The sequence below is a fragment of the Hydrogenophaga sedimenti genome, from assembly GCF_051857515.1.
GTDB lineage: Bacteria > Pseudomonadota > Gammaproteobacteria > Burkholderiales > Burkholderiaceae_C > Hydrogenophaga.
In genome coordinates this window covers 224,265-278,787 of sequence record NZ_JBPZHA010000006.1, presented here as the reverse complement: position 1 = coordinate 278,787, position 54,523 = coordinate 224,265, and the positions used below count along the sequence as shown (strand labels likewise).

General features: G+C 67.9%; 53 protein-coding genes (1 of these 53 running past the window's edge). 24 read left to right on the top strand and 29 right to left on the bottom strand.

Annotated features, from left to right (window positions below; genetic code table 11):
* Positions 1 to 400, top strand: the end of a protein-coding gene (locus tag ACS5NL_RS12510) for an outer membrane beta-barrel protein (protein WP_439354152.1). 581 nt of this gene lie to the left of the window's left edge; 400 of the gene's 981 nt are visible here — the last part of the coding sequence; the start codon falls outside the window, past its left edge; it ends in the stop codon at positions 398 to 400.
* Between the two features lie 87 nt (positions 401 to 487).
* Here ACS5NL_RS12510 and ACS5NL_RS12505 read toward each other — a convergent pair whose 3' ends face one another.
* Together ACS5NL_RS12505 and ACS5NL_RS12500 are read right to left on the bottom strand one after the other, a co-directional pair.
* Entirely contained in the window at positions 488 to 865 is a 378-nt protein-coding gene (locus ACS5NL_RS12505) for a dihydroneopterin aldolase (protein WP_439354151.1), read from the bottom strand.
* Between the two features lie 12 nt (positions 866 to 877).
* Positions 878 to 1,669 carry an SDR family oxidoreductase gene (locus ACS5NL_RS12500; protein ID WP_439354150.1) on the bottom strand — a complete coding sequence of 264 codons (792 nt, stop codon included), beginning with the start codon at positions 1,667 to 1,669 and terminating at the stop codon, positions 878 to 880.
* A 44-nt stretch (positions 1,670 to 1,713) separates the two neighbouring features.
* Here ACS5NL_RS12500 and ACS5NL_RS12495 point away from each other — a divergent pair, with 44 nt between their 5' ends.
* From ACS5NL_RS12495 to trxC, 3 genes are all read left to right on the top strand, one after another.
* Positions 1,714 to 2,850, top strand: coding sequence for a class I SAM-dependent methyltransferase (locus ACS5NL_RS12495; RefSeq protein WP_439354149.1), 1,137 nt, complete (start codon positions 1,714 to 1,716; stop codon positions 2,848 to 2,850).
* A gap of 9 nt (positions 2,851 to 2,859) precedes the next feature.
* Positions 2,860 to 3,054 (top strand): DUF2905 domain-containing protein, encoded by a 195-nt coding sequence (locus ACS5NL_RS12490; protein ID WP_439354148.1) that lies wholly within the window; start codon positions 2,860 to 2,862, stop codon positions 3,052 to 3,054.
* Between the two features lie 69 nt (positions 3,055 to 3,123).
* Positions 3,124 to 3,573, top strand: a complete 450-nt coding sequence (trxC, locus tag ACS5NL_RS12485) for a thioredoxin TrxC (protein ID WP_439354147.1) — start codon at positions 3,124 to 3,126, stop codon at positions 3,571 to 3,573.
* Positions 3,574 to 3,583: 10 nt separating this feature from the next.
* Here trxC and ACS5NL_RS12480 read toward each other — a convergent pair whose 3' ends face one another.
* Positions 3,584 to 4,999 carry a hypothetical protein gene (locus tag ACS5NL_RS12480; RefSeq protein WP_439354146.1) on the bottom strand — a complete coding sequence of 472 codons (1,416 nt, stop codon included), beginning with the start codon at positions 4,997 to 4,999 and terminating at the stop codon, positions 3,584 to 3,586.
* 306 nt (positions 5,000 to 5,305) lie between these two features.
* Here ACS5NL_RS12480 and glk point away from each other — a divergent pair, with 306 nt between their 5' ends.
* The 5 genes from glk (at position 5,306) to ACS5NL_RS12455 (ending at position 10,589) form a co-directional block, all read left to right on the top strand.
* On the top strand, positions 5,306 to 6,286 hold the full coding sequence (gene glk / locus ACS5NL_RS12475) for a glucokinase (RefSeq protein WP_439354145.1): 981 nt from the start codon (positions 5,306 to 5,308) through the stop codon (positions 6,284 to 6,286).
* Positions 6,287 to 6,442: 156 nt separating this feature from the next.
* The gene (locus tag ACS5NL_RS12470; protein ID WP_439354144.1) at positions 6,443 to 7,693 is read left to right on the top strand and encodes an ABC transporter substrate-binding protein; all 1,251 of its coding nucleotides are present in this window, start codon (positions 6,443 to 6,445) and stop codon (positions 7,691 to 7,693) included.
* Positions 7,694 to 7,754: 61 nt separating this feature from the next.
* Entirely contained in the window at positions 7,755 to 8,633 is an 879-nt protein-coding gene (locus tag ACS5NL_RS12465; protein ID WP_439354143.1) for a carbohydrate ABC transporter permease, read from the top strand.
* Entirely contained in the window at positions 8,623 to 9,483 is an 861-nt protein-coding gene (locus ACS5NL_RS12460) for a carbohydrate ABC transporter permease (RefSeq protein ID WP_439354142.1), read from the top strand. The genes ACS5NL_RS12465 and ACS5NL_RS12460 overlap by 11 nt, the downstream gene beginning before the upstream one ends.
* A 5-nt stretch (positions 9,484 to 9,488) precedes the next feature.
* Positions 9,489 to 10,589: an ABC transporter ATP-binding protein gene (locus ACS5NL_RS12455; RefSeq protein WP_439354141.1), complete on the top strand. Its 1,101-nt coding sequence runs from the start codon at positions 9,489 to 9,491 to the stop codon at positions 10,587 to 10,589.
* A 7-nt stretch (positions 10,590 to 10,596) separates the two neighbouring features.
* On the opposite strand, the gene ACS5NL_RS12450 is transcribed toward ACS5NL_RS12455, so the two are convergent.
* The 6 genes from ACS5NL_RS12450 to ACS5NL_RS12425 form a co-directional block, all read right to left on the bottom strand.
* Positions 10,597 to 11,967, bottom strand: coding sequence for a sensor histidine kinase (locus tag ACS5NL_RS12450; RefSeq protein WP_439354140.1), 1,371 nt, complete (start codon positions 11,965 to 11,967; stop codon positions 10,597 to 10,599).
* Entirely contained in the window at positions 11,964 to 12,671 is a 708-nt protein-coding gene (locus tag ACS5NL_RS12445; RefSeq protein WP_439354139.1) for a response regulator transcription factor, read from the bottom strand. The genes ACS5NL_RS12450 and ACS5NL_RS12445 overlap by 4 nt, the downstream gene beginning before the upstream one ends.
* An 8-nt stretch (positions 12,672 to 12,679) precedes the next feature.
* Positions 12,680 to 13,978: a multifunctional CCA addition/repair protein gene (locus ACS5NL_RS12440; RefSeq protein WP_439354138.1), complete on the bottom strand. Its 1,299-nt coding sequence runs from the start codon at positions 13,976 to 13,978 to the stop codon at positions 12,680 to 12,682.
* 131 nt (positions 13,979 to 14,109) lie between these two features.
* Positions 14,110 to 14,793 carry a glutathione S-transferase family protein gene (locus ACS5NL_RS12435; protein ID WP_439354137.1) on the bottom strand — a complete coding sequence of 228 codons (684 nt, stop codon included), beginning with the start codon at positions 14,791 to 14,793 and terminating at the stop codon, positions 14,110 to 14,112.
* A 103-nt stretch (positions 14,794 to 14,896) separates the two neighbouring features.
* A complete protein-coding gene (locus ACS5NL_RS12430; protein ID WP_439354136.1) occupies positions 14,897 to 15,217 on the bottom strand; it encodes a metal-sensitive transcriptional regulator in 321 nt (106 codons plus the stop codon).
* Positions 15,218 to 15,260: 43 nt separating this feature from the next.
* A complete protein-coding gene (locus ACS5NL_RS12425; RefSeq protein WP_439354211.1) occupies positions 15,261 to 17,246 on the bottom strand; it encodes a lytic transglycosylase domain-containing protein in 1,986 nt (661 codons plus the stop codon).
* A gap of 18 nt (positions 17,247 to 17,264) precedes the next feature.
* On the opposite strand from ACS5NL_RS12425, the gene ACS5NL_RS12420 reads away from it, so the two are divergent.
* Positions 17,265 to 17,897, top strand: coding sequence for a 5-formyltetrahydrofolate cyclo-ligase (locus tag ACS5NL_RS12420; RefSeq protein ID WP_439354135.1), 633 nt, complete (start codon positions 17,265 to 17,267; stop codon positions 17,895 to 17,897).
* On the opposite strand, the gene ACS5NL_RS12415 is transcribed toward ACS5NL_RS12420, so the two are convergent.
* Positions 17,894 to 18,811 carry a DMT family transporter gene (locus tag ACS5NL_RS12415; RefSeq protein ID WP_439354134.1) on the bottom strand — a complete coding sequence of 306 codons (918 nt, stop codon included), beginning with the start codon at positions 18,809 to 18,811 and terminating at the stop codon, positions 17,894 to 17,896. The genes ACS5NL_RS12420 and ACS5NL_RS12415 overlap by 4 nt on opposite strands.
* A 61-nt stretch (positions 18,812 to 18,872) precedes the next feature.
* On the bottom strand, positions 18,873 to 19,889 hold the full coding sequence (locus ACS5NL_RS12410; protein WP_439354133.1) for a LysR substrate-binding domain-containing protein: 1,017 nt from the start codon (positions 19,887 to 19,889) through the stop codon (positions 18,873 to 18,875).
* Between the two features lie 127 nt (positions 19,890 to 20,016).
* Between ACS5NL_RS12410 and ACS5NL_RS12405 the strand changes: the two genes are divergently transcribed.
* The gene (locus ACS5NL_RS12405) at positions 20,017 to 20,517 is read left to right on the top strand and encodes a DUF2917 domain-containing protein (RefSeq protein WP_439354132.1); all 501 of its coding nucleotides are present in this window, start codon (positions 20,017 to 20,019) and stop codon (positions 20,515 to 20,517) included.
* Here the strand turns inward: ACS5NL_RS12405 and ACS5NL_RS12400 are convergent.
* The gene (locus ACS5NL_RS12400; protein ID WP_439354131.1) at positions 20,503 to 20,880 is read right to left on the bottom strand and encodes a TfoX/Sxy family protein; all 378 of its coding nucleotides are present in this window, start codon (positions 20,878 to 20,880) and stop codon (positions 20,503 to 20,505) included. The two genes, ACS5NL_RS12405 and ACS5NL_RS12400, sit on opposite strands and share 15 nt — an antisense overlap.
* A gap of 41 nt (positions 20,881 to 20,921) precedes the next feature.
* On the opposite strand from ACS5NL_RS12400, the gene ACS5NL_RS12395 reads away from it, so the two are divergent.
* Entirely contained in the window at positions 20,922 to 21,518 is a 597-nt protein-coding gene (locus tag ACS5NL_RS12395; protein WP_439354130.1) for a TetR/AcrR family transcriptional regulator, read from the top strand.
* A gap of 110 nt (positions 21,519 to 21,628) precedes the next feature.
* On the top strand, positions 21,629 to 22,618 hold the full coding sequence (locus ACS5NL_RS12390; protein WP_439354129.1) for an MBL fold metallo-hydrolase: 990 nt from the start codon (positions 21,629 to 21,631) through the stop codon (positions 22,616 to 22,618).
* Positions 22,619 to 22,683: 65 nt separating this feature from the next.
* Here the strand turns inward: ACS5NL_RS12390 and ACS5NL_RS12385 are convergent, their stop codons facing one another.
* Positions 22,684 to 24,645, bottom strand: a complete 1,962-nt coding sequence (locus ACS5NL_RS12385) for a PKD domain-containing protein (protein ID WP_439354128.1) — start codon at positions 24,643 to 24,645, stop codon at positions 22,684 to 22,686.
* Positions 24,646 to 24,817: 172 nt separating this feature from the next.
* Positions 24,818 to 25,252 (bottom strand): PKD domain-containing protein, encoded by a 435-nt coding sequence (locus ACS5NL_RS12380; RefSeq protein WP_439354127.1) that lies wholly within the window; start codon positions 25,250 to 25,252, stop codon positions 24,818 to 24,820.
* Between the two features lie 99 nt (positions 25,253 to 25,351).
* On the opposite strand from ACS5NL_RS12380, the gene ACS5NL_RS12375 reads away from it, so the two are divergent.
* A complete protein-coding gene (locus ACS5NL_RS12375; protein ID WP_439354126.1) occupies positions 25,352 to 26,614 on the top strand; it encodes an anion transporter in 1,263 nt (420 codons plus the stop codon).
* Between the two features lie 30 nt (positions 26,615 to 26,644).
* On the opposite strand, the gene ACS5NL_RS12370 is transcribed toward ACS5NL_RS12375, so the two are convergent.
* Positions 26,645 to 27,553: a DUF6279 family lipoprotein gene (locus ACS5NL_RS12370; protein WP_439354125.1), complete on the bottom strand. Its 909-nt coding sequence runs from the start codon at positions 27,551 to 27,553 to the stop codon at positions 26,645 to 26,647.
* Here ACS5NL_RS12370 and glmU point away from each other — a divergent pair.
* Complete coding sequence (gene glmU, locus ACS5NL_RS12365) at positions 27,552 to 28,961, top strand: bifunctional UDP-N-acetylglucosamine diphosphorylase/glucosamine-1-phosphate N-acetyltransferase GlmU (RefSeq protein WP_439354124.1); 1,410 nt, start codon at positions 27,552 to 27,554, stop codon at positions 28,959 to 28,961. The two genes, ACS5NL_RS12370 and glmU, sit on opposite strands and share 2 nt — an antisense overlap.
* A 49-nt stretch (positions 28,962 to 29,010) precedes the next feature.
* Here glmU and ACS5NL_RS12360 read toward each other — a convergent pair whose 3' ends face one another.
* The gene (locus ACS5NL_RS12360; protein ID WP_439354123.1) at positions 29,011 to 29,715 is read right to left on the bottom strand and encodes a DUF2726 domain-containing protein; all 705 of its coding nucleotides are present in this window, start codon (positions 29,713 to 29,715) and stop codon (positions 29,011 to 29,013) included.
* 81 nt (positions 29,716 to 29,796) lie between these two features.
* The gene (locus ACS5NL_RS12355; protein ID WP_439354122.1) at positions 29,797 to 30,309 is read right to left on the bottom strand and encodes an Lrp/AsnC family transcriptional regulator; all 513 of its coding nucleotides are present in this window, start codon (positions 30,307 to 30,309) and stop codon (positions 29,797 to 29,799) included.
* Positions 30,310 to 30,455: 146 nt separating this feature from the next.
* Between ACS5NL_RS12355 and glmS the strand changes: the two genes are divergently transcribed.
* The 4 genes from glmS (at position 30,456) to ACS5NL_RS12335 (ending at position 37,751) form a co-directional block, all read left to right on the top strand.
* Positions 30,456 to 32,318, top strand: a complete 1,863-nt coding sequence (glmS, locus tag ACS5NL_RS12350) for a glutamine--fructose-6-phosphate transaminase (isomerizing) (RefSeq protein ID WP_439354121.1) — start codon at positions 30,456 to 30,458, stop codon at positions 32,316 to 32,318.
* Between the two features lie 278 nt (positions 32,319 to 32,596).
* Positions 32,597 to 33,532: an ABC transporter substrate-binding protein gene (locus ACS5NL_RS12345; protein WP_439354120.1), complete on the top strand. Its 936-nt coding sequence runs from the start codon at positions 32,597 to 32,599 to the stop codon at positions 33,530 to 33,532.
* The gene (locus ACS5NL_RS12340) at positions 33,529 to 37,317 is read left to right on the top strand and encodes a PAS domain-containing protein (RefSeq protein ID WP_439354119.1); all 3,789 of its coding nucleotides are present in this window, start codon (positions 33,529 to 33,531) and stop codon (positions 37,315 to 37,317) included. The genes ACS5NL_RS12345 and ACS5NL_RS12340 overlap by 4 nt, the downstream gene beginning before the upstream one ends.
* Complete coding sequence (locus ACS5NL_RS12335) at positions 37,314 to 37,751, top strand: response regulator (protein WP_439354118.1); 438 nt, start codon at positions 37,314 to 37,316, stop codon at positions 37,749 to 37,751. Before ACS5NL_RS12340 ends, ACS5NL_RS12335 begins: the two co-directional genes overlap by 4 nt.
* Here ACS5NL_RS12335 and ACS5NL_RS12330 read toward each other — a convergent pair whose 3' ends face one another.
* From ACS5NL_RS12330 to ACS5NL_RS12310, 5 genes are all read right to left on the bottom strand, one after another.
* Positions 37,752 to 38,714 (bottom strand): PDR/VanB family oxidoreductase, encoded by a 963-nt coding sequence (locus tag ACS5NL_RS12330; RefSeq protein WP_439354117.1) that lies wholly within the window; start codon positions 38,712 to 38,714, stop codon positions 37,752 to 37,754.
* Positions 38,711 to 39,748 (bottom strand): Rieske 2Fe-2S domain-containing protein, encoded by a 1,038-nt coding sequence (locus ACS5NL_RS12325; RefSeq protein WP_439354116.1) that lies wholly within the window; start codon positions 39,746 to 39,748, stop codon positions 38,711 to 38,713. Before ACS5NL_RS12325 ends, ACS5NL_RS12330 begins: the two co-directional genes overlap by 4 nt.
* 93 nt (positions 39,749 to 39,841) lie before the next feature.
* Complete coding sequence (locus ACS5NL_RS12320; protein WP_439354115.1) at positions 39,842 to 40,318, bottom strand: MarR family winged helix-turn-helix transcriptional regulator; 477 nt, start codon at positions 40,316 to 40,318, stop codon at positions 39,842 to 39,844.
* Between the two features lie 47 nt (positions 40,319 to 40,365).
* Positions 40,366 to 40,743, bottom strand: a complete 378-nt coding sequence (locus ACS5NL_RS12315) for a hypothetical protein (protein ID WP_439354114.1) — start codon at positions 40,741 to 40,743, stop codon at positions 40,366 to 40,368.
* 116 nt (positions 40,744 to 40,859) lie between these two features.
* Positions 40,860 to 42,008 (bottom strand): NAD(P)/FAD-dependent oxidoreductase, encoded by a 1,149-nt coding sequence (locus ACS5NL_RS12310; protein ID WP_439354113.1) that lies wholly within the window; start codon positions 42,006 to 42,008, stop codon positions 40,860 to 40,862.
* Positions 42,009 to 42,090: 82 nt separating this feature from the next.
* Between ACS5NL_RS12310 and ACS5NL_RS12305 the strand changes: the two genes are divergently transcribed.
* The 5 genes from ACS5NL_RS12305 to ACS5NL_RS12285 all read left to right on the top strand — a co-directional run bounded on the left by ACS5NL_RS12305 (position 42,091) and on the right by ACS5NL_RS12285 (position 46,336).
* On the top strand, positions 42,091 to 42,543 hold the full coding sequence (locus ACS5NL_RS12305) for a universal stress protein (protein ID WP_439354112.1): 453 nt from the start codon (positions 42,091 to 42,093) through the stop codon (positions 42,541 to 42,543).
* A 478-nt stretch (positions 42,544 to 43,021) separates the two neighbouring features.
* Positions 43,022 to 44,722 (top strand): FAD-dependent oxidoreductase, encoded by a 1,701-nt coding sequence (locus ACS5NL_RS12300; protein ID WP_439354111.1) that lies wholly within the window; start codon positions 43,022 to 43,024, stop codon positions 44,720 to 44,722.
* A 20-nt stretch (positions 44,723 to 44,742) separates the two neighbouring features.
* Complete coding sequence (locus tag ACS5NL_RS12295; RefSeq protein ID WP_439354110.1) at positions 44,743 to 44,967, top strand: DUF2783 domain-containing protein; 225 nt, start codon at positions 44,743 to 44,745, stop codon at positions 44,965 to 44,967.
* 39 nt (positions 44,968 to 45,006) lie between these two features.
* Complete coding sequence (locus ACS5NL_RS12290; protein ID WP_439354109.1) at positions 45,007 to 45,546, top strand: VOC family protein; 540 nt, start codon at positions 45,007 to 45,009, stop codon at positions 45,544 to 45,546.
* A gap of 106 nt (positions 45,547 to 45,652) precedes the next feature.
* Complete coding sequence (locus tag ACS5NL_RS12285) at positions 45,653 to 46,336, top strand: hypothetical protein (RefSeq protein WP_439354108.1); 684 nt, start codon at positions 45,653 to 45,655, stop codon at positions 46,334 to 46,336.
* 88 nt (positions 46,337 to 46,424) lie between these two features.
* Here ACS5NL_RS12285 and ACS5NL_RS12280 read toward each other — a convergent pair whose 3' ends face one another.
* From ACS5NL_RS12280 to ACS5NL_RS12250, 7 genes are read right to left on the bottom strand one after another with little or no spacing between them, the layout of a single operon-like run.
* Positions 46,425 to 48,713, bottom strand: coding sequence for an ATP-binding protein (locus ACS5NL_RS12280; RefSeq protein ID WP_439354107.1), 2,289 nt, complete (start codon positions 48,711 to 48,713; stop codon positions 46,425 to 46,427).
* Positions 48,710 to 49,216, bottom strand: coding sequence for a putative pterin-binding protein (locus ACS5NL_RS12275; RefSeq protein ID WP_439354106.1), 507 nt, complete (start codon positions 49,214 to 49,216; stop codon positions 48,710 to 48,712). Before ACS5NL_RS12275 ends, ACS5NL_RS12280 begins: the two co-directional genes overlap by 4 nt.
* A gap of 42 nt (positions 49,217 to 49,258) precedes the next feature.
* Positions 49,259 to 50,359, bottom strand: a complete 1,101-nt coding sequence (locus ACS5NL_RS12270) for a protein-glutamate methylesterase/protein-glutamine glutaminase (RefSeq protein ID WP_439354105.1) — start codon at positions 50,357 to 50,359, stop codon at positions 49,259 to 49,261.
* Between the two features lie 12 nt (positions 50,360 to 50,371).
* The gene (gene cheD, locus ACS5NL_RS12265; RefSeq protein WP_439354104.1) at positions 50,372 to 51,085 is read right to left on the bottom strand and encodes a chemoreceptor glutamine deamidase CheD; all 714 of its coding nucleotides are present in this window, start codon (positions 51,083 to 51,085) and stop codon (positions 50,372 to 50,374) included.
* Positions 51,072 to 51,956, bottom strand: coding sequence for a CheR family methyltransferase (locus tag ACS5NL_RS12260; RefSeq protein ID WP_439354103.1), 885 nt, complete (start codon positions 51,954 to 51,956; stop codon positions 51,072 to 51,074). Before ACS5NL_RS12260 ends, cheD begins: the two co-directional genes overlap by 14 nt.
* Positions 51,957 to 51,986: 30 nt before the next feature.
* Entirely contained in the window at positions 51,987 to 54,119 is a 2,133-nt protein-coding gene (locus tag ACS5NL_RS12255) for a chemotaxis protein CheA (RefSeq protein ID WP_439354102.1), read from the bottom strand.
* Positions 54,120 to 54,155: 36 nt separating this feature from the next.
* The gene (locus tag ACS5NL_RS12250; RefSeq protein WP_439354101.1) at positions 54,156 to 54,518 is read right to left on the bottom strand and encodes a response regulator; all 363 of its coding nucleotides are present in this window, start codon (positions 54,516 to 54,518) and stop codon (positions 54,156 to 54,158) included.
* Positions 54,519 to 54,523 lie beyond the last annotated feature (5 nt).

Sequence of the window (54,523 nt, the reverse complement as noted above, 5' to 3'; positions counted from 1 at the left end):
CGACCACGACACCAAGCTGGCCCTGCAAGGCGGCGTGGGTTACCAGATCAACAAGCTGTGGGGCGCTGAAGCGTTTGCCCAGTTTGGCCGTGCCCACGACTTCGAAAACGGCATCGAGTCCAAGGTCCGCGCCCTGGGCCTGCGCGCCACCGCCGGCACGAACCTGGGTGAAGCCACCCGCGTGTTCGGCAAGCTGGGTGTGGCCAGCGTCAAGCACATCGACGCTGTCGAAGGTTCGCAGACCCGCCCGACCCTGGGCCTGGGCCTGACCCATGCCTTCAGCAAGAACCTGGCGCTGCGCAGCGATCTGGACGTCTTCCTGAAGAAGAGCTCCGACGAAGCCCGTTCCTGGAAGGAACTGGTGTACCTGGGCGTTGGCGTCCAGTACAACTTCAAGTGATGCCGGTTCCGGTGTCCTGAAGCAAAAAGGCCCCGCAAGGGGCCTTTTTCTTTGGTGGTTCCCATGTGGGACGTCGGCCGCAGGAGCTCACCACTGCCCGCTTTCCATCCGGATCGCGACCTCGCAGTCGTCGAAGATCTCCAGCTTGGCGATCTTGACCCGCACGCCGATCACGCCGGGCAGCTGCATCAGGCGGCGCGTGAGTTTGCCGATCAGGCTCTCCAGCAGGTTCACGTGTTCGGCCGTGCATTCGTCGATGATGATCTGGCGCACCTTGCGGTAGTCGAGCACGTGGCCGATGTCGTCGTCGTGCGGCAGCAGGGGTTGCGTGCCCTGGTTGAGTTCGGCGTCGACCTGGATCGGCTGCGGTGCGGTTTTCTCGTGGTCGAGGATGCCCAGGTTGGCGTCGAAGCGCAGCCCGGTGAGCGTGAGGATCTGGGTACCGCGGTGGTTCGGGGTGTTCATGGCGGCTGCGCCTCACATCATCGAAAAATCGCGCGCAAAGCGCACCAGGTGCTGGCCGCCGTCGACCAGCAGCGTGGTGCCGGTGATCGAGCGGTTGCTCAGCGCGAAGACCACCGTGGCGGCCACATCTTCGGGGGTCGACGAGCGCCCCAGCGGCGACTGCCGGTGCAGCGCCTGGAACTTCTCGTCGGACAGCAGGTGGCTGGTCAGCGTCAGGCCGGGCGCCACGCCGACCACGCGCACGCGCGGCGCCAGCGCCATGGCGAGCATGCCGGTGGCCGCTTCCAGGGCGGCCTTGGACAGGGTGTAGCTCAGGAAGTCGGGGTTGAGGTTCCAGAGCTTCTGGTCCAGCAGGTTGACCACCGCACCTTCGGCCTCGCGCGCGCTCAGGTGCGCGTGCAGCGCCTGCGCCAGCAGGATCGGCGCGCCGGTGTTGCTGCGCAGGTGGGACTCCATGGCGGCGAAACCGAAGCTGGTGGCGTCGTCGTGTTCGAACAGCGAGGCGCTGTTGACCACCGCATCGACGGCCCCGAAATGCCGGATCACCGCGGGCAGCAGGGCGCGCACGCTGGCTTCGTCGCTGAGGTCGGCGTAGAACGGCTGCGCACTGCCCGGGCGCCCCGAGAGGGTCTCGCATTCGCGCGCTGTCGCCTGGGCCTCGGCGGCCGACTGCCGGTGGTGCACGGCCAGGTTCCAGCCGGCGCGCGCCAGCGACAGCGCGATCTCGCGGCCGAGGCGGCGGCCCGCGCCGGTGACCAGGGCGGTGGGGGGCGGGTGGGCGGGGTGCGTGTGGGGGCCGGGCATGGCGGGCGACCGATCTAGGACAATGGGCGGGTGAGTACGACACCGTGACTGAGTCTTCAAGTTTAACGAGCGCCCTGCTGGCGCGGGTGGCCGCCGCGATCCGCGAGGTCGGCGGCTGGCTGCCGTTCGACCGCTTCATGGCCATGGCCCTGTACGAGCCGGGCCTGGGCTACTACGCCAACCGCAGCCCGAAGTTCGGCCAGATGCCGCAAGGCGTGGCGGGGCAGGGCAGCGACTTCGTGACCGCGCCCGAGCTGTCGCCGCTGTTCGGCCAGACACTGGCCCGGCAGGTCGCGCAGGCCCTGAACGCCACGGACACCGACGAGGTCTGGGAGTTCGGTGCCGGCACCGGAGCGCTCGCGCTGCAGGTGCTCGATGCGCTGGAAGCCCTGGGCCAGGCGCCGCGCCGCTACACCATCGTCGACCTTTCCGGCAGCCTGCGCGAGCGGCAGCAGGCCACGCTGTCCCGCCACGCGGGCCGGGTGCACTGGGCCGACCGCCTGCCCGAGACCTTCGAGGGCGTGGTGCTGGGCAACGAGGTGCTGGACGCGATGCCGGTGCAGCTGCTGCACCGCGTGGGTGGCCAGGCCGACGGTGTGTGGCACGAGCGGGGCGTGGCGCTGGCCGGCGACGGCCGGCTGGCCTGGGCCGACCGCCCCACCGCGCTGCGGCCGCCGCTGGACATCGAAGGCCCGCACGACTACCTGACCGAGATCCATGCGCAGGGCGAGGCCTTCGTCAGGACCCTGGCCGAGCGCTGGACCCGTGGGGCGGGCTTCTTCATCGACTACGGCTTCCCCGAGGCCGAGTACTACCACCCGCAGCGCCACATGGGCACGCTGATCTGCCACCGCGCGCACAAGAGCGACGACGATCCGCTGGCCGACCTCGGCCTCAAGGACATCACGGCGCATGTGAACTTCACCGGCGTCGCGCTGGTCGCGCAGGACGCCGGCCTGGCCGTGCTGGGCTACACCTCGCAGGGCCGTTTCCTGATCAACGCCGGTCTGCTGGATGCCGCGAAAGACGCCGGCCCGCGCGAGAACGCCATGCTGGGCAAGCTGGTGAACGAGCACGAGATGGGCGAGCTGTTCAAGGTGATCGGCCTGGCGCCCGAAGCGAGCGCACAGGGCTGGGACCCGGTCGGATTTGCGTCGGGTGACCGCACCCACCGGCTGTAGGACGGCACCATGATCCGCTGGATGATCGTCATCTTCCTGGCCCTGATGCTGATCAGCTGGTTCACCCCGCTGCTGCACAAGCTGGGCTTCGGCAAGCTGCCGGGCGACCTGCGCTTTCGCGCCTTCGGCCGCGAGTGGTTCATTCCGCTGACCACGACCATCCTGCTGAGCTTCATCGCCAGCCTGATCGGCCAGGTGATCTGATACCCCGCAGGGTGTCTCTTGAAGCCCCGAAGGGCAGCCCCATCTGCGGGGGAATCCATGGAGTCCCCCGTGAACACCACCACCGAATCCCTGCACGTCGTCTGCCCGCATTGCCACACCACCAACCGCGTCGCGGCGGACGGTCTGCGCCAGGCGCCCGACTGCGGAAAATGCCACCGGCCGCTGTTCGGGGGGCACCCGGTCGAGCTGGGGGAAGAGGCTTTTGACAAGCATGTCGGCCGCTCGCAGCTGCCGGTGCTGGTCGATTTCTGGGCGCCCTGGTGCGGCCCCTGCCGCATGATGGCGCCGCAGTTCGAGGCGGCGGCCCGCGAGCTGGAACCGGGGGTGCGGCTGGCCAAGGTCAACACCGAGGAAGCGCAGGCGCTGGCTGCGCGCCTGAACATCCGCAGCATCCCGACGCTGGCGCTGTTCGTGGACGGGCGCGAGGTGGCGCGCCAGCCGGGCGCCATGGGCGCCGCCGACATCGTGCGCTGGACGCGCACGCAGTTGCGCCGCTGAGCGCCGCCGCTCAGGGCCGCTGGAGGTGGAAGGCCAGCGTCAAGGTGCGCGTGTACGTGTTGCCTGCCTGGTCGGTCGCGGTCACCGTGATGTCGAACGAGCTTTCTCCGTAGGTGCCGGGGCCGAAGCTGAGGCTTCCATCGGGCGCGACGCTGATCAGGCCGTTGCCGCCGGAGAACGTGCAGGTGTTGTTGGTGCGTGGGGACACGGCGATGTCGCTGCACAGCAGGCGGCCGGCGCCTTGCGGCGCGACCGACACCCATGTGTACACCGCCGACGGGCCGACCTCCTGCAGGCTGGGCACCAGCGTCTGCTGCAGCTGGATGTCGGTCGGTGCCGGATCGGGCACGGGTGGGGGCGAAACCGGCGGCGCAGGAGCGGCGGCTGGCGCGTTGCTGTGGCTGGTCGAGGTTTCCGACGTGACGAAGCGCTCTTTGGTCTGAAGCACGGTGCCGAAGTAGTTGCGTGGCGCGTACATCGCGCGCACGGTGTCGCGCAGCAGCTCGGTGTTGCTCCCGGGTTTGTGGCCCGGGTGGGTCGCCACATCGCCCAGCTCGAAGCGCAGGCCGAGGTAGATGCCCTGGCTCTTGTCGTCGCGGGTGTTGCGGAAGGCCTGCAGCACCAGGCTGGCGTCGATGCGGTCGATGCGGATTTCGCCGCCGAACTGCCAGCGGCCGCGGTTGTTCACGCCGATGTCGAGGTAGGCGTCCTGTGCGGGCAGGTAGTGGCGGTAGTTGAGGTGGACCCGCCGGTATTTGTCTTTGGCGTCCAGCAACCGGGTGCGGCCCTGTTTCCACTGCAGCCCGACCACGCCCTGTTCGCCCGCGTTGGCCTCGACCGTGGCCGAGAGTTCGTTGCGGCGGCCACCATAGAAACGCTCGGTGCGGCGCACGAACCCCTGCGTGTGGGTGACGGTGGTGGTGAAACCCTGGGTGTCCGAGCGGGTGTCGTCGAACGGCGTGTCGGAGACCGACAGCAAGCGGTCCTGCGTGCGCTGGTGCAGGCCCTCGACATACCAGCGGCGGACGCCCTGCACCGGCGCCACGCCGCTCAGGCGCCACTGGCCGCTGAAGCCCTTCATCTTGGCGGTGCGGCCCGGGATCGGCTCGCGGCCGGTGCTCAGCGAGCCGATCAGGTGGTGGCTGTCGCCCAGCCGGACACCGCCGCCGAGCATCAGGTGCTGCGAGCGGCTGGAGTGGTCGGCTTCGAGGCGGAAGGCGGTGTGTTCCTGCTCCAGGGAGAGGCCGACGACGCCCTGGGTGTCGCGCTCGACGCGCTGCACGCCGATTTCCAGTTCCGGCGATCCGGTGGCGGCGGGCGCCGAGGGGGGCGTGGTCTGGGCCAGGGCGCCCGCACTGGCGCAGGCGCCGGTCAGCAGGGTGAACAGGATGCGGGGTGAACGCGGGTGTGACAGACGGATGGACATGGTTTTTCTGGGGTGAAGCGGCAACACCGACCCTGGCACGCTCGAAGAGCGCACCGGGATCGGCGTTCACCGGGGGACGGGGATGGGCTCATCGCGTGGGCCTCCTCCCTGGACGCCATCGGGCAATGAACCGGGTGATCTTAGGGGTGTCATTCCCAGAATTCACACTTAAGTATCCATTTGATACACATTTGTCCCGTGCGAAGTGGCTTCCGCCGCGGGCGGCCCGGGCGCCGGGAAGGCGAGGTTGTAATTCGGTTACATCCGTCGGCATAATCCGGGGATCTGTTTTTCTGACGCTGCGCCATGGCCGATTCCACCGTCTCCACCTCCCGTCTGCTGGCCGACATCGGTGGCACCAATGCCCGTTTTGCCTGGCAGGCGGCGCCCGGCGCTGCGATCACCGATGTGCGCGTGCTGCCCGGCGCGCAGTACCCGACATTGCAGGCGGCCATGCACGCGTACCTCGACGGGTTGGGGCGTGGTGCGCCGGCCTCGGTGGCGATCGCGATCGCCAACCCGATCACCGGCGACCTGGTCCGCATGACCAACCACGACTGGGCGTTTTCGCAGTCGGCGGTCAAGGCCGAGTTCGGCCTGCGCAACCTGCGCCTGCTCAACGACTTCACCGCGCTGGCGCTGGCCCTGCCGGACCTGCCGGCGGCCGAGCTGCGCCGGGTCGGTGGTGGCGAGGCCGTGCCGGGCGTGGCCATGGGGCTGGTCGGTGCGGGCACCGGGCTGGGCGTCTCGGGCCTGCTGCCCGACGGGGTTGGCGGCTGGGTGCCGCTCGAAGGCGAGGGCGGTCACGTCACGCTGCCCGCGACCACGGCGCGCGAGCGGACCGTCATGGACGGCCTGATCCGGCGCTACGGCCACGCCTCGGCCGAGCGCGTGTGCTGCGGCCAGGGGCTGGTCGACACCTGCGCCATCCTGTGCGAGGCCGACGGCGTCACGGCGCAGGGCCTGGACAGCGCCAAGGCGGTCAGCGAGGCCGCCCTGCAGGCGGGCCATCCGCAGGCGCTGGAAACCCTGAACCTCTTCTGCGCCATGCTCGGTTCGGTCGCCGGCAACCTGGCGCTCACGCTGGGCGCGCGGGGCGGCGTCTACGTGGGTGGCGGCATCGTGCCGCGCCTGGGCGCCTGGTTCGACGCCTCGCCGTTCCGGGCCCGGTTCGAGCAGAAGGGCCGCTTCACCGGCCTGCTGCAGGGCATGCCGGTCTGGGTCATCACCTCGGAGCAATCGCCCGCCCTGCTGGGTGCGGCCCGGGCGCTCGATGCGCATCCCTGAAACTTTGTCACCAAGGCGTCCGGTTCGGGTTTTTGCGGATGTAATTTTTCTTTAATTAAAGATAAATTACAGACATCCGGCGGCATGGTGCCGCTCCGGATCGAACCGCGCCGCGCCCAGATGCGGGTCCGGCATCCCTTCCTTACTGGAGACATGATGATGAAACTCTCGAAACTCGCCACCGCTGTTGCTATCGCCATGGCCGGCTCTGCCGCCTTCGCTGGCGAGGTGGAGGTCCTGCACTGGTGGACCTCGGGCGGTGAAGCCAAGTCGGTGGGCGAGCTCAAGAAGATCATGCAGGGCAAGGGCCACACCTGGAAGGATTTCGCCGTGGCCGGTGGTGGTGGTGATGCAGCCATGACCGTCCTGAAGAGCCGTGTCGTCGCCGGCAACCCGCCGGCCGCCGCCCAGATCAAGGGCCCGGCCATCCAGGAATGGGCGAACGAAGGCGTGCTGGCCAATCTGGACACCGTCGCCAAGGCCGAGAAGTGGGACAGCCTGCTGCCGGGCGTGGTCGCCAACGTGATGAAGTACAAGGGCAACTACGTCGCCGCGCCGGTGAACGTGCACCGCGTCAACTGGATGTGGGCCAACAGCGCCGTGCTGAAGAAGGCCGGTGTGGCCTCCGCGCCCAAGACCTGGGACGAGTTCTTCGCCGCCGCCGAGAAGGTCAAGAAGGCCGGCCTGATCCCCGTCGCCCACGGTGGCCAGAACTGGCAGGACTTCACCACCTTCGAATCGGTGGTGCTGGGTGTCGGTGGCGCCAAGTTCTACCAGGACGCGCTGATCAAGCTGGACCAAAAGGCCCTGACCAGCCCGACCATGACCAAGTCGCTGGAAACCTTCCGCAAGATCAAGGGCTACACCGACCCCGCCGCCCCGGGCCGCGACTGGAACCTGGCCACGGCCATGGTGATCCAGGAAAAGGCCGCCTTCCAGTTCATGGGTGACTGGGCCAAGGGCGAGTTCACCGCCGCCGGCAAGGTGCCGGGCAAGGACTACATCTGCGCCGCCGCCCCGGGCACGGGCAACGCCTACACCTTCAACGTCGACTCGTTCGCGATGTTCAAGCTCAAGGACGCCGCCGCCCAGAAGGCCCAGGCCGATCTGGCTGCCTCCATCATGGGCACCGAGTTCCAGGAAGTCTTCAACCTGAACAAGGGTTCCATCCCGGTCCGCCTGGGCATGAAGATGGACAAGTTCGACGACTGCGCCAAGCTCTCCAGCAAGGACTTCGTCGACACCGCCAAGAGCGGTGGCCTGGTGCCCTCGATCGCCCACGGCATGGCTGTGAGCCCCGCTGCCGAAGGCGCCATCAAGGACGCCGTCAGCCAGTTCTGGAACGACGACAAGATCTCGGTCGCCGACGGTGTGAAGAACATCGCCAAGGCCGCCGCGACCAAGTAAGCACCCCGGTGCCACCAGCACAAGCCCATCCCTGGCGGATGGGCTTGTTTTTGGAACTCCCATGAAATCCTTCGAAAACCTGCTGCCCAAGCTGGTGATCACCCCAAGCTTCGTGCTGGGCTTCGCCTTCATCTACGGGCTCATGATCTGGAACGGTGTGCTGTCGGTCACCGGCTCGCGCATGCTGCCCAACTACGACAACTTCGTGGGCCTGGACCAGTACGTGCAGCTCTGGTCCATGGACCGCTGGTACGTGGCACTGAAGAACCTGGCGATCTTCAGCATCCTGTATGTCGGCGGCTCGATGCTGGTCGGCATGGTGCTGGCGATCTTCCTGGACCAGAAGATCCGCGCCGAAGGCTGGTTGCGCACCATCTACCTCTACCCCATGGCGCTGTCGTTCATCGTGACCGGCACGGCCTGGAAATGGATCCTCAACCCCAGCGACGGCCTGCAGAAGCTGATGCACGACCTGGGCTGGGCGACCTTCAACTTCGACTGGCTGGTGCAGTCCGACTACGCGATCTACTGCGTGGTGATCGCGGGTGTCTGGCAGTCGGCGGGCTTTGCGATGGCGCTGTTCCTGGCCGGCCTGCGCGGCATCGACGACAGCATCATCAAGGCGGCCCAGATCGACGGCGCCTCGCTGCCGCTGATCTACTGGCGCATCATTCTTCCGATCCTGCGCCCGGTGGTGTTCTCCACCATCCTGGTGCTCTCGCACCTGTCGATCAAGAGCTTCGACCTGGTGATGGCCCTCACGGCCGGCGGCCCCGGTTACGCGACCGACGTGCCCGCCACCTTCATGTACACGATGAGCTTCACGCGCGGCCAGATCGGCCTGGGCGCGGCCAGCGCCACCATGATGCTGGCGACCGTCGCGGCCATCGTGGTGCCCTATCTCTACAGCGAACTGCGGAGCAAGCCCCATGACCGCTAAACCCCTGACCTTTGGCCGGGTGTTCACCTATGGCCTGCTGCTGGTGGCGGCGCTGTTCTTCCTGACGCCGCTGTACGTGATGGTCGTCACCTCGTTCAAGGACGCCGAGCAGATCCGCAGCGGCAACCTGCTGAGCCTGCCGCACGGCCTGAACTTCGAGGCCTGGGGCCTGGCCTGGTCGACCGCCTGCACGGGTGTCGACTGCCGGGGCCTGAAACCCTACTTCATGAACTCGGTGGTGATGGCGGTGCCGGCGGTGCTGATCTCGACCGCCTGGGGCGCGATCAACGGCTACGTGCTGTCGATGTGGAAGTTCCGCGGCTCGGAGGTGCTGTTCGGTTTCCTGCTGTTCGGCGTGTTCATGCCGTTCCAGGTGGTGCTGCTGCCGATGAGCCAGGTGCTGGGCATGCTGGGCCTGTCGTCGTCGATCAGTGGCCTGGTGCTGGTGCACTGCCTGGCCGGCATGGCGGGCACGACGCTGTTCTTCCGCAACTACTACACGGCGGTGCCGCGCGAGCTGGTGAACGCCGCGCGCATCGACGGTGCGGGCTTCTGGCGCATCTTCTGGCGCATCGTGCTGCCGATGTCCACGCCCATCATGATGGTCACGCTGATCTGGCAGTTCACCAACATCTGGAACGACTTCCTGTTCGGCGTCGCCTTCAGCGGCGCCGACAGCAAGCCGGTGACCGTGGGCCTTAACAACATGGCCAACACCACCAGCAGTGTCAAGAGCTACAACGTGGACATGGCCGCCGCGATCATCGCCGGCCTGCCCACCATGCTCGTCTATGTGCTGGCCGGCCAGTACTTCGTCAAAGGTCTGACGGCCGGTGCCGTCAAAGGTTGAAATTCATGGCTTCTCCACTCCACATCAAGGGCATCCGCAAGGCGTTCGGCAAGGGCGACAAGACGGTCGAGGTGCTCAAGAAGATCGACATCGACGTCGCACCGGGCGAGTTCCTGATCCTGGTCGGGCCCTCGGGCTGCGGCAAGTCCACGCTGCTGAACATCATCGCCGGCCTCGAAGAGCCGACCGAAGGCGAGCTGCACATCGGCGGCAAGAACGTGATCGGCATGCCGCCGGCGCAGCGCGACATCGCCATGGTGTTCCAGAGCTACGCGCTCTACCCGACCATGACCGTGGCCGACAACATCGGCTTCGCGCTGGAAATGCGCAAGGTGCCCAAGGCCGAGCGCGACAAGCGCATCCAGGAAGTGGCGACCATGCTGCAGATCGAGCACCTGCTCGACCGCCGCCCGGCCCAGCTCTCGGGCGGCCAGCGCCAGCGCGTCGCGATGGGCCGCGCCCTGGCGCGCGACCCGCAGCTGTTCCTGTTCGACGAGCCGCTGTCCAACCTGGACGCCAAGCTGCGCGTGGAAATGCGCGCCGAGATCAAGCGCCTGCACCAGCACAGCGGCATCACCACGGTCTACGTGACCCACGACCAGATCGAAGCCATGACGCTGGGCAGCCGCATCGCGGTGATGAAGGGCGGCATCCTGCAGCAGATCGGCTCGCCCGACGAGATCTACCGCCGCCCGGCCAACACCTACGTGGCCGGCTTCATCGGTTCGCCGACCATGAACTTCATCGACGGTCGCGTCGAGCGCGGTGGCGAGAACGGCCGCTTCGTGTTCGCCGGTGGCGCGCTGGACCTGCCCTGCCCGGCCGGGCCGGACGTGACGCTGGGCCAGCGGCCCGAGCACATCCACCTGTCCGACAACGCCAGCTGGCGCGGCGAGGTGTTCCTGGTCGAGCCGACCGGTGCCGACACCTTCGTGGTGGTCAAGACGGCCGCCGGCATGGTCACGGTGCGCGAGCCGGCCAACACCCGGCTGCAGATCGGCGACAACGTGGGCATGACCGTGAGCGGCCACCACAACAACTGGTTCGACAAGGCGTCCGGCAACCGCCTGACCGAGATGGACTCGTCCAGCCTGTTCGTGGGCTGAGGCCGGCTCAGGTCAGCTGCAAAGTGATCTGCAGCCCGTGGGGCCGCAGGTTCTCCGCGCTGGCCTCGCCGCCGTGGCGGTGCGCGATCTCGCGCACGATCGCCAGCCCCAGGCCGCAGCCGCCGGGCAGTTCGCTGGCGCGCCAGAAGCGCTGGAACACATGGGCCATGTCGGCCTCGGAAAGCCCCGGCCCGTTGTCTTCCACCAGCAGCCGGGTGGTGTCGCCCTCGGCCTCGACCTTGAGCGTGACCGCGCTGCCGCGCGGCGTGTAGCGCAGGGCGTTGTCGATCAGGTTGGCCATGGCCTCGCGCAGCTGCAGCGCGTCGCCCTGCACCGTGCGGTGCTGCTCGCCCTCGAAACCCAGGTCGACACCGGCCGCCACCGCGCGCGGTGTCCATTCGCGCGCCACCTCGCGCGCCAGCGCCGCCAGGTCCAGCGGCTCGCGCCGCGCCGTGGTCTCGGTGCGCGCCAGCGTCAGCAACTGGTGCACCAGGTGGGCGCTGCGCTCGGCGCCGGTGAGCACCTTGGTCAGCCGCGCGCCCAGCACCGGATCGCTGTTCTCGCGCTGCGCCAGCTCGACCTGGCTGATCAGGCCGGCCAGCGGCGTGCGCAGCTGGTGGGCGGCGTCGTTGATGAAGCGCTTTTCCTGGTGCACGTTGCGCGCCACCTCGTCCAGCAGGCCGTTGATGGCCTGCACCAGGGCGTGCACCTCGTTGGGCGCCTGCGTCATGCCGATCGGCGAGAGCGCGTTCACCGAGCGGTTCTCCAGCTGCGCGGTCAGGCGCGTCAGCGGCGTGAGGCCGCGCTGGATGCCGCCATAGACCGCCAGGCTCAGCAGCACGCCGGCCGCCAGCAGCGGCGCCAGCATGTCGGCGATCAGCTCGCGCGCGATGCGCTGCTGCACCGCCAGGCTCTTGCCGACCTGCACCCGCAGCGTCTGCGGGGCATCGGTCTCGCCGTAGTTGACGTCCAGCGCCACGATGCGCAGCGGCTTGCCGTCGATCTCGGAGGCGTACAGCAGCGGGTCTTCGGTGCCGACCGTGCCGGCTGGCGGTTGCGGCAGTTTCTGGTTGCCCAGCAGGAACTGGCCGGGCGGCGAAGACACCATGTAGCTGATGCGGTCCTTGGGGTCCTGTTCCAGCACGTCCTGCGCCGCGCGCGGGAAGTCGATCAGCAGGCCCGAGCCGATCGGCTTGACCTGGCGCGCCAGCGCGCGCACCGACTGCGTGAGCGACTGGTCGATGCCCTTCTCGGCGTAGGACAGCGCGATCCGGTAGGCCAGCAGGCCACCACCGGCCCACAACACCAGCTGCGGCAGCAGCAGCCACAGCAGCAGCTGGCGCCGCAGCGAGAGCCGGGTGGTGGTCGCGGCCGTCATGGCGCGCCGGTGTTTTCCAGCAGGTATCCCAGGCCGCGGATGTTGCGGATGTTCAGCGTCGATCCGGCCAGCTTGCGGCGCAGCCGGTGCACATAGACCTCCAGCGCGTTCGAGGTCACACCGGCTTCACCCGGCTCGGACTGCCAGGTCGAGAGCACGTCTTCGCGGCTGACCACTTGGCCGGTGTGGCGCACCAGCAGGTCCAGCAGCGACCATTCGCGCTGGGTCAGCTCGATCGGCTCGTTGCCCAGCCAGGCGCGCGGCAGCACCGGGTCGACGCGCAGGGTGCCGGGGGCGGGTGGCGGCGCGGGAACCAGCGGGCTGGGGCCGAAGGCCGGCAGGCTGGCGCGGCGCAGCATGGACTGCAGGCGCGCCAGCAGCTCGTCGCGGTTGAAGGGTTTGGTCAGGTAGTCGTCGGCGCCGGCGTTCAGGCCCTCGACGCGGTCCTCGATGCCGTCGCGCGCGGTCAGGATCAGCACCGGCAGCGCGGGCAGTCGCTGGCGCAGCCGCCGCAGCACCGTCAGGCCGTCGATCTTGGGCAGGCCCAGATCGAGCACCACGCCTTCGTAGGCGCCGGTCTCCAGCAGGGTCAGCGCCTGTTCACCGTCGGCCGCGGTGTCGATGCGGTGGCCGGCCTGCATGAGCTGTGCGCCCAGGCCGTCCCGCAGCAGCTCGTCGTCTTCCACAATCAGCAAATGCGCCATGGGCGGGATTATCCGGGCTGTGGCGCCGGCGGCGCGGGCGGCAGGGCCTGCGCCACGGCGTGGGACCGCGCTTCGTGCAGCGCCTGGGCGATGCGCAGGCCGAGATCGCGCGCGCCGGCGTGGGCCTGCGAGACCTTCTGTGCGATGACCGCGCTGTCGACCGACTGCGCGGCACGCAGCGCCAGCAGCAGGCGTTCGCGCTGCGGGTAGGGCCGCTCCTCGAACCCGAGGCGGCCGCGGGCATCGCACTCGCAGGCCAGCAGCACCTCGACGAAGCGTTCGGGCCGTCGCAGCGCGTCGCAGCGCTCCAGCAGGCGCAGGGTGGGGGTGGCCGCCAGCGCTTCGCTGCGGTGGACGTGGCCGTGCTCGCGCGCCACCACGTCGGCCAGTTCGCGGCTCTCGCGCGGCACGCGCCAGCGCTCGCAGACGCCCTGGAGCAGCTTGGCGCTGCGTGCCTCGTGGTCGATGTGGCGCGGCAGCACGTCGGCCGGCGTCGTGCCCTTGCCCAGGTCGTGGCAGAGGCAGGCAAACCGCACCGGCAGGCTGGCGCCCAGCCGCGCGCCCATGTCCAGCACCATCATCAGGTGCACGCCGGTGTCGACCTCGGGGTGGTAGTCGGCGCGCTGCGGCACGCCCCAGAGCCGGTCCACCTCGGGCAGCAGCCGCACCAGCGCGCCGCAATCGCGCAGCACCTCGAACATGCGGCTGGGGCGTTGCTCCATCAGGCCGCGCGAAAGCTCCTGCCAGACGCGCTCGGGCACCAGGTGGTCGACCTCGCCGTGTTCGACCATCTGCACCATCAGGGCTTGCGTTTCCGGCGCCACCGAAAAGTCCGGGAAACGCGCCGCGAAGCGCGCCAGCCGCAGGATGCGCACCGGGTCTTCGGCGAAGGCCCCGGTCACATGCCGCAGCACGCGGTCCCGCAGATCGCGCTGCCCGCCGTAGGGGTCGATCAGTGTCGCGTGCAGCAGGTCGTCGACCTGGGCCCGTGCCACCGCCATCGCGTTGATGGTCAGGTCGCGCCGCGCCAGGTCGTCCTCGAGCGTGACGGACGGATCGGTATGGAAATGAAAGCCGTGGTAGCCCGGCGCGGTCTTGCGCTCGGTGCGGGCCAGCGCATATTCCTCCCGGGTCTGCGGATGCAGGAACACCGGAAAGTCCTTGCCGACCGGCAGAAAGCCGTCGGCGGCCATGTCGCCGGGCGTGGCGCCGACCACGACCCAGTCGCGGTCGACATGGGCGGCCGTCGCGGTGTCCCGCGCCAACAGGGCGTCGCGCACCGCGCCACCCACCAGATAGATGTCCATCCGGCAAGTGTAGGGGCCACCCGCGCGGCCGCGGAGCGTGGGGGCCGGGAATTCAGCGCCGGGCCGCCCCAAGCTGAATTCGCACCCCCTCGGGGGGCAGCGACCCGCGCAGCGGCGGAGCGTGGGGGCTTTTATCCAGCCCGATAGGGTTCGTCGAAGGCGATGAAATCGTGTTCGGCCAGTGCCTGCTCCACCCAGGCCTGTACCCCGGGCAGGGCGAGCACGCGGTCGACGTAGGCCTGTACCTGCGGTTCCAGTGGCAGCGCGTAGGTGCGCAGCCGGGTGCAGACGGGAGCGAAATAGGCATCGACGATGGTGAAGGCGCCGAACAGCATCGGCCCGCCGTGTTCGGCCAGCAGCGCGGTCCACATCGCGCTCAGCCGCGCCACGTCGGCGCGCACGCCGGCCTGGTCGCGCCAGACGATGCGGCCGATCTCGGGCAGCGCCGCTTCGATGTTCATCGGGCAATGGTTGCGGATGGCGGTGAAGCCGCTGTGCATCTCGGCGCAGACGCTGCGCGCCCGGGCCCGCGCACGGGCGTCGGCGGGCCAGAGGTTCTTTTCGGGAAAGCGTTCGGCCAGGTACTCGGCGATCGCCAGCGTGTCCCAGACCGCGAAGCCGTCGTCGACCAGCGCCGGCACCTTGCCGACCGGGTTGATGGCCGAGACCGTGGTCTTGAAGGTCGAGGTGGCGTCGAACGCGTCGAAGCGCACCATCTTCTCTTCGAAGGGAATGCCGGCCTGGGTCAGCAGCACCCAGGGGCGCATGGACCAGGACGAGTAGTTCTTGTTGCCGATGTAGAGCTGCAATGACATGGAAGCCTCCGTGGGTGGGGCTCCATGCTAAGGCCGGCCGCGGGCCGGATTGATGCCGAAAAACCGGCCGATTGATTCGGACCCGGACCGGGCGGGCCGTCGCTCAGGCGTACTTTTCGAGGATGCGGGTCGAGCGCTCGACCTCGCGCAGCGTCTGGTCTTCCGACTCGGACACCGACACCGCCTCCATCACCGAGCAGGCCATCATCCGGTAGAAGGCCTTGTCCATGGCCTTGCGGGCGGCCGACATCTGCTGTGCCACGTCCTCGCAGGGCCGGCCGGATTCCACCATCTCGATCAGGCCGCGCACCTGGCCCTCGATGCGCTTGAGCCGGTTGACCACGTCGCGCTGGTGCTCCGCACGGAACGCGGCGGGTGTGCCTTCCGGGGCGGTCGTCTTGGTCTTGGCGGTGGTGCTGGCCATGGTGGGTTCCGTGTGGGTGGGACGGGGCGAGTGTGCCAAAAAATCAGGGCAGCTCGCGGTTGTAGCTTTCCGGGTGGGCGGCGGGGCCGACGATGCCCAGGCGCGAGCGCAGCGACTGGGGCTGGCCGGTGATCAGCGCCGCGTAGTGCGTGGTGTTGGCCAGCACCTTCTTGACGTAGTCGCGGGTCTCCTCGAACGGGATGTTCTCGGCCCAGATCTCGCCGGCCAGGGTCGGTCCCTGGCGCCAGGTGCGGGCCCGGCCCGGGCCGGCGTTGTAGGCGGCGGCGGCCAGCGGCATCGAACCGTCGAGATCGTCCAGCGCCAGCTTGAGGTAGGCGGTGCCGATGGTGATGTTGGTGTCGCGGTCGGCGATCTGGTGCGGCTGGAAGTCGGTCAGGCCGATCTTGCGCGCGGTCCATCGGGCCGTCGCCGGCATCACCTGCATCAGGCCCGAAGCGCCGACACCCGAGCGCGCCTCGGTGATGAAGCGGCTCTCCTGCCGGATCAGGCCGTAGACGTAGGCCGGGTCGATGCCGATCTCGCTGGTGCGCTTGAGCACCTGGGTGCGGAACGGCATCGGGAAGCGCTGCGAAGCGTCCTGCACCTCGCGGGTGCGCTCGCTGGTGTTGATGCAGCGGTCCCAGATCTCAAGCTGGCAGGCCAGCGCCGCCGCCGCCAGCAGCTCGCGGTCGCCCATGCCGCCGCGCGCGTGCAGGTTGGTGGTGTAGTTCCACTCGCGCACGCCTTCCGTGCGCAGGCCCAGCCGCATCGCGGCCAGCGCGCGCTGCAGGCCGGGGTTGGACTGGGCGAAGGCGAGTTCCTGCGGGGTCAGCGGCAGCGGTGGCGGTGGTTCGGCCCAGGCGCGGCCGAGCTCTTCCAGCGCCAGCTGCTCGTAGAAGCCCTGGCCGCCGGCGATCTGGCGGTACAGGCCGCCGGCGACGATGTGGGCCGTGAGCACGTCGGGTTCCTTGAGCGCCTGCGTGGCCCGCGCCCGCCAGTAGACCCAGACCGGTTCCTGGCGCTGCGGCTCGTCCATCGCCGCGATGGCGTCGCGCACATGGCCCCAGGCGCCTGCGCGCAGCCCGGCACGTGCCTTCCAGGCCAGGTGGTCGGCGTGCATGAAGCGGTCCTGGCCGTTGGCGAAGGCGGCCAGCGCCTGGTCCTGCTGGCCCGTCGTCTGCGCCATGCGCTTGCCGATCACGCCCCAGAGCCAGCTGCGTTCTTCTTCGGTCAGCTGCGCCTTCCAGCGCGTGTGGTCCATCTCGTGCGCGGCGGCGGCCGGGTCCAGGCTGGCCAGCCGGATGATGGCCAGGGTCACCAGCTCCTTGGTGCGCGGGCGGATGGCGGTGATCTTCTCGTTCAGGTAGCGCGCCGGGTCGGCGGCGATGGTGTTGACCATCACCACCCAGTCCGGGTTGAGCAGGTTGACCGCCTGCGACACGGTGGCGGGCTTGTTGCTCTCCATGCCCAGCCGGGCGCGCTGCCAGGCGACTTCGGGCTTGAGGTGGCCGCTGTCGAGGAAGGCCTTGGCGGCGGTGGCGCAGCCGTCTTCGGCCAGGGGCTGGGCGTGCCAGAGCGTCGCGACCTGCCGGGCGACTTCCTCGGACGGGCGGCGGCGCGCGACGGCATCGAGCATCAGCGCATAACACTGGATCTGCTTGTCGTCGCCCATGCGGTAACGCGGCAGCTCGGCCTCGAAGTTGGTCCAGTCGCGCTGCCGGCCCAGTTGCAGCAGCCAGTCGTTGCGCAGCCGGTCTTCCCAGTAGGTGCCGGCCATGCGGGCCAGCGCGGCGCGGATGTCGGCCGGGCTGGCGGCCTCCAGCCGCGCACGCGCTTCCCAGTACACGGCCATGGGTTCGAGCAGATGACCCTGCACCCGTGGCAGCAGGGTCGACAGCGTCGGGCTTGCGTTGCGGCGGAAGGCCTCGCGCATCTCCAGCAGGGCGCTGTCCGCGGCGGTCTGCGCCCAGGCAAAGCCCGGCAGCAGCAGGGCGGCCATAATGGGCAGAACCCCCTGTTTCAAGCGCATCAGTTTCATGCGGCGATTATGGACAACAACCCAGTGAGCCCCGCGAAAGACCCATCGGCACCCGGCCCCAAACCCGCCTGGCGCAAACAGCTGATCGAGAAGCGCCAGAACCTGGCCGACCGCGCCTGGCGCAACGACCTGTTGCAGCGCGTGATGCGGGTCTGGCTGATCCACCGGCCGGACACCGTGATCGGGGCCTACTGGCCGATCAAGGGCGAGTTCGACCCGCTGCCGGCACTGTTCCGCTGGCAGGAGGCGGGGCTGGAGGAAGATGCGCAGAGCGCCGCCCGCCAGCGCCGCATCGGCCTGCCGGTGGTCAACAAGATCGACAAGACCCTGACCTTCTACAGCTGGTACCCCGGCTGCCCGATGGAAGAAGACGCCTTCGGCATTCCGAAGCCGAAAGACACCGAGATCATCGAACCCACGCTGATCTTCGTGCCCTGCGTGGGCTACGGGCCGGGTGGCTACCGGCTGGGTTACGGCGGCGGCTTCTACGACCGCACCCTGGCCTCGCTGCAGCCCAAGCCCTTCACCGTCGGTCTGGGCTACGACTTTGCCTACCTGCCCGATCTGGCGCCGGAGATTCACGACGTGCCGCTGGATGCGATCCTGGCCGACACCGGCGTGATGTGGCCGCTCAAGGGTTAGGGGTGCTCGGCTGAGGCGTGCACCTCGCTGATGCGCTTCTCGCGGCTCACCAGATACAGGCCGCTGCCGACGATGATCGCCGCGCCGACCCAGGTGTGGGCTTCCGGCAGCGTGTGCCAGATCAGCCAGTCCAGGCCCACGCCCCAGGCCAGGGCGGTGTATTCGAAGGGCGCGACGGCGCTGGCCTGGCCGCTGCGGAAGGCCTCGTTGATGGTCAGCTGGCCCAGAAAACCCGTGACCGCCAGCGCCAGCAGCAGCCCGGCGTGGTCCAGCGAGACCGGTTTCCAGTTCGACCAGGCCAGCAGGCCGCCGCCGACCGTCATGAACACCATCATGGTCAGGATCAGCGACTCGGTGCTGTCGGTGCGGCTGAGCAGACGGCCCGCGACGGCGGCCACCGCGTAGCAGAAGGCGGCCGTCATCACGGCGATGCCGCCGGTGGTGGCAAAGCCGGCCTGCAGGTCACCGCCGCTGGGCCGGATCGCCACCAGCACGCCGATGAAGCCGACACCGATGGCCCACCAGTGCGCCTTGGGCACCCGCTCCTTGAGCACCGGCACCGACAGCGCGGTGATCAGCAGCGGCGCGATGAAGAAGATGGTGTAGGTCGCCGACAGCGGCAGCTCGCTCACGCCGCGCGTGAACAGCGAGAGCATGGTGATGCCCAGGCAGCCGCGCAGGATGTGCAGCGACCAGCGCAGGTTCTTCAGCCGGCCCCAGCCGCGGCGCCACTGGATCCAGGCCAGCACCAGCGGCAGCGCGGTCAGGCCGCGCAGGCAGGCCATCTGCAGCGGCGGGTAGTGGGCCGACAGCGTCTTGAGCACCGCGTCCATGAGCGAGAAAAAGCCCACCGCCAGCATCATGTTGACGATGCTGCGCAGGTTGCCTTTGGCGTGTTGGGCGGGGTCGGTCATGTCGGAAGGAAAAGGGGCGCAGTGTGCCTGAGGCGCGCCGGGCCGCGGGCACCACTGGGGGTCAATCGATGTGGTCCACCGTGTCGGGGTCGGGCACGTCGCCGATCGCCTGCCGGGTCCGTTCGGCCTCGCGCAGCAGCCATTCGCAGAACGCCTTGACCTCGGGCCGCTGGTGCGTGCGCGGTGCGACCACCAGCCAGTACACCAGCGGGGAGTCCAGCCGCATCTTGGGCAGCGGTTCGACCAGATCGCCATTGGCCAGGCTCTCGGCCACCAGCGGCAGGCGCGCCAGCGCCACGCCCTGGCCGGTGAGCGCGGCCTGCACGATCTGGCTGGCGTAGTTGAAGTAGAGCCAGCGCTGGGGCGACAGGCGGGCCTTGGCGCGGGTGCGCGGGCTGCCGACGGTGGCGGGTGCGAAATGGTCCAGCCAGCGCTGCCAGGTGAGGTACTCCAGGTGGCGCGTGCGGTGGGCGTCGCCGGCCTCGACCAGGGTGACCTTGGCGAGGTCGTCGAGCTTGGTAATGCGGTGTTCGCGCAGCAGCCAGGGGCTGGCCACCGGTGTGAGCTGTTCGCCGAACAGCCGGACCGCGCCGGCCGAGATGGTTTCGGGCGCCGCGTAGCGGATCGCCAGGTCGACGTCGGCGGTCGCGAGGTCCACCGCGGCGTCGGTGGCGTCGATGCGGATGTCGATGTCGGGGTGCTCGCGCTGGAAGGCTTCGAGGCGCGGGATCAGCCACATCGAGGCGAACGAGGCCCAGGTGGTGATGGCCACGCTGCGGCGCCCCGCGCTCTGCCGGATCAGCCGCACGGCCGCATCAATCTTCTCCAGCGCGACGCTCGATGCGCGCAGCAGGATGGAGCCGGCGCTGGTGAGTTCGACGGCACGCGTGTGGCGCAGGAACAGGGCGGTGCCGACCTCGTCTTCCAGTGCCTGGATCTGCCGGCTGACCGCGCTCTGCGTGAGGGAAAGCTCTTCGGCGGCGGCGCGGAAGTTCAGGTGCCGGGCGACGGCTTCGAAGGCGCGCAGGTGGCCGGCCGAGATCGGCCGGGTGCGCGGATGGCTGGGGGGCAGCGTCATGGGCGGTGCGCCTCGCGGGCGGGTCGATTGATGCGGATGGGGAATCAATAGCTTAGCCCCATTTCATTGGACGTGTCGACACGCCGGCGGGAAGATGGCACCCGTGTCGAAGTCCAAGGAGTGCGCCATGTCCACCACCGTCTACCCCGTTTCTTCTGTTTCCCCTGCCGTCGCCGGCGCTGCCCGGGCTGGTGCGTGGCGCCTGCATCCCGGTTGCGCCATGAGCCTGCGCCCGAAGGACACGGCGGTGTTGCGCATCCGCCGCGGCCGCGTCTGGGTCACCCTGGGCGAACCGGGCGTGATGTCGCCGGAAGGGGCGGGCGACCGTTTCCTGCAGGATGGTGATGCGCTGCTGGTGCCGGCGGGATCGCGGCTGGTGATGGAGCCGCTGGCACCGCGCGGTGCGTCGGACCCCGTGTGTTTCGACTGGACGGACGCCGCGGCGCCGGCCTTGGAGGCCGGGCGGTTCGGGCGCGACGTGCTGCTGCCCCTGCACGAACTGGGGGCGGCGCTGGGCCAGTCGGGGCTGGCGCTGGCGCGGGTGCTGCGCGGCCTGCTGGGTTACGGCGAGTTTCTGGTGGCGGGGCGTGGCCGGGTGCTCTCGCCGCTGGAGTCACTGCGCTCCTGAGGGCGGTCGCCGACGCGGTTTGGGCTGGCGGGCCGCCACGGCGGCCTCCAGCGCCAGCCGGGCCCAGGGCGCCATCAGCGCGGGCGATTCCAGTGCTTCGTCCGGCGGCGTGTGGTAGTGGGTCTGGCGCATCTCGCCCCGGGCCTCGTACTCGAACGCGCGCGCGCCGGCCGCCAGCCATTGCGGCTTGGTCTGTTCGTTGGACTTGAGGAACAGGGTGTCGTAGGCAATGATCGCCACGTTCATGCCGTCGACCGACAGCCCGTAGCCGCCGAACATGCGCTTGGCCTGCACGGGGCCGAGACAGGACAGCAGCTCGCAGGCGTGCAGCACAAGGGGATCGGTGATGGGTCGGGTGGCCATCCGCACATCGTAGTGGCGGCGCGGGGGTGGGACAATGTTTCATGGCCAGACCCAAGTCCGCAACCCACGACCTCAAGCGCGAGGAAATCCTCGACGTTGCCGCCCAGTGTTTCGCCCGACAGAGCTTCCCGGCCGCGAGCATGAACGACATCGCCACCGCCTGCGGCGCCAGCAAGGCGCGGCTCTACCACTATTACGAGAGCAAGGAAGCGATCCTGTTCGACCTGCTGGACCGCTACACCCAGCGCCTGCTGGCGTTGATTGGCGAGGCCGAGGCGCGGGCGCAGCGCAAGAACCTGTCCGAGCGCGACGCGCTGAGCGAACTGGTGCGCGCCTTCCTGGCGGAGTACGAAAGCTCGGCCACCCGGCACGTGGCGCTGGTGTCCGACACCAAGTTCCTGGGCGAGGTGCAGCGCGAGCTGATCCTCAACCGCCAGCGCGACGTCGTGGCCGCGTTCACCCGTTTTCTCAAGCGCGCCTACCCGGACCGCGTGACGCCGACCAACCAGACCGCGCTGACCATGATGCTGTTCGGCATGATCAACTGGACCTTCACCTGGCTGCGCCCGGGCGGGCCGATGAGCTACGCCGCCTTTGCCGACGAGGTGGTGGCGGTGCTGGAACGCGGCCTGGGCTGACCCCCGCAGACTGCGGGGTCTTTTGTTTACTTATCCGTAATCGATTTCGATTAAGTAAAATTTCACGGTTCGCCACCGGCGCCCTTCCCACATCCACAGGAGACCACCCCATGAGCAAAGCCTTCGCCTCGCAGGCCGACCTGCAAGACAAGAAGATCACCTTCGAACAGCTGAGCGAGCACTGCTGGGCCTACACCGCCGAAGGCGACCCGAACTCGGGCGTGATCATCGGTGACGAATTCATCATGGTCAGCGACGCCACCGCCACCCCGGCCATGGCGCGCGACCTGATCAAGCAGATCCGCAAGGTCTCCAAGAAGCCGATCAAGTATGTGTTGCTGACCCACTACCACGCGGTGCGCGTGCTCGGCGCCAGCGCCTACTTCGCCGAAGGGGCGACCGAGATCATTGCCAGCCAGGGCACGCTGGAGCTGATCCAGGAACGTGGTGCGCAGGACATGCAGAGCGAGATGGAGCGCTTCCCGCGCCTGTTCCGCGGTGCCGATTCGGTGCCGGGCCTGACCTGGCCGAGCATGGTGATCGGTGGTGGTGACCCGACCAAGGGCGAGCAGCCCGGCAAGCTCTCGATCAACCTTGGCGGCGTGGTGGTGCAGATCTGGAGCCCGGGCCACGGCCACACCCGCGGCGACACCATCGCCTGGGTCGAAGAAGAAAAAGTGCTGTTCAGCGGCGACCTGGTCGAGTACGAAGCCGGCGTCTACACCGGCGACGCCCAGCTCGAAGAATGGCCTGCGACGCTCGAAGCCCTGCGTGCGCTCAACGCCGAATTCATCGTGCCCGGCCGCGGCGAAGCCATGAAGGGCAACGCCGACGTCAACAAGGCGCTGGACTACACCCAGCGCTGGGTCACGACGCTGTTCCAGGCCGGCAAGGAAGCGGCGGCCGCCAACATGGACCTCAAGGGTGCCATGGCCCACACCCGCAAGAGCATGGACCCGATATTCGGCCATGTGTTCATCTACGAACACTGCCTGCCGTTCGACGTCAGCCGCGCCTACGACGAAGCCAAAGGCATCAAGAACCCGCGCATCTGGACCGCCGAGCGCGACATGGAAATGTGGAAGTCGCTGCAGGGCTGATCGCAGCGTTTCGCAGACAACAAAAAACCCGCCTTGGCGGGTTTTTTGTTGGTCAAGATGTTTGCTCAAGTGGGTTGAATGTAGAAGCGAATCATCTGAATGACGACCAGTGCGTTTTCGGACAATGTGTTGTAGTCCAGGGTTATCGATCCAGCCGTCCATCCCCCAAACGCAGAGGGCGGCGTGCCAGTCCACGCACTGGCTGTCATCGCACCTTGGGCTGGCACTGTAATAGTGACCGGCGTGCCCGCCGGCATTGTTGGTGTCTCCGTGGATTTCATCAGCTCACCGTTCCCGTCGTAAAGGTAGAAACCCAGGCTGCATGTCGATACGGTGGCTTCGTTGTATTTCAGTACAGGGTCACATTGGACGCGCACCGATTTCCCGGCAATCACGGTCTCGGCGCCAAGAGCAATGACAACGTCGGTATTGGTCGTCGTGGTGGACGTTCCAGTGCTGTTGTAGGTGTTGCCCCCTGTGTCCACCCGATTGGCTCCGGCACTCCAATTGAGCGGTAACCCAAGGTCAAACGTGGTCTGGACGCGGGCACCGCCGGCCGGAATGAACCGTCCTTCGCTGCCGGTGGTCCCGCTTGGGTAGGTTCCCGAAATCGTGATCCAGCAAGCAGCATCGCTGCCATCTTGGCGTTTGCAGCTCACGTATTGGTCGGTCGCGGGCAAACCCAAGGTGATCACCACATTGCTGCCGTGGGCGGCTGCGGTTGTTTGTCCGCGCAGCCCACCGGTGGTGACGGCGGTCCAGATGATCTGGCCATTGGTCGGCAGCCCTGTGGTCGTTGTGACTGCCGGAGCAAGAAAAATCGTATTGCTGTAGCCCCAACTGTCAGAAAAGAGCGCGGTCCCGGTCAGGATGCAGGGAATCAAGGTGCCGCTGGTGTTGACGCAGCTCACCTGGGCGCTGCCTGTCGCCCAGTTGGGCAACCCCCAAGACCATGTCGAGAAGTGGCTCACGGTGGACTTGATGGCCAAGCCGCTGGGTGAACCGGTGGAAGTGACGACAGTGCCTTGACCTTCAACCACCCACAGGCCTTGGTGCTCGTCGAAATGCCACAGAGGCAGTGTGGAACCTTCGGCCAGTGTCTGACCGTTGATGCTGCCGAAGGGAAGGTCCATCTGGATGTCGGCGGTCTTGCCGGCGCCCAGTTGCAGCGTGTTGCCAGCAGCGTCCAGAAAGTGGACCGTCATCAGGCCGGTGGCGACCAGGCTCAGGTTGTTGCCGGCGTGGCCCTGACCGGGCATGGCAAGCAGATCGCTGCCTTTCACATCCCAGGGGGTCAACTGCATGGTGATAGCACCGGTAGCGACCTGTCCTTGTGCATCGACCAACGCGTTGGCAGGCAGCAGCACGCTGGAGCCCACACTCTTGGCCAGCACCATTTGCGCTGCTTCTGCCTGGATCAGCGTCAGTGTTTCCTTGACAGGAATGAGCCTCACCGCCACTTCGGGTGGTGCTTTGCCAGCTTCCAGCGAGACCCGCACCGTCTGGGCAACAAAGCCAGCCTTGGTGACATGCAGCACCTGATCAACGCCGAACGGCACCTGATCCAGCGATGCGACGCCCTCTGCGTTGGACGTGGCTGTCAGGGTGCCCAGCGAGACCTGTGCGTTCGGCAGCAGGACGCCATCGGCGCCCAATATGCTCACCTTCAGGGCCATCGCCGTGGGCGTGGCCGCTGTCTGGACAACCAGGGCTTCGGTGGTGGAGCCCACCTGTCCGGCCTTGTCCTTGACCGTCAGCTTGACCGTGTAGGTCCCAGCAGCGGCGTAGGTGTGGGTCGCGATCTTTCCGGTGCCGGTGGTGCTGTCACCGAAGTCCCAGGTGTACGCGGTGACGGTGTTTTTGCGGACCAAGGGGTCGACCAGGGTGCCGGAGGCATCGAAGGTGGCGACCTGGCCGGCGACGACCGGTTCGGGGGTGACGGTGAAGCTTGCGTATGGTTTGCAAGCGACCACGAGAACGGCGAGCATGCTGACGAGCAGCAGCCGCCAGAGGCGAGCTGGAGACATGGAAAGACCCTCCCTGGGTATTGATCGGAAACACGGCCGGCCAGCGACGCTGGTCCGGGTGCAACAAATTGTATGCATCCGCGATGGATGGACGCTGCCTTGCCCCATCGGCACCTGGATGGCCATGAAAAAAGCCCACCGGGGTGGGCTTTTTTCACGAAGGAGGGCGGGTTTACTGCGTGGTCGTCGCGGTGGTCGATGTCGTGGTCGACGTGCTGGTGTCGGTGCTGTCGGTCGTGTCGGTGGTGGTTGTGGCCAGCGCCTCCTTGACCACCAGCGGTTCTTCGATCGAGGCTTCGCGGCCGGCGCTGTCGGTCACGGTCAGCTTGATCGTGTAGGTGCCGGCCTTCTCGTAGGTGTGGGTCACCGTTTCGCCCTTGGCCGTTTCGCCATCGCCAAAGCTCCACGACCAGCCCACGGCCACGTTGCCTTCGGGCACGGTGGCGACCACCGAGCCGGAGGCATCGAAGGTCAGCTCGGTGCCGGCGCGTGCGGTGCTGGGTGTGACCTCGAAAATCGGAACGGGCAGACAGCCTGTCAGCGCCAGGGCCAGAAGGCTGCCCAGGAAAATTTTCCAGAGGGTCAAAGATTTGTTGGACGTGGTCATGCTGTGCTCCCGAAGGCGTGTATCAAGGATGGTAATACCGTTCCCCCGCCGGCGGGGCGACATCTTGCGCCGACAATCGTGTATCCATCTGTAGTTCTCATGGCCGTTTCCCCTGTTTTCATACCGACCGACACCGCGCGCTGGGGCGTGGCGCTGGTGTTTGCCGTCGTCTACCTGGGCATGTTTCTTGGCGGTCTGCCGCGCCTGAAGCTCGACCGTTCGGGTGTGGCCCTGCTCGGTGCGATTGCGGTCATTGCCCTGTCGGGTCTTCCGCTGGAAGAAGCGGCGCAATCGGTCAACCTGCCAACCATCGTGTTGCTGTTCGCCTTTATGGTGGTGTCGGCCCAGATGCGCATGGGGGGCTTCTACACCGAGGTCACGCGCCGGGTCGGCGCGCTGCCGCTGTCCCGGGCTGGTCTGCTGGCGGCGCTGATCGTGGTGGCCGGCGTCCTGTCGGCGGTGTTTTCCAACGACATCGTCTGTCTGGCCATGACGCCGGTGGTGGCTCGGCTGTGCCTGCAGCGCGGGCTCCCTCCGGTGCCGTTCCTGGTCGGTCTGGCCTGCGCCGCGAACATCGGGTCGGCCGCGACGCTGATCGGCAATCCGCAGAACATGCTGATCGGCTCGGTGCTTCAATTGCCTTTCGGGGGCTACCTGCGGGCCGCGGTGCTGCCGGTCGGCGCGAGCCTGCTGCTGCTGTGGGTCTGGCTGGCATTCGGTCCGGGCGCCGGTGCCAGCGCGCCGGTGCCGGTCCGCCCGCCTGAACGGCATGCGGACGCCGGAGACGATGCGCCGTTCGACCGCTGGCAGACTGCCAAGGGTCTGACCGTGGCGGTGGTGCTGATGGGGGTGTTTCTGTTCACCGACTGGAACCGCGAGGTGGCGGCCCTGGTCGGCGCGGCGGTGCTGCTGCTCAGTCGCCGCCTCCATTCGGCCGACGTGATGGGCTTCGTGGACTGGCCCCTGCTGCTGCTGTTTATCGGGCTGTTTGTCGTCAACCACGCGTTCGCCCAGACCGGGCTGGCCACCGAGGCGGTGGCCTGGCTCGGCGCTCAGGGCGTGCACCTGTCCGAGCCGGGGGCCTTGCTGGTGGTCGGTACGCTGCTGTCCAACCTGGTGTCCAACGTGCCGGCGGTGATGCTGCTGCTGCCGCACCTGGGCGCCGACCCGGCGGCTGCGGGTGTCCGGCTGGCGCTGGTCAGCACGTTTGCCGGCAACCTGCTGCTGGTGGGGTCGATCGCCAACCTCATTGTGGCGGATCTGGCAGCGAAGGAGGGCGTCGTGCTCGACTGGAAGCGCCATGTCATCACCGGCGTGCCGGTCACGGTGGTCTCGCTGGCCGCCGTCTGGTGGCTGGCCTGAGACTCGACGTTCCGCCGCTGCAGGTCCTGGTCAGTACGGCGCCGCGACCGCGCGCAGGTCGGTCTCGTAACCCCTGAGCACCTGCACCGCGTGGGCGCGCTGTTCGGGCGTGGTGGTGTTGTGGATCGCGGCGAACTGCTCGCAGCCGTTGCGCACCAGGCCGTCGCTGTAGGCCGCGAAACCCGGGATGGGCGACTGCATGACGCGGTCGTGCCAGCGGCGCAGGGCGGTGGTGGCCGTCGCCACGGTGGTAGTGCGGTCGGCCTGCAGCTCGCGCAGGGTCCTGATCAGGTCGGCCTGCCGGCGCAGGCGTTCGGCATTCACCCGGACCGCGTCGAACGGCGACTGGCGGATGCGCTCGCGCAGCAGCTTGAGCTGCGTGTCGTTCAGGTTGCCGTACACCGGCTCGTAGCGGTCCAGTGCCTTGCCCATCAGGTGATCGATGCGTTCCTCGGCGCTCACGCGGATGTAGTCGCGTTCGAACTCCTGGTTGTTTTTCGCGTACTTGCGCTGCAGGTGTTGCAGCTGGGCCGACGTCATCGTCATCGCCAGCCGCGCCATGGGTTCCAGGCTGCGGTCGATCACCCGCAGGTAGGCCGCCCGCAGCACGTCGAACTGCGCACACACCAGGTCGGTGCTGCTCTCGGCCGTGGCCAGCTGCTGCCACTGCTGCAACCGCGTGATGTAGTACGGCAGCTCGGTGCCCCGGTGCCAGGCGAAGAAGCCGTCGATGTCGCGCCGCATCTGCACCGTCTGCACTTCGTTGAGGTCGGCGTAACCGTCGATCCACCAGTAGGCCAGGCTGGCACCCTGGCCGTAGGCGAGGCGCAATGCGCTGCAGGCGGACAGCAGCTGCAGCATCAGGGCCAGCACGAGACCGCGGGCGATAATCCGCAGATAGGTGGAAGTGCCCTTGGTGGCCTCAGGAAAGGTGGACATGTCATTCCCTGTGGATGTGGTGGTGATGGCGGCCGGCAAAGGCACGCGCATGAAGAGCAGCAAGCCCAAAGTGTTGCACCGTTTGGGCGGACGCGCACTGGCCCAGCATGTGATCGACACGGCGGCCCGGGTATCGGCGCGGTCGGTGGTGGTAATCACCGGCCACGGTGCCGAACAGGTCGAGGCCGGGCTGGTCGCTCCGGTGGCGGACCCGGCCGCGGCGCTGCAATTGCGCTTCGTGCGTCAGGAGCCGCAACTGGGCACCGGACATGCGGTGCAGCAGGCGGTGCCGGTGCTGCCGGACGGCGGCGTGACCCTGGTGCTCTCGGGCGATGTGCCGCTGACGAAACCGGAAACCCTGCAGGCCCTGCTTGACCTCTGCGGTGGCCAGCAGCTTGCGCTGCTGACGCTGGACATGCCAGACCCGACCGGCTACGGCCGCATCGTGCGCGCGGCCGACGGCTCGGTGGCCGCCATCGTCGAGCACAAGGACGCCAGCGAAGCACAGCGCGCGATCACCGAGATCTACAGCGGCATCATGGCCGTGCCCACGCAGCTGCTGCGTGGCTGGCTGGCGCGGCTGGACAACCACAATGCCCAGGCCGAGTACTACCTGACCGACGTGGTGAAGTTCGCGGTGGCGGATGGTCTGCCAGTACAGGCTCACCGCATCACGGATGCGCTGCAGGTGGCGGGCGTCAACAGCCCGGTGCAACTGGCCGAACTGGAGCGCGCCCACCAGCGCCGCGTCGCCGAAACGCTGATGGAGCAGGGCGTCCGTCTGGCCGATCCGGCGCGGCTGGATGTGCGCGGCACACTGGTCTGCGGCCAGGATGTGGAGATCGACGTCAACTGCGTGTTCGAAGGCCGGGTCGAGCTCGGCACCGGCGCGCGCATCGGCGCGAATTGCGTGATCGCCAACGCGGTGATCGGCGAGGGTGCCGTCATTCATCCGTTCACGCACATCGAGGGCGAGAAGGCCGGCGTGACGGTGGGCGCGGGTGCCCTGATCGGTCCGTTCGCCCGGCTGCGCCCAGGCGCGAAACTCGGGCGCGAGGTGCACATCGGCAACTTCGTCGAGGTCAAGAACTCGACCCTGGCCGACGGCGCCAAGGCCAACCACCTGGCCTACCTCGGCGATGCGGTGGTCGGCGAGCGCGTGAACTACGGCGCCGGCAGCATCACCGCCAACTACGACGGTGCCAACAAGCACCGCACCGTGATCGAGGCCGACGTGCATGTGGGCAGCAACTGCGTGCTGGTGGCGCCGCTCACGATCGGCGCCGGTGGCACGGTCGGCGGAGGATCGACCATCACCAGGGACACGCCGCCCGGCGCGCTGAGCGTGGCGCGCGGCCGGCAGGTGGTGATTCCCAACTGGTCGCGGCCGGCCAAGAAAAAGGGCTGAGGCCGGAACTGGCGTCAGCCCTTGCGGGTCGCGGTGTTCGTGCGGGAGCTCAGGCCCGGCGGCGCACGTTCTCGATCTGGCGGTCCCGCTCCGACTTGCGGTCGGCCTTGGCTTCGCCCAGCCCCATCAGGCCGCTCAGGCCCATGATCTCGGATTCCTTGAAGCCGGTGTTCGGGTAGACCAGCGTGTCGTACTCGGACATCTTGGATTCGAGCTGCTGGCGCATGCTTTCGCCGTGTTCGGGTTCCTGGGCTTTCGGTCGCGGCAGCGCGGCCAGGTCGAGCTGGCGGCGGAAATCGTTCGGATCGGGCATGCGGTGGATGCTGTTCTTGAGGAACAGGAAGCGCACGCCGGCGGTCTTGAGGATGCGGTTCTTGATCTTGATGCGGTGGGCCTTGGCCTTGGCATCGCTCAGGTGGTACTGCTCGACGTCGAAGGCAAAGACCGGGCGGCCCTCGGCGTCACAGACCACGAAGTCGACCTTCTCGCTGCGGATGCGGTCCGTGGCGCGTTCGCGGTCGCTGGCGCGACGCACCGACAGCATGTCCTTGAGGCCCACATTGGGCAGCACGACCTGGTCGGGGAAGGTGTCGCGCAGGTAGTCCAGCATGCTGACCTGTTCCGGGGTCAGGATGCGCTCTGGCGTGTAACGGTCCTCGCGACCGGACGCCTTGCGGAAGTAGCGCCGGTAGACCCAGACGCCACCAGCAACCAGCACCACGGCCAGCAAGAATGCGATCCACAACGGCAACATGAAACCTCCGGTCTGCTATCAGAATTTTTGTGTGGCGATTCTAGGTTGGTGTTACTTTGAAAACAGGCAATTAACCCTTTGTTACTCGTGGGCCGACGGTGTGCCCGCGGGGGCGATGAGCGGCAGGCGCGGGTCGAACTTGGCCCGTTTGACGCTGAAGAAGGCCTTGACGTTGCGCACGTTGGCACTGGCCGTGAACAGGCGCTGCGCCAGCGCGAGATAGGCCGGCATGTCGCGCGTGTGCACGACCAGCATGAAGTCCGGGCCCGGGCTGACGCGGTAGCACTGCTGCACCGCCGGGTCGGGCAGCACATGGGTTTCGAACGCCTCCATGTGTTCGGCGCCCTGGCGCTCCAGCGTGATCTCCACCAGGGCCGTCAGGCCATGGCCCGTCACGGTCGAGAGCCGTTCCGGGTTCAGGATGGCGACCTCCCGTTCGATGACACCGGTTTCCCGCAGGCGCTTGATGCGCCGCAGGCTGGTGGGCGGCGACACGTGGGCCAGCGCCGCGAGCGCCTGGTTGTGCCGGCTGGCGTCGTCCTGCAGCAGTTCCAGCAGGCGCAGATCGGTGGCATCAAGAAATTCTTGTTCCATAGATTGATTGAAAATGAAATAAACCATTTTGACTGTAAATTGTCGGTTGAAAATTCTGCAGAGACAACATTTTTGAAAGCCTATTTCTTTCACGGGCTTCTAGCATGCGATCCCATCGATTCAACAATCATCTGGAGTGAAGGACTATGTGCGGCATCGTGGCGGGCGTTTCGGGGCGTGATGTGGTTCCCGTGTTGGTGCAGGGTCTGCAGCGGCTGGAGTACCGCGGCTACGACTCCTGCGGGGTGGCGGTACACATGGACGGCCTGCGGCGCGCGCGCAGCACCGCCCGCGTCGCCGAACTGATCGAGCAGGTCAAGGCCGAACACATCGGCAGCGGCACCGGCATCGCCCACACCCGCTGGGCCACGCACGGTGCGCCGGCGGTGCACAACGCCCACCCGCACTTCAGCCACGGCCCGGGCAACACCTCGGCAAACGGAGCGGCCGGGCGCGTGGCGCTGGTGCACAACGGCATCATCGAGAACCACGACGAACTGCGCGCCGCCTTGCAGGCCAAGGGTTACGTGTTCGAAAGCCAGACCGACACCGAGGTCATCGCCCACCTGATCGACTCGCTCTACAACGGCGACGTCTTTGCGGCGCTGCAGGCCGCGGTGGCGCAGTTGCACGGTGCCTACGCGCTGGCGGTGTTCCACAAGGACGAGCCGCACCGCGTGGTCGGCGCGCGCGCCGGCTCACCGCTGGTGCTCGGCGTCGGCGACGGTGGCAAGGAGCACTTCCTGGCCAGCGACGCGATGGCGCTGGCGGGCGTGACGGACCAGATCGTCTATCTGGAAGAGGGCGACCTGGTCGACCTGCAGCTGGGCCGCTACTGGGTGGCCGACGGCCAGGGCCGCAGCTTCGACGCGGCGCAGCGCCCGGTGAAGACGGTGCATGCGCACAGCGGTGCGGCCGAGCTGGGTCCGTACCGCCACTACATGCAGAAGGAAATCTTCGAGCAGCCGCGCGCCATCGGCGACACGCTCGAAGGCGTGGGCGGCATCACGCCCGAACTGTTCGGCGACGGCGCCTACAGTGTCTTCAAGCAGATCGACCGTGTGCTGATCCTGGCCTGTGGGACCAGCTACTACAGCGGTTGCACGGCCAAGTACTGGCTCGAAGAGATCGCGCAGATCCCGACGCAGGTCGAGGTCGCCAGCGAATACCGTTACCGCACCAGCGTGCCCGACCCAAAGACCCTGGTCGTGACCATCAGCCAGAGCGGCGAAACGGCCGACACGCTGGCCGCGCTGCGCCACGCACAGGGCCTGGGCATGCCGCACACGCTGACGATCTGCAACGTGTCCACCAGCGCCATGGTGCGTGAGTGCAAGCTGGCCTACACCACGCGCGCCGGCGTGGAAATCGGCGTTGCCTCGACCAAGGCGTTCACCACCCAGCTGGCGGGCCTGTTCCTGCTCACGCTGGCGCTGGCGCAGGTGCGGGGGCGCCTCTCCGACGCGCAGGAAGCCGGACACCTTAAGGCCATGCGCCACCTGCCGGTGGCCCTGCAGGGCGTGCTCGCGCTCGAACCCCAGATCATCAGCTGGTCCGAAGACTTCGCGCGCATGGACAACGCGCTGTTCCTGGGCCGCGGCCTGCATTACCCGATCGCGCTCGAAGGGGCATTGAAGCTCAAGGAAATCAGCTACATCCACGCCGAGGCCTACCCGGCCGGCGAGCTCAAGCACGGCCCGCTGGCCCTGGTGACCAGCGAGATGCCGGTGGTGACGGTGGCGCCCAACGACGCCCTGCTGGAAAAGCTCAAGAGCAACATGCAGGAAGTGCGCGCACGCGGCGGGGTGCTCTATGTGCTGGCCGACGCCGACACACGCATCCACAGCGGCGATGGCATCCATGTGATCCGCATGCCCGAGCACTATGGCGCGCTCAGCCCGCTGCTGCACGTGGTGCCGCTGCAGCTGCTGGCGTATCACACGGCCCTGGCCAAGGGCACCGACGTCGACAAGCCGCGCAATCTGGCCAAGTCGGTGACGGTGGAATAGGCCGGAGCCAGCGTTGATGAGCGCTTTTGATTGAGTGATCGGCCATGCGCTAGCGCTTTGGTGTTCAGGGTGCGCACGGGCGCAGCAAATCCGTTTGTCACCGAGAATGGCAGTGACAAAATGATTCAGGATTGCTGTCGTTCAACGCACGCATGACCCACGTTTCACCGTCAACAGGGAGGGCGCCAACCCGGTGCGACACGCGGGTTGCGTTGCCGTTCGCGTGGCGCTGCCTGTGGAGGGTGTTGTCCGGGCTGGGCGTCGCTGCCACTGCGGTCATGCTGGCTGCCTGCCAGCCGGTACCAACACCCCCGCTCAAGGTGGGCATGAACCCCTGGGTCGGCTACGACCCGCTGGTGCTGGCGCGCGACAAGGGGCTGCTGGACACGACGCTGGTCAAGGTGGTCGAGCTGTCGTCCAGCTCCGAGTCGCTGCGCCACTTCCGCAACGGACTGCTGGACGGCGCGGCGCTGACGCTGGACGAGGCGCTGCGCCTGGCCGATGAAGGCATGGACGTCCGCATCGTGGGGGTGCTCTCGGCATCGGCCGGTGCGGATGTGGTGGTGGCCCGCTCGGACATCCGGTCGCCCGCCCAGTTGCGGGGGCGGCGCCTGGCGGTCGAGAAGACCACTGTCGGTGCGCTGATGCTGCAGCGTCTGCTGAAGGCCGGAGGCCTGCAGCCGCAGGAAGTCGTCGTCCAAAACATGGAGGCGTCCCAGCATCTGGCTGCCCTGCGCACGGAACGTGTCGATGCGGCCGTGACGTTCGAACCCCTGGCCGGCGCCATGCGGGCGGCGGGTTTCTCCGCGATCTTCGACAGCCGCCAGATGCCGGGAGACATCGTCGACGTGCTGGTCGTGCAAGCCCGGGTGCTGGACCGCCATCCCGAACAGGTCGAGGCGCTGGCCCTGGGCTGGCAACGCGGACTGGAGGCCATGCAACGCGAACCGCAGCTCGCGGCCCAGGTGCTGGCCGTCGGCGCCGACCTCACGCCCGCCGACTACCTGGCGACCCTGCAGGGCCTGCGGTTCTACAGTGCCGAGGAACGTCAGGCGTTGCTGTCGGGCCGTCCGCGCGTGCTGGGCCAGCAGTCCGAAGGGCTGGCGCTCACCCTGCAGCTGATGGGGCTGATCAAGGAGACGCCCGACTGGGGACGGCTGCTCGATGAAGACTGGGCGCAGCGGCTGCGCGGCTTGCAGGAGCGCCAGCCATGAGGTGGGCGCTGCGCCAGGCGCTGCTGGGCATGGCGGGGCACCGGATGGTGCCCCTGATGATCTTCCTGCTGGCGCTGGGCGCGATCGGACTGCGGTACTCGGGGCAGATGCACCACATTTCGACCGACGTCGTCGAGTTCGAGCGCGAACGTCTGAGGGACCGGCTGAGCATCGAACAGAGCCGGCTGGACATCGGCCTGGGCAACGGCGACGCGATGACGCTGCGCCGCATCGTGTCGTCCCTGGGCGTGCTGGACGGGCTCAACCACGCTTACCTGGTCGACGGCAGCAACCGGGTGCTGGCGTCTCTCTCTCGCTCGGACATCGGCGTGCCACTGGACCAGGCGCTGGCGCGGGTCGAGCAGCGCGATCTGGTCACCGCGCTGTTCCAGGGGCCGGTGCGTCCGGCGATCGACATGGCCCAGGTGAAGGATTTGCCGCTCATCACCGGCCGGGTGCCGCTGCTGGATGGACACCGTCTGGTCACACTGGTCGACATCTCCATTCCACTGGCGCAGCACCGGCGGGCTGCGCTGCGGGACCTCTCGATCGAGGCGGCGGCCGCGCTGGGTTTTGCGGGGCTGCTGGCGCTGCTGCTGCACGTGATGTGGTTCCGGCGGGCGTTGCGCCTGGCCGATGCGCTGGGTGCGATGGGGGCCGGAAACCTGGCGGTGCGCTCGGGGATCGACGGGCGCGACGAGCTGGCGCTGATCGGACGGGCCGCCGACCGCATGGCCGAACAGCTGCAGGCCGACCGGGCCGTCGCCCTGCACATGAGCGAGCTGGTCAACCGTTCGCCGCTGGTGGTGATCGAATGGCGACGGGAGCCCGGCTGGCCCGTGCACTACGTCAACGACAACATCCGCCAGTGGGGCTATGAACCGAAGGCGCTGGTGGAGGGCAAGGTGCCGTTTGCCTCCCTGCTGCATCCCGACGACGCCGCATGGGTGGGGGACGAGGTGGACCGCTTCCTCGCCGAAGGCCCCGACGAGTACCGACAGGAATACCGGATCCTTCGGGCCGATGGCTCCACGGCCTGGGTGAGCGACCATACCCGCCACGAACGGGACGAACATGGTGCGGTGGTGCGCATCAGCGGCATCCTGCTGGATGTGACCGAGCGCAAGGAGGCCCAGCGGGCCCAGCGGGAGCAGGCCGGGCTGCTGCGCATGTTCTACGAGCTGCCGTTCCTGGGCATGGCGATTTCCTCCCCGGGCGACAAGCGCTGGCTGCAGGTCAACGACCGGCTGTGCGACATCCTCGGTTATTCGCGGGACGAACTGTTGCGCATGACCTGGGCCGAGATGACGCCACCGGGGGATCTGGAGCGCAACGTGACGCTGTTCGACGAACTGGTCGCGGGTCGGCGCAACGGGTACCGCATGGCCAAGCGCTTCGTGCGCAAGGACGGGCACCTGGTGCACACCGAGCTCGACGTGCGTGCGGTGCGCGACGAGGGCGGCCAGGTCCGGCAGCTGTTCGCGACCATCCAGGACGTGACCGAACGCAAGCGCTACGAGCAGGCGCTGCAGCAGATGCAGGACCAGTTGCTCAAGGCGCAGCGCATTGGTCACATGGGCAGCTGGACGCTGGACCTGCGCAACCGGCGGTTCGTTGCATCCCCGCATGCCCTGGTGATCTACGGCACCGATCCCGAGCGACCGGACTTCACGCTGGAAGAAGCCGACGCCCTGGTGGTGCCCGAGGACAGGGCACTGGTGCGGGAGGCGGTCCGTCGAGGTGCCGACACCGGTCAGCCGTGTGATCTGCGCTGCCGGATCCTGAATCCCGTGCGCGGCGTGCGCCACCTGCATGTGCGTGCGGAGTTCGAGCGCGAAGAGGGGCAGTTTGTGCGATGCGTCGGCATGGTGGTGGACGAGACCGAGCTGGTCGAGGCCCAGCGCGAGCGCGACCGGCTAGTGTCGGTGCTGGAGACCACGTCGGACATCGTTAGCATGGCCGATCCGCAAGGGCGGGTGTTCTACTTCAACCGCGCCGGCTACGACATGCTGGCCTTGCCACTGGACACTCCATTGGCCGACGTGATCGAGCGCGTGCATCCGCCGTGGGCGGCCACCAAGGTGCGTGAAGAAGGCATACCGGCGGCCATCGAGCACGGCCGGTGGCTGGGCGAGACGGCAGTGTACGACGCCCACGGGCACGAAGTGCCGATGTCGCAACTCATCATCGCCCACCGCGACCCTGACGGTCAGCCGATGTACCTGTCGGCGATCCTGCGCGACATCTCCGAGCGCAAGGCGTCCGAGACTGCACTGGGTCTGGAGCGGGCCCGGCTGGACGAAGCCCAGTCGGTGGCATTGATCGGCAGCTGGAGCGTGGAACTGCCCGAAGGGAAGGTGAGCTGGTCCCATCACCATTTCCGGGTGCTGGGCTACGAGCCCGGCCAGGTGGTGCCCAGCATCGAGGCCTACCTGAACGTGGTGCATCCGGACGATCTGGCACGGGTGAAGTCCCATGTCGAGAGCACCGGTTCCCACCAGGGGGCGGATGTGTTGAAGATCGAGCACCGCATCGTCAGGCCGGATGGCGTGCGCCATGTCGAGGAGCGGGCCAGCGTGGAACGGGACGGGAACGGGCAGGCGCTGCGCATTTTCGGCACCACGATGGACGTCACCGAGCGGGTGCTGGCTGACCAGGCCGCCAAAGACTTGCGCGACATGCTGGAGCAGGCCGAAACCGTGTCGCTGCTGGGCAGCTGGGCTGGCGATGCGGAGACCCAGCGCCTGAAGGTCTCGGCCCAGCTGTTCCGCAACCTGCGGCTGGAGCCGGCCTCGCGGCCACCGACCGATGCGCAGTATCTGGACCGCATCCACCCGGACGACCGGTCACAGGTGATGGCGGACATGCAGCGCATCCGCGAAGGCGGGCCCCCGGAAGACTTTGTGTTCCGGACCAACCCCGAGCATGGGCCGACGCGCTGGATGCGTCGCACCGCGCGACGCATCTCCCGCGAAGAACAGGGTCTCAAGCCGCGCTACATCGGCACCCTGCTCGACATCACCGAGTCGGTGCGCGCCGAAGAGAAGCTGCGCCAGATCAACCAGGAGCTGGAGCAGCGGGTGGCCGAGCGCACGGCCCAGCTGAGCCAGGCCAACCAGGAACTCGAGGCCTTCTCGTACACCGTTTCGCACGACCTGAAGGCACCACTGCGGGGCATCGACGGGTACAGCCAGCTGCTGGTGGAGGAATACGGCCCCAAGCTGGACGACGAGGGCCAGCAGTTCGTGCGCCGCATCCGCCAGGGCGTGCAGCAGATGGGCGAGCTGATCTCCGACCTGCTGGAGTATTCGCGCATGGAGCGCCGCGACATGGCGCCGGAACCGATCGACATGAAGGCCATGGTCGATCTGGTGCTGGACGTCTGCCACGCCGACATCGAGCGCCAGGGCGCCGAGATCCGGCTGGAAATGACCAGCTTCACCCTGCCGCTGGACCGCGAAGGCATCCAGGTGGTGCTGCGCAACCTGATCGGCAACGCGCTGAAATTCAGCCGCGACAGCCACCCGCCCGTGGTGCAGATCGGTGCCCGGTCCGAAGCGGGCCACCGTGTCATCTGGGTGCGTGACAACGGGGTGGGTTTTGACATGAAATACCACGATCGCATGTTCGGCATCTTCCAGCGGCTGCACCGCGCGGAGGAGTTTCCGGGCACCGGCGTCGGACTGGCGCTGGTGGCCAAGGCCGTGCAGCGCATGGGCGGGCGTGTCCGGGCCGAGAGCTCACCCGGTGCCGGTGCCACCTTCTATCTGGAGTTCCCTGAATGAACGTTTCGCTGCAACCGCCGCCGATCCTGCTGGTGGAAGACAACCCGATGGACCTGGACCTCACCTTGCGGGCCTTCAACAAGAAGCGCCTGACCAACCATGTCCAGGTGGCCCGCGACGGCGAGGAGGCACTGGCCTACATCCCGCGCTGGGAAGCGGGCGAGCCGGTGCCGGCGGTGATCCTGCTGGACATCAACCTGCCCAAGATCAGCGGGCTGGAGGTGTTGCGGCAGCTCAAGGGCCACGAACGGTTCCGGCGCATCCCGGTGGTGATCCTGACCTCGTCGCGCGAGGACCGCGACCTCAAGACCGCCTACGACATCGGGGTCAATTCCTACATCGAGAAGCCGGTGAGCTTCAGCAAGTTCGTCGAGGTGGCCGAACAGATCGAGCTGTACTGGTGCGTGCTCAACGAGCGCTCGGACCGTTTCTGATCAGAGGTCGAGCACCAGGCGCGGGCTGCTGGCGCGCGAGCAGCAGGGCAGGAACTGGTTGTTCTCCGCGCGCTCCTCGGGCGTGAGGTACTGGTCGCGGTGATCGGGCGTGCCGGCCTTGACGCCGGTCAGGCAGGTGCCGCAGACCCCCTGTTCACACGACATCGGAATGTCCAGCCCGGCGGCCAGCAGGGCCGCCAGCGCGCTCTGGCCGGCGCTCACCGGAATCACCCGGCCGGTGCTGGCGATCTCCAGCTCGAAACCGCCGTCGCCGCTGGTGTCCGCGGGCGCCGCCGCGAAGTATTCGCGGTGCAGGCGTTCCTCGGGCCAGCCGGCGGTGCGGGCCGCGGACAGCACCGCGTCCATGAACCCGGTCGGTCCGCAGACATACAGGTGGGTGCCGGCGGGCGCCTGCGCCAGGGTGGCCGCCAGGTCCAGCCGCTGTCCGGGCGCACCGTCGTCGTGGTGGTGCTGCACGCGGGCGGCAAACGGTGCCGCCGCGGTGTGGGCGATGAACGGGGTGCGCTCCCGCGAGCGGGTGCAGTGGTGCAGGTCGAAGGCCTCGCCCTGCGCCCACAGCTGCTCGGCCATCGCCAGCAGCGGCGTGATGCCGATGCCGCCGGCCAGCAGCAGGTGGTGTGGCGCGCTGGCCTGCAGGGCGAACAGGTTGCGTGGTGTGCCGATGTGCAGCTCGGTGCCGGGCAGGAGCTGATCGTGCACCGCCGCCGAGCCGCCGCGCGAGGCGGCGTCGCGCAGCACGGCGATGCGGTAGCGCCCCGTTTCCCCCGGTGCGTTGTACAGCGAGTACTGCCGCACCAGTCCGCCGGGCAGGTGCACATCGATGTGGGCGCCAGCGGTGAAGGCCGGCAGCGCGCCGCCGTCGGCGGCCACCAGATCGAGACCGCAGATGTCCCGCGCTTCCTCGCGGCGGTCCGCGATGCGCACCCGGATCGTCGTGCTCATGCCGCGGCACCTTTCTCTTCGGCGATCAGGCGCTCGATCACCTTGCGCGACTGCACGCCGCCGGTGTCGATGTTGAGCTTGAGCAGCGCGCGCTCGGGGAAGGCGCTGAGGTTCTTCTGCTGGCGTTCCAGCATCTCCAGGTCTTCCGAGAAGATCTTGCCCTGGCCTTCGCGGATCTGCGCCGTCAGCGCAGCGTCTTCGGGTTTGAACTTGCGCGCCATGCCCCAGAAGTAGTGCATCGAGGTGTCGGTCTCCGGGGTGATGAAGTCGATCACCTGGCTGTAGACCTTGTGTTCGGCCGGCGCGTCGTAGCCGCCGTGGCCCGCGTGGGCGACACCGACCTCGATGATCACGTGGCTGGGCGGCGTGAAGCGGCAGATCTGCCAGCGATCGACCGGCACGTCGTCGGCCAGGCCCCGGGCGCGCAGCGCGGCCTTCCAGAACGGCGGCGCGGGAATGTCGCTCATGAAACGGCTGGTGACCACCTCGTTGCCATTCACCGTGGTCTTGCAGGGCGTCTCGTCGATTTCAGGCTGGCCGATGCTGGTGCTGTGCACATAGGTTTCGTGCGTCAGGTCCATCAGGTTGTCGACCATCAGGCGGTAGTCGGCCTTCACGTGGTACAGGCCGCCGCCGTACGCCCACTCGGGGTGGTCGTGCCACTCCATGTGCGGGATCAGCGCCGGATCGGCCTGGTCCTTGTCGCCTGGCCAGATCCAGACGAAGCCGTAGCGCTCTTCGACCGGGAAGCTGCGGATGGCGGGAAAACCGCCGACGCGCTGGCCGGGCATGGCGATGGTCTTGCCGTTGCAGCCCATCTCCAGCCCGTGGTAGCCGCAGACCAGCTTGCCTTCGCTGACGAAGCCCAGCGACAGCGGTGCGCCGCGGTGCGGGCAGAAATCTTCCACCGCCGCGACCTTGCCTTCCTGCGCGCGGTAGAACGCGATCGCCTGGTTGCAGATGGTGCGGCCCAGGGGCTTGTCGGCGAGTTCGTGGGCCGCGCAGGCCACGTACCAGGTGTTGAGGGGGAACATGTCTGTCTCCTGTGTTGGCGGTACCGGAAATGCATTCATTCAGTATGCTGAATGAGCAAATTGTAGGGACGGCGGCGGGACTTGAAAAGCCGTTCAGGATTCGGGTTTTCCCGGGGGTTCGGGTTCGCCGGGGCTGGCCTGGTGGAGGTTCACGAATTTGCCCAGCAGGCGCAGGAACTCGTCGCGCTCCTGCGGCGCCAGACCGTCCAGCAACCGCGCATACATCGGGCGCACGCGCGGCAGCATCTCGGCCAGCACCGCGTCGCCTTCTGCCGTCAGCCGCAGGGCGCGTTGCCGGCGGGGCAGCAGTTCGCGCACGATCCAGCCCTTGGTTTCCAGGCGGGTGGCGATGTCGGCCGTGGTCGAGGTGTCCAGTGCCACCTTGTCGGCCAGCGTCACCTGGTCGATGCCCGGCGCGTCCTGCAGCGCGCGCAGCACCGCGTACTGCACCGGCGTGACCTGGCGCCCGTGGGTGTCGTGGAACACCGAGACCGCCAGCTGGTGGGCGCGGCGGATCAGGTGGCCGGGTTCGGCCTGCAGCGACGGGATGGTCTGGGATTCCGTGTTCACGGGAGCGGGGCGGCGGCGGGAGGGAGCCGCGATCTTACGCGGCGGCGTCAGGCGCCGCGCAGCCGCTCCAGCGTCGTGGTGTAGTGGCGCGATTCGACGATCGACAGGACGGCCATCGCGTAGGAGGCTTGTGCGGCCGACTGGCTGAACAGGCGGCTGAGCACGCCGGGCGTGTACAGCCGGTCGACGCGCCGGCCGGGGGCGGTGGCGTGGATGTCTTCCAGCACCCGGGCCAGCAGCCGGGGCGGTGTGTCGCGCGGAAAGCCCAGCGTCTCGACGAAGGTGGGGGGCTCGGGGGTGGCCGTGGCTGTGCCGGGGCCTGCGCTGTCAGGTTCCCGCGCGGACAGCGCCGCCGGCCGCGCCACTGCCTGGGGCAGACACCCCCAAGCCGATGCGGGGAACAGTTCCGGAGTCTGGTTGTCCATGGTCTGGTGTGGAGAGTCGGAAATGCCAGTGCATCACATCACAAAGAGGGATGTCTGCCACTGTCAGGGTTGACAGGTTTATCGTCACCCGAGGTTGCAGCTTGAGACTTTGTGCTTCAGGAGAGGCGCAGCGACTGGCGCGCAGGCCCGAGCCCGTCCGCGGTCACGCCTTGGGCGGCGATGTGGCCAGGCAGGGCCTGCCCGAGGACCAGGGCGGCGCAGGCTTCGCCCATCGCGGGGGCGGTCTGGATGCCGTAGCCACCCTGGCCGGCGAGCCAGAAGAACCCCTCGGCCTGGGTGTCGAAGCCCCCGACCAGACCACCGTCGGCGACGAAGGAGCGCAGCCCGGCCCAGGTGCGGATCGGGCGCGGCACCTGCAGCGTGGTCATCTCGCCGATGCGGTGGATCGCCATCGCGATGTCCAGCTCCTCCGGCTGCACGTCCTGTGGCGGCACCGGATCGGCGTTGGCGGGCGAACCCAGCAGCACCCCGGCGTCGGGCTTGATGTACCAGTCCTCGGCCGCGCCGAACACCAGCGGCCAGCCGGCGGTCGACAGGCCCGCGGGCGGCTGAAACACGAAGGCCGAACGGCGCTTGGGCACGAGGCCGATGGCCTGTGCACCGGCCAGCCGGCCCACGTCTTCGGCCCAGGCGCCGGCGGCGTTGATGACCACGGGGGCCTGCCACCGCCGTTCACCGGCGCGCAGCTCCCACACGCCGGCCTGGCGCCGCAGCGCGGTCACCGATGCATCGCAGACCAGCTCGCCACCGTGTCGCCGCACGCCGCGCAGGAAGCCCTGGTGGATGGCGTGCACATCCATGTCGGCCGCATCGGGCTCGTACACCCCGCCGGCCACGCATTCCGGCCGCAGCACCGGGACCCGCGCGACCGCTTCGGCACCGGAGAGCCGTTGTGCCAGGGGATTGATCGGCGCCAGCATGGCCCAGTGGGCTTCGAGCTCGGGCAGCTGCTCCGGGGTGGCGACCATCATGGCGCCGCGCGGCGAAAGCAGCGGGTGTTCGCTGAAACCGGGCGGCGGCGATGTGTAGAAGGCGAGGCTGGCGCGGGTGAGGGCGCGGACCTGGGCCGAGCCGTAGCTGGCCATGTAGAGCGCGGCCGAGCGGCCGGTCGAGTGGTAACCGGGCTGGCTCTCGGCCTCGAGCAGCAGCACGCGGGCGTGCGGCGCGAGCCACCAGGCGACGGAGGCGCCGGCGATCCCGGCACCGATGACGATGACATCGGGGTGTGGATTGAGTGAGGTCATGGTGTGCGAAGGACTTGCGTGGCATCATGAATCCACGCGCTGATGCATTGTCAGTGTGTCTCATCCGACGGAGGAACGCACCATGCTGAACATCCTGATCCCGGTCGATGGCTCTTCCCACGCGCTGCTGGCGGTGAACCACGCGATGCGCCTGGTGCACTCGGGGCTGAGGGCGCACTTCGTGGTCGCGAACGTGCAGGAAACGGCGACGCTGTACGAGATGGTGGTCGCGCACGATCCGGCGGTGCTGGAGAAGGTGAATGCCGAGGCGGGGCACGACCTGCTGCGGCCGGCGGTGGCCTTGCTGGAGGCGGCCGGGCAGAAGGTCGAGCAGGTGGTGGCGACGGGCGATCCGGCGAACACGCTGATCGATCTGGTGGAGACCCATGGCTGTCATGTGGTGATCATGGCGGCGGGCACCGGTGGTGGTTTGCGCGCGGCCTTGCTGGGCTCGGTGACGCAGCATCTGGTGGACCACGCGCCGGTGCCAGTGACGGTGGTGCGGGAGGCGGTTTCTCTGTCTGAGGACGAGTGACCGGTTTTTCTCTGGCTGCTTTTCTGCGTTCGTTGCGTTGTTGACTCCCCCTCCTTGCGCCATCGGCGCCGGGTGACCACTCCGCTCATGTCCCCCGGACCGGCTGCGCCGGTCCTCCTCCTTTACTTCGCTGCGTGATCACCCGGCGCCGATGGCGCACGTACAACTGTTGGCGAACCACCGTTGGTATGCAAACAGATCTCTGCTCGAAAGGGCTTGGCACCCTGCAGAGCGAAGTAAAGGAGGAGACGGCCGAAGGCCGTCGGGGGACATGAGCGGCGCAGGGTGCCAAGCCCTTTCGAGCCAGCGAAGGTGTAGCCGAGAAACGCCAAGAAAGCCGCTACGGCAGGCAATAAGAGAATTACGTTTAGAGAAACGTATTTACCAATAAGAAATTCTGAGCTACAGTACGCCCGGACCAAAAACCGGCCGGCGGACCAGAACACGCCGGTGCAGACCACGCAGGAGACAGACCTCGATGGGCACCTACACCTACCCCACCTTCCCCTACCGCGGCCCCGCCGACCTCATCGCCGGCGCGCCCCAGCGCAAACCCCTGATCGTCATCGGCGCCGGCCCGGTCGGCCTCGCTGCCGCCATCGACGCCCGCCTGCAGGGCCTGGACGTGCTGCTGTTCGACGAAGAAGACAGCGTCTCCTTCGGCTCGCGCGCCGTCTGCTACGCCAAGCGCGCACTCGAAATCCTCGACCGCCTGGGCGTCGGCGACACCATCGTCGACAAAGGCGTGAGCTGGAACGTCGGCCGCACCTTCATGAAGGAAGAAGAGGTCTACCGCTTCAACCTCGTGCCCGACGCCGGCCACAAGCGCCCCGGCATGATCAACCTGCAGCAGTACCACCTCGAAGAGGCGCTGGTGCACCGCGCCGAAGCGCTCGGCGTGGACCTGCGCTGGAAATACAAGGTGGCGGGCGTGACGCCGCTGGACGATGGTGCGCGGGTGTCGGTGGAAACGCCCGACGGCGCCTTCGAGATCGACGCCGACTGGCTGATCGTGGCCGACGGCGCGCGCTCCAACGTGCGGCGCCAGCTCGGCCTGGACATCGAAGGCCACGTGTTCAAGGACCGCTTCCTGATCGCCGACGTGGTCATGAAGGCCGACTACCCGGCCGAGCGCTGGTTCTGGTTCGATCCGCCGTTCCACCCCAACCAGTCGGTGCTGCTGCACAAGCAGAGCGACAACGTCTGGCGCATCGACTTCCAGCTTGGCTGGGACGCCGACCCGGAAGAAGAGAAGAAGCCCGAGAAGATCCTCCCGCGCGTCAAGGCCATGCTGGGTGACGAACGCGAGTTCTCGCTGGAGTGGGCCAGCATCTACACCTTCCAGTGCAGGCGCATGAAGAACTTCCGCCACGGCCGCCTGCTGTTCGTGGGCGACGCGGCGCACCAGGTCTCGCCGTTCGGCGCGCGCGGCGCCAACTCCGGCTTCCAGGACACCGACGACCTGCTGTGGAAGCTGGCGCTGGTGATGAAGGGTCAGGCGCCCGAGGCGCTGCTGGACAGCTACGACGCCGACCGCACCTACGCGGCCGACGAGAACATCCGCAACTCGACCCGCTCCACCGACTTCATCACGCCCAAGAGCGCGGTCAGCAAGCTGTTCCGCAACGCGGCGCTGGAACTGGCGCGCACCCAGCCGTTTGCGCGCAAGCTGGTCAACTCCGGCCGCCTGTCGGTGCCCGCCTTCCTCGTGCACTCGGCGCTTAACACGGCGGATGTGGACGCTTTCGAGGGCAACATGGTCCCCGGCGCGCCGATGGACGACGCGCCGGTGCGTGTGGGCGGCAGCGACGCCTGGCTGCTCGACCAGCTGGGCAACCGCTTTCTGCTGCTGGCCTTCGTGGACGATCCGGGCCAGCTGGAGCCGTCGTTGCGCGCCCAGGCCACGGCGCTGGCCGCCGGCCCGGTGCCGGTCGAGACGGTGCTGGTGACGCCGCACGGCGGCACGGCCGTCGGTTTCTCGGTGCTGCAGGACCGCGACGGCCTGTTCGCCCAGCGCTACGACGCCCGCCCCGGCACCAGCTACCTGGTCCGCCCGGACCAGCACGTGGCCGCGCGCTGGCGCCGCGCCGACCTGGCTGCCGTGCGCGCCGCGCTGGCCCGTGCCACCGGGCAGAGCCAGCCGGTCGCGGCCGTGCAAGCCGAACCCGTCGCCGCCTGAACCCCTCCGAGGAGATATCCATGAGCCTGCAACTGCAACCCAACCTCGCCGAACCCGGCCAGCGCTACTTCCGCGACTTCACGCCCGGCGACGACTTCTACGAAGCGCTGATCGAGACCCACCGCGACCTCAGCGACGCGCAGAGCCAGATGCTGAACGCCAAGCTGATCCTGCTGCTGGCCAACCAGGTCGGCGACATCTCGGCCCTCAGACAGGCCCTGGCGATCGCCCGCGAAGGCGTCTGACACCCACCCCGACACCGGAACCCCCGAAGGAGACCCCCCATGAACATCCGCAAGATCCACCACGTCGCCTACCGCTGCAAGGACGCCAAGACCACCGTCGAGTGGTACCAGAAGCACCTGGGCATGAACTTCGTGCTCGCCATCGCCGAAGACCAGGTGCCCTCGACCCACGCGCCCGACCCCTACATGCATTTGTTCATGGACGCCGGCGGCGGCAACATCCTGGCCTTCTTCGAGCTGCCCAACGCACCCGAGATGGGCCGCGACCCCAACACCCCCGAGTGGGTGCAGCACATCGCGCTGGAGGTCGACACCGTGGCCGAGCTGGAAGCGACCAAGGCGCGGCTGGAAGCGGCCGGCGTGCCGGTGGTGGGCGTGACCGACCACACCATCTTCAAGTCGATCTACTTCTTCGACCCCAACGGCCACCGCCTGGAACTGGCGGCCAACACCGCCACGCCCGAGATGATGAAGAAGCTCGACGAGGTGAAGTGGGACATGCTCAACGAGTGGTCGAAGACCAAGCGCGCACCCAAGCACGCCGCCTGGATGCACGAAAAGGAATTTGCCCCCACTTGAATGTGAAATGGGGGGTGAAACCCCCTCAAGTTCCGGTTTAGCTGGCCGAAAACCCTAGGGAACAGCGGAAAAGTCACTTCCGCCCAACCCGAAAGAGGGGTTAACCATGCTGAACATCAGTTCCAGCCAGCCGGTGGGCTGGCCCGCTCCGCCGTCGATGCCGACGGCATCCGTACAGGCCGTGCCCGCGGTGGGTCCGGCGGCGTCTTCGTCCAGGGACACCCAGACCGACTCCGGCCGGCAGGGCCAGAAGCCGCAGGGTGTGTCCGCGCCGTGGCTCGGCCGGACCTCGTCTGACGCCGCCGACGCCGCCGGCGCGCCAGCCGCACAGCCTGCGCCCCTGCTGCCGCGCAGCCAGGGCGAGAGCGAGTCGCCGTCGGTGGCCGACAGGGCGGCCGAGAACAAGGCCCAGACCGAGCAGCGTCTGGAAGAAGAACAGAAGGCGCGCGAAAAGGCCGAGCAGAAGGTGCAGCTCAAGGAAGTGCTGGCCTCTGTGTGGAAGGCCAGCGCGGCGGTGGTCGATGTGGTCCTGGGCCGCGAAGCGGCCGACGGCAAGCTCGCGGTGAGCGACCTGTCCCAGGCCAGTGCCCTGGCCGCGGTGGCCGGTGCCGATGCAGTGGCCCCGGTGAAGTCCTTGCCGCCTTCGGCGGTGGCCCAGGCCGAACTGCCCGGCATCGAACCGATCCCGGCCGCCCTGCGTCGCGAACTGGAACCCACGGCCTACACCGAACAGGGCACCGGCAGCTGGGAACCGGTGGAAGCGGGCAGCCTGATCAGCCAGCGGGTGTGACCGGCGCCGGGCCGGGGCGCCCGGCACGCGCCCAAACAGAAAAGGCAGGTCGAGAGACCTGCCTTTTCTGTTTGGGCGGGAAGAAGCCTCAGGCGGCCTGGCGCATCTCGAAGTGCTGCAGGGCCTTCTGCGTCAGGTCGGCCTCGCGCAGCAGCTGCTGACCCAGCTCGGGCGACACCGGGTCCTCGGTCTGCGTGGCGATGTGCTCGATCTGGGCCGAGGTCTTCACCAGCGCCCGGAACCCCATCAGCATGGCGGTGCCCTTGAGCTTGTGGGCGTTGTAGCCGGTCGCCGCGCGGTCCTGGTCGAGCATGGCCTGGGCCAGCACGTGCACCGTGCCTTCCGGCGGTTCGAACAGGGTCTTGAGCAGTTCGTCGAGCGACTCCTCCGGCATCATGTCCAGGATCTCGCGGTACGACTCGCTGTCGATCAGGCCGACCGACGCGTGGCTCAGGTCGGGCATGCGCACCGGCGCCTCGTACGACGACAGCGGGAACGGGCTGGTGCCCCGCAGGGTCGCGGGATCGATCTCCTCGACCGTGAGGCCGGGGTCCTCGAGCAGGCCGCAGCGCCGCAGCGCGCGCTTCAGGTCGTCGGCCTGCAGGGGCTTGCTGGTGAACTCGTTGACGCCCACCTCGGTCGCCCGCTTGCGCGTGTCGTTGACCACATCCGCCGTGACCAGGATCACCTTGATCTGCGACACCGGGCCGTCGAGCCGGCGGATCGCTTCGGTGGTGGCCAGGCCGTCCAGGATCGGCATGTGGTAGTCCAGCAGCACCACGTCGTAGCTGTCGCGGGCCAGCAGCTCCAGCGCTTCCTGCCCGTTTTCGCAGAAGACCGCCTCGTGGCCCATCTTCTCCAGCAGGATCGCCATGTACTTGAGGTTGATCGGGTGGTCTTCGGCGACCAGCACGCGCAGCTTGCGCGTCAGCGTCGAGAGCACCGAGGTCGGCGGCTCGTCAACCGGGGCCTTGGTTTCCGGCAGGTCCAGCCGCACGGTGAACACCGAACCAACGCCCAGCTGGCTGGACACCTCGATGTCGCCACCCATCATGCGCGCCAGGTTGCGCGAGATCTCCAGACCCAGGCCGGTGCCGCCGATGCGCCGGCGCAGCGAGTTGTCGGCCTGGTAGAAGCGGGTGAACAGGCGGTTGACGGTTTCCTCGTCCATGCCCATGCCGGTGTCGCGCACTGTCAGCACCACGCCAGACTGCCCGGCCGGCGCGCGCGTCAGCTCGGCGATCACGCTGCCTTCGCTGGTGAACTTGATCGCGTTGTTGATCAGGTTGAACATGATCTGGCGCAGACGCGTCGCGTCGGCCTCGACCCACTGCGGCAGATCGGCCGCGGCATAGATGTTCAGCTCCAGGCCCTTGTCGCGCGCCGAGACCTGCATCAGGCCGTCGACTTCGTGCACCACGCCGGGCAGGTGGATCGGCGCCACCGAGAGCTTGAGCGTGCCCGACTCCATGGTCGAGACGTCGAGGATGTCGTTGAGCACGCCCAGCAGGTGCATCGCGGAGTCGCGTGCCGTGCCGAGATAGTCGCGCTGCTGGCTGGACAGCGAGGCGTTGTCCAGCAGGTTGAGCATGCCCAGCAGGCCCTGGAACGGGGTGCGGATTTCGTGGCTCATGTTGGCCAGGAAGATGCTCTTGCCGTGGTTGGCGGCCTCGGCCTGGTCGCGGGCGTCGGCGAGGTCGCGGCTGAGCTTCTGCAGCCGCGCGTACTGGCGCTGCTGCTCGCGGATGTGTCGCACCAGCAGGCCCACGAAGATCAGCATCACCACGATCTGGGCGGCCGCCAGGCCGATGACCAGCAGGCCCTGCTGCTGCAGCTGGCCGTTGCGTTCGTCGACGTAGCGGGCGACGGCGCGGTTGGCCTCGCGGGTGAGTTCGCCCAGCACGGGCTTGAGTGGCTCCACGGCGTCGTCGAGTCTGGCCAGCAGCTCCTTGCTGGCCGCCAGGGCCTGGGGATCGGCAAACAGCTGGTCGCCCAGCGTGTTGAATTCCTTGAGCTTGCCCATCGCGTTCGTGTACTCGAACGACTTTTCGAGCAGGTCGCGGCGCGGGATCTTGGTCAACAGATCGATGCGGCTGAGATAGACCTCATAGCGTTCGAACAGCTCGAAGCCGTCCACCGGTGTGGAGGCCTTCTGCGCCTCCATGAGCGCATGCTCCAGCCGGCCGAGCTCCCGCTCGAGCTGGTAGGCCTGCCACATGATCGAGTCGACCTGGTTGTTCGAGGCGGCCTCCAGCAGCTTGTACTGGCGCCACTGGATCCAGCCCAGTGGCGTCAGGGTCACGACCAGAAAGGCGGAAAGCGCAATGGCCCATTGCCGACCTTGCCAGCGGGCCAGATTCGGCAATGCGAACGTCATTGGATCTCCAGTGCCTTGAGTTGCCAGATCGAGCGTTCGTAGTAGGTCGAGGTGCGCAGTTCGGCGCTGCTGTCGAACGGATAGACCACGAACAGCGGGCCCTTCTCACGCACGGGGATCGGCTTGTCGTCGATCTGGCGCGCCACGATGACCTTGTACTTGGTGGCGTCGCCGGCGGGGATGCTGATCTTGTAGTCGTTGATGGCGACGGCGCTGATCGTGCTGCCGCTGGCCTTGACGGCGGCGAGCACGTCCGACAGCAGCGGGCCGGTGAACTTCACCGGCTTGTCGAACCAGGGCGTCGCGGTGGTGAAGCTGTGCTGGGGCAGGGCTTCGATCATCTTCATGTCGAAACGGGCCACGTCGCCGGCGTTCTTCTCGGCGATCTTGCCGCTGACGGCCAGGATGGGACGCTCCTTGGGCGCATCCAGGGCCAGGGCGGCACCGGAGAGCGACAGCGCGCAGAGCAGGGCGCTGACATGGAAAAGACGGCGGGTATTCATGGGACAACGACTCCGTGGAAGAACACTGGTTTGAAAATGGCCTCAGATGCGGTGCCGCACCAGGGCAGGGTTGCTGGCCAGGCGGTTGAGCAGGGCCGAAGCAATCTGGGTGAGGGGGAGGATTTCGTGGGCGGCGCCGGCCTGGATGGCCATGCGCGGCATGCCGAAGACGACGCAGCTGGCCTCGTCCTGCACATAGTTGTAGCTGCCGGCGTCCTTCATTTCGCGCATCGCCTGCGCGCCGTCGCCGCCCATGCCGGTGAGCATGATGCCCAGCGCATTGGGGCCGAGCACGCGCGCGGCGGAGCGGAACAGCACCTCGACCGAAGGCCGGTGCCGGTTGACCGGCTCGGTGTCTTCGACCACGGCGACGTAGTTGGAGCCGCTGCGGTCGATGCGCAGGTGGTGGCCGCCGGGGGCGATGTAGGCGTGGCCGGGCAGGATGCGCTGGCCGTGCCGCGCTTCTTCGACGCGGATCTTGCACAGCGAGTCGAGCCGGGCGGCGAAGCTGGTGGTGAAGCCCGGCGGCATGTGCTGGGTGATCACGATCGCCGGCGAGTCGGCCGGCATGGGCATGAGCACCTCGCGGATCGCCTCGGTGCCGCCGGTGGAGGCGCCGATGCAGATGACCTTTTCGGTCGAGATGCGTGGCAGCGGCGCGCGCGGGGCTTCGGCGGGCGGCGCGCCGTGCGGCGCCGCGGCGGCGGCGGCCGGCGCGGGCGCCGGGCCCAGGCGCTTGACGTGCGCGGCCGCGGCGATGCGGATCTTGTCGACGATGTCGCTGGCCAGCTCGTTGAGGCCGCTGGTGATGCCGATGCGCGGCTTGGCGACGTAGTCGACCGCACCCATCTCCAGCGCGCGCAGCGTGATGTCGGCGCCCTGTTCGGTCAGCGTGGACACCATCACGACCGGCATCGGCCGCAGGCGCATCAGGCGCGAGAGGAACTCCAGCCCGTCCATGCGCGGCATCTCGACGTCCAGCGTGATCACGTCCGGGCTGAGCTCGCGGATCATCTCGCGCGCCACCAGCGGATCGCTCGCGGCGCCCACGCACTGCATGTCGGGCTGCCGGTTGATGATCTCGGTGAGCAGGCTGCGCACCAGCGCGGAATCGTCGACCACCACCACTCGGATCTTTGCCATTTTTCTTCTCCCTCAGAACAGGTCCACCGAGCCGCCGGAGGTGGTCTTCGCCACCGTCGCCGCGTTGCCACGGACTTCCTGCGTTTCCAGTGTTTCGGGGTGCGAGTGGGCCAGCCGCTTGACCATGGCCTTGCCGGTGGCCGGGAAGTAGCAGACCTTGCGCGGATGGATGTCCAGCACGTCCTTGGAAATGACGGCGATGCGTTCGGTCTGCAGGTAGTCCAGCACGAAGGCCGTGTTGCGCTCGCCCACGTTCATGGTGGTGAAGCTGTGCATCACCTGGCCGCCGCCGAAGACCTTGGCCTGCATGGTTTCGCGGCGCGCGCCGAGCTTGATCATCTCGTTGATCAGCAGTTCCATCGCGTACGAACCGTAGCGGCCCGAGGTGTCGCCGGCGCCTTCGGGCAGCATGAAGTGGTTCATGCCGCCGACCTTGACCCGCGGGTCCCAGATGCAGGCGGCGATGCACGAGCCCAGCACCGTCATGATCATCATGTCGTCGGTGGTGACGTAGTACTCGCCGGGCAGCACCTTGACGGTGTCGACGTTGAAATGGTGGTCGCGGTAGAAGAACGAGGCCTCGCCCGGCTTGGCCGGACGGGTCTTGAGCGTGTCCAGCCGGCTGCGGGGCGCCGCCAGCGGCACCGGCCGGCCCGACAGGCTCGGCAGGGGCGGTGGCTGGGTCGAACGGAAGCCGTTCTGCGGGGTGGCGTCAAATGCGCTCATAGACCGTCTTTCCACGCAGCGAGAACAGGCTTCGCGCATCGCTGAAGTTTTCGGCGTGGCCGACGAACAGCATGCCGCCGGGCTTCATCACCCGGTGGATGCGCTCCAGCACCTGGCGCTGGGTCGTGGCGTCGAAATAGATCATCACGTTGCGGCAGAACACGATGTCGAAGGGTTCGCGGAACGGCAGCTCCTGGATCAGGTTGACCGTCAGGAACTCCATGTGTTTCTGCAGCTCGGGTTTCACGCGCATCAGGCCGGCGTTGCCGCCCTTGCCGCGCATGAAATGCCGCTGCAGGCGCTCCGCGCTCAGGCCCTTGACGCCGTCGGCCTTGTAGACGCCGCGGGCGGCCGTGGCCAGCACCTTGGTGTCGATGTCGCTGTTGACCAGATGGAAGTTGCCCGAGGCGCCCAGCGTCTCGGCCGCGGTCATCGCGATCGAATAGGGCTCTTCGCCGGTGGAGGCGGCCGAGCACCAGATGCGCCAGTGGTGCGAGCGCTTCGCGGCCAGCAGCTCCTCCAGCACGCCGAAGTGGTGCTGCTCGCGGAAGAACGCGGTCAGGTTGGTGGTCAGGGCGTTGATGAACTCCTGCCACTCCGGACCGTCGTGCTGCTCCAGCGCGTCCAGGTAGGTCTTGAAGCTGGTGTGGCCGGTCTCGCGCAGGCGGCGCGAGACGCGGCTGTAGACCATGGCGTGCTTGCCGTCGTGCAGGCTGATGCCGGCCTTCTTGTAGATCAGCGCCTTGATGCGGCCGAAGTCGGCGTCGGACCAGACGAACTCGCGGCCTTGCGACAGCGGGCCGTCCTCGAATGCCGGCAGGTCCAGCACCGTCGACGGCGGGCGGGAGGAAGGGCGGGTCTGCTGCAGCATCGTGGGTCCTGTGTCGGTGGTGGACCGGGATCAGTGGCGCGAACGGCGCACCAGACCGGAGGTGTCCAGGATCAGCGCGACCTTGCCGTCGCCCAGGATCGTGGCGCCCGACACGTTGGGCACGCGGCGGTAGTTGGACTCCAGGTTCTTGATCACCACCTGCTGTTGTCCCAGCAGTTCGTCGACCATCAGGGCGACGCGGGAGCCGTCGGCCTCGACCACGACCATGATCGGGCTGTCGCCGTTGAACTCGAAGCGCGGCACGCTGAAGACGCGCTCCAGCTCGATCACCGGCATGTATTCGTCGCGCACCTTCACCAGCTGCGCACCCTGCGCCACGGTGTTGATGTCGCTGGCCTTGACCTGGAACGACTCGATCACCGAGGACAGCGGGAGGATGTAGGTCTCGTCGCTGACGCGCACGCTCATGCCGTCCATGATGGCCAGCGTCAGCGGCAGGCGCACCTTGACGCTCATGCCGTAGCCCTCGGCGGAGTCGATCTCGACCGTGCCGCCCAGCGAGGCGATGTTCTTCTTGACCACGTCCATGCCGACGCCGCGGCCGGACACGTCGGTGACCACTTCGGCGGTGGAGAAACCGGGTGCCATGATCAGGTTCCAGACCTCGGCATCGCTCATCGAATCGGGCGCGTCCATGCCCTTTTCGCGCGCCTTCTTCAGCAGCTTTTCGCGCGACAGGCCCTTGCCGTCGTCGCGCACCTCGATCAGGATGCTGCCGCCCTGGTGGCTGGCCGAGAGGGTGATGTTGCCGTTCTCCGTCTTGCCTTTGGCGAGACGCTCTTCGGGCAATTCCAGGCCGTGGTCGCAGCTGTTGCGGATCAGGTGGGTCAGCGGGTCGGTGATCTTCTCGATCAGGCCCTTGTCGAGTTCGGTGGCTTCCCCGTGGGTGATCAGCTCGACCTTCTTGCCCAGCTTGGCGGCCAGGTCGCGCAGCATGCGCGGGAAGCGGTTGAACACCACCGACATCGGAATCATGCGGATCGACATCACCGCTTCCTGCAGGTCGCGGGTGTTGCGGTCCAGGTCGACCAGACCGGCCAGCAGCTGCTGGTTGACGGTGCTGTCGAGCTCGCGGCTCTTCTGCGCCAGCATGGCCTGGGTGATCACGAGTTCGCCGACCAGGTTGATCAGCTGGTCGACCTTGCTGACGGACACGCGCAGGGTGCTCGATTCGAGGCCGGCCTGGGCGGGCGCACGGGCGTCGGCGCGGGCGGCCGGCTTGGCTGGTGCGGCGGGCACGGGGGCCGGCGCGACCTCGACCGGCGCCGTTTCGGCCGGTGCCTCGGCGACCGAAGCGGCCGGGGCTTCACCGGGCGTGCCGGGCGCGTTGTCGAAGAAACCGAAATCCGTGCCTTCGCCGGCGATCCCGGTCGGGGCCGGCGCGGCTCCCGCGGCGGGCGCAGACGCACCGGGCGCGGCAATCTGGATCTGCTCCTTGCTCACATGGAAGGTGAACAGGTCCAGCAGATCGGTGTCGGTGGAGCGGGTGAACACGTCGAACGCGCGCACCTTGGGGTCGTCGCCGGGCAGGGCCTCGATGCGGCCCAGGCCGGAGATGTCGCGGAACAGCTCGACGATGCCGTCGGCCTGCTCGGGGTGTTCCAGCGGGCCGATGCGGATCACCAGATGGCGTTCGCCGTCGGCCGCGGGGGCCGCGGCGGCCACCGGGGCTGCGGCCGGCGCCGGTGCCGCATGGGCGACGACGGGGGCGCCGGCGCCTTCGCCGTGGGCCAGCGCGCTGATGCGGGCGACCAGGTCGGCGGTGGCCGGCGGCTCCACGCCCTGGCCCTGGTGGCGGGCCAGCAGCAGCTTGAGCGCGTCGGACGATTCGAGCAGCACGTCCACCATCGGCGGCGTGGGTTGCAGTTCGTGGCGGCGCAGCTTGTCCAGCAGCGACTCCATCTGGTGCGTCAGCTCGGCCACGTCGGCAAAACCGAAGGTGGCGGCGCCGCCCTTGATCGAGTGCGCGCAGCGGAAGATCGCGTTGAGCTCTTCGTCGTCGGCCTGTTCCAGGTCCAGCGCGAGCAGCATCTGCTCCATCTGTTCCAGGTTCTCGCCGGCCTCCTCGAAGAAGATCTGATAGAACTGACTGAGGTCGATGTTGCCACCGGCCGACGTGCTTTCTTGCATCGTTTCACCCATGAAAAACTCCTTGGCCTCGGTGTGCCGGGCTGCGTGTCAGCGGATGACTTTCTGGATGACCTCGATCAGACGACCCGGATCAAACGGCTTGACCAGCCATCCGGTCGCGCCGGCGCTGCGGCCGGCCTGCTTCATCTGGTCGCTGGACTCGGTGGTCAGGATCAGGATCGGCGTGGTCTTGAACTTGGGGTGGTCGCGCAGCTTGCGGGTCAGGCCCAGGCCGTCCAGGCGCGGCATGTTCTGGTCGGTCAGCACCAGATCGATGTGGTGGGTCTGGGCCTTCTCGAAGGCGTCCTGGCCATCGACCGCCTCGACGACGTGAAATCCGGCGCCGGTGAGGGTGAAAGACACCATTTTTCGCATGGAAGCCGAGTCATCGACGGCAAGAATGGATTGCATGAGGG

What these genes read in the sequence shown, in the direction of transcription:
- ACS5NL_RS12505 (WP_439354151.1), bottom strand. Translation starts at nt 865, where the DNA reads ATGAACACCCCGAACCACCGCGGTACCCAGATCCTCACGCTCACCGGG.
- ACS5NL_RS12500 (WP_439354150.1), bottom strand. Translation starts at nt 1,669, where the DNA reads ATGCCCGGCCCCCACACGCACCCCGCCCACCCGCCCCCCACCGCCCTG.
- ACS5NL_RS12490 (WP_439354148.1), top strand. Translation starts at nt 2,860, where the DNA reads ATGATCCGCTGGATGATCGTCATCTTCCTGGCCCTGATGCTGATCAGC.
- ACS5NL_RS12480 (WP_439354146.1), bottom strand. Translation starts at nt 4,999, where the DNA reads ATGTCCATCCGTCTGTCACACCCGCGTTCACCCCGCATCCTGTTCACC.
- glk (WP_439354145.1), top strand. Translation starts at nt 5,306, where the DNA reads ATGGCCGATTCCACCGTCTCCACCTCCCGTCTGCTGGCCGACATCGGT.
- ACS5NL_RS12470 (WP_439354144.1), top strand. Translation starts at nt 6,443, where the DNA reads ATGATGAAACTCTCGAAACTCGCCACCGCTGTTGCTATCGCCATGGCC.
- ACS5NL_RS12465 (WP_439354143.1), top strand. Translation starts at nt 7,755, where the DNA reads ATGAAATCCTTCGAAAACCTGCTGCCCAAGCTGGTGATCACCCCAAGC.
- ACS5NL_RS12460 (WP_439354142.1), top strand. Translation starts at nt 8,623, where the DNA reads ATGACCGCTAAACCCCTGACCTTTGGCCGGGTGTTCACCTATGGCCTG.
- ACS5NL_RS12455 (WP_439354141.1), top strand. Translation starts at nt 9,489, where the DNA reads ATGGCTTCTCCACTCCACATCAAGGGCATCCGCAAGGCGTTCGGCAAG.
- ACS5NL_RS12450 (WP_439354140.1), bottom strand. Translation starts at nt 11,967, where the DNA reads ATGACGGCCGCGACCACCACCCGGCTCTCGCTGCGGCGCCAGCTGCTG.
- ACS5NL_RS12445 (WP_439354139.1), bottom strand. Translation starts at nt 12,671, where the DNA reads ATGGCGCATTTGCTGATTGTGGAAGACGACGAGCTGCTGCGGGACGGC.
- ACS5NL_RS12440 (WP_439354138.1), bottom strand. Translation starts at nt 13,978, where the DNA reads ATGGACATCTATCTGGTGGGTGGCGCGGTGCGCGACGCCCTGTTGGCG.
- ACS5NL_RS12435 (WP_439354137.1), bottom strand. Translation starts at nt 14,793, where the DNA reads ATGTCATTGCAGCTCTACATCGGCAACAAGAACTACTCGTCCTGGTCC.
- ACS5NL_RS12430 (WP_439354136.1), bottom strand. Translation starts at nt 15,217, where the DNA reads ATGGCCAGCACCACCGCCAAGACCAAGACGACCGCCCCGGAAGGCACA.
- ACS5NL_RS12425 (WP_439354211.1), bottom strand. Translation starts at nt 17,246, where the DNA reads ATGCGCTTGAAACAGGGGGTTCTGCCCATTATGGCCGCCCTGCTGCTG.
- ACS5NL_RS12420 (WP_439354135.1), top strand. Translation starts at nt 17,265, where the DNA reads ATGGACAACAACCCAGTGAGCCCCGCGAAAGACCCATCGGCACCCGGC.
- ACS5NL_RS12415 (WP_439354134.1), bottom strand. Translation starts at nt 18,811, where the DNA reads ATGACCGACCCCGCCCAACACGCCAAAGGCAACCTGCGCAGCATCGTC.
- ACS5NL_RS12410 (WP_439354133.1), bottom strand. Translation starts at nt 19,889, where the DNA reads ATGACGCTGCCCCCCAGCCATCCGCGCACCCGGCCGATCTCGGCCGGC.
- ACS5NL_RS12405 (WP_439354132.1), top strand. Translation starts at nt 20,017, where the DNA reads ATGTCCACCACCGTCTACCCCGTTTCTTCTGTTTCCCCTGCCGTCGCC.
- ACS5NL_RS12400 (WP_439354131.1), bottom strand. Translation starts at nt 20,880, where the DNA reads ATGGCCACCCGACCCATCACCGATCCCCTTGTGCTGCACGCCTGCGAG.
- ACS5NL_RS12395 (WP_439354130.1), top strand. Translation starts at nt 20,922, where the DNA reads ATGGCCAGACCCAAGTCCGCAACCCACGACCTCAAGCGCGAGGAAATC.
- ACS5NL_RS12390 (WP_439354129.1), top strand. Translation starts at nt 21,629, where the DNA reads ATGAGCAAAGCCTTCGCCTCGCAGGCCGACCTGCAAGACAAGAAGATC.
- ACS5NL_RS12385 (WP_439354128.1), bottom strand. Translation starts at nt 24,645, where the DNA reads ATGTCTCCAGCTCGCCTCTGGCGGCTGCTGCTCGTCAGCATGCTCGCC.
- ACS5NL_RS12380 (WP_439354127.1), bottom strand. Translation starts at nt 25,252, where the DNA reads ATGACCACGTCCAACAAATCTTTGACCCTCTGGAAAATTTTCCTGGGC.
- ACS5NL_RS12375 (WP_439354126.1), top strand. Translation starts at nt 25,352, where the DNA reads ATGGCCGTTTCCCCTGTTTTCATACCGACCGACACCGCGCGCTGGGGC.
- glmU (WP_439354124.1), top strand. Translation starts at nt 27,552, where the DNA reads ATGTCATTCCCTGTGGATGTGGTGGTGATGGCGGCCGGCAAAGGCACG.
- ACS5NL_RS12370 (WP_439354125.1), bottom strand. Translation starts at nt 27,553, where the DNA reads ATGTCCACCTTTCCTGAGGCCACCAAGGGCACTTCCACCTATCTGCGG.
- ACS5NL_RS12360 (WP_439354123.1), bottom strand. Translation starts at nt 29,715, where the DNA reads ATGTTGCCGTTGTGGATCGCATTCTTGCTGGCCGTGGTGCTGGTTGCT.
- ACS5NL_RS12355 (WP_439354122.1), bottom strand. Translation starts at nt 30,309, where the DNA reads ATGGAACAAGAATTTCTTGATGCCACCGATCTGCGCCTGCTGGAACTG.
- glmS (WP_439354121.1), top strand. Translation starts at nt 30,456, where the DNA reads ATGTGCGGCATCGTGGCGGGCGTTTCGGGGCGTGATGTGGTTCCCGTG.
- ACS5NL_RS12345 (WP_439354120.1), top strand. Translation starts at nt 32,597, where the DNA reads ATGCTGGCTGCCTGCCAGCCGGTACCAACACCCCCGCTCAAGGTGGGC.
- ACS5NL_RS12340 (WP_439354119.1), top strand. Translation starts at nt 33,529, where the DNA reads ATGAGGTGGGCGCTGCGCCAGGCGCTGCTGGGCATGGCGGGGCACCGG.
- ACS5NL_RS12335 (WP_439354118.1), top strand. Translation starts at nt 37,314, where the DNA reads ATGAACGTTTCGCTGCAACCGCCGCCGATCCTGCTGGTGGAAGACAAC.
- ACS5NL_RS12330 (WP_439354117.1), bottom strand. Translation starts at nt 38,714, where the DNA reads ATGAGCACGACGATCCGGGTGCGCATCGCGGACCGCCGCGAGGAAGCG.
- ACS5NL_RS12325 (WP_439354116.1), bottom strand. Translation starts at nt 39,748, where the DNA reads ATGTTCCCCCTCAACACCTGGTACGTGGCCTGCGCGGCCCACGAACTC.
- ACS5NL_RS12315 (WP_439354114.1), bottom strand. Translation starts at nt 40,743, where the DNA reads ATGGACAACCAGACTCCGGAACTGTTCCCCGCATCGGCTTGGGGGTGT.
- ACS5NL_RS12310 (WP_439354113.1), bottom strand. Translation starts at nt 42,008, where the DNA reads ATGACCTCACTCAATCCACACCCCGATGTCATCGTCATCGGTGCCGGG.
- ACS5NL_RS12305 (WP_439354112.1), top strand. Translation starts at nt 42,091, where the DNA reads ATGCTGAACATCCTGATCCCGGTCGATGGCTCTTCCCACGCGCTGCTG.
- ACS5NL_RS12300 (WP_439354111.1), top strand. Translation starts at nt 43,022, where the DNA reads ATGGGCACCTACACCTACCCCACCTTCCCCTACCGCGGCCCCGCCGAC.
- ACS5NL_RS12295 (WP_439354110.1), top strand. Translation starts at nt 44,743, where the DNA reads ATGAGCCTGCAACTGCAACCCAACCTCGCCGAACCCGGCCAGCGCTAC.
- ACS5NL_RS12290 (WP_439354109.1), top strand. Translation starts at nt 45,007, where the DNA reads ATGAACATCCGCAAGATCCACCACGTCGCCTACCGCTGCAAGGACGCC.
- ACS5NL_RS12285 (WP_439354108.1), top strand. Translation starts at nt 45,653, where the DNA reads ATGCTGAACATCAGTTCCAGCCAGCCGGTGGGCTGGCCCGCTCCGCCG.
- ACS5NL_RS12280 (WP_439354107.1), bottom strand. Translation starts at nt 48,713, where the DNA reads ATGACGTTCGCATTGCCGAATCTGGCCCGCTGGCAAGGTCGGCAATGG.
- ACS5NL_RS12275 (WP_439354106.1), bottom strand. Translation starts at nt 49,216, where the DNA reads ATGAATACCCGCCGTCTTTTCCATGTCAGCGCCCTGCTCTGCGCGCTG.
- ACS5NL_RS12270 (WP_439354105.1), bottom strand. Translation starts at nt 50,359, where the DNA reads ATGGCAAAGATCCGAGTGGTGGTGGTCGACGATTCCGCGCTGGTGCGC.
- cheD (WP_439354104.1), bottom strand. Translation starts at nt 51,085, where the DNA reads ATGAGCGCATTTGACGCCACCCCGCAGAACGGCTTCCGTTCGACCCAG.
- ACS5NL_RS12260 (WP_439354103.1), bottom strand. Translation starts at nt 51,956, where the DNA reads ATGCTGCAGCAGACCCGCCCTTCCTCCCGCCCGCCGTCGACGGTGCTG.
- ACS5NL_RS12255 (WP_439354102.1), bottom strand. Translation starts at nt 54,119, where the DNA reads ATGGGTGAAACGATGCAAGAAAGCACGTCGGCCGGTGGCAACATCGAC.
- ACS5NL_RS12250 (WP_439354101.1), bottom strand. Translation starts at nt 54,518, where the DNA reads ATGCAATCCATTCTTGCCGTCGATGACTCGGCTTCCATGCGAAAAATG.